52 protein-coding genes and 2 pseudogenes (2 of these 54 cut by a window edge) are annotated in these 56,167 nt (G+C 73.8%); 22 read left to right on the forward strand and 32 right to left on the reverse strand.

Features of this window, described 5'->3' with window-relative positions; translation table 11 throughout:
• Nucleotides 1–706: the 5' portion of an SAM-dependent methyltransferase gene (locus tag ACIQOW_RS09900; protein WP_401082026.1), read on the reverse strand. The gene continues 107 nt to the left of window position 1, outside the view; only the first 706 of its 813 coding nucleotides appear in the window; its start codon is at nt 704–706; the stop codon falls past the left edge of the window.
• Between the two features lie 54 nt (nt 707–760).
• Here ACIQOW_RS09900 and ACIQOW_RS09905 point away from each other — a divergent pair, with 54 nt between their 5' ends.
• Nucleotides 761–1,174: a MarR family winged helix-turn-helix transcriptional regulator gene (locus ACIQOW_RS09905; RefSeq protein ID WP_401082029.1), complete on the forward strand. Its 414-nt coding sequence runs from the start codon at nt 761–763 to the stop codon at nt 1,172–1,174.
• Nucleotides 1,175–1,221: 47 nt separating this feature from the next.
• Here the strand turns inward: ACIQOW_RS09905 and ACIQOW_RS09910 are convergent, their stop codons facing one another.
• The 12 genes from ACIQOW_RS09910 to ACIQOW_RS09965 all read right to left on the reverse strand — a co-directional run bounded on the left by ACIQOW_RS09910 (nt 1,222) and on the right by ACIQOW_RS09965 (nt 18,933).
• Nucleotides 1,222–3,975: a hypothetical protein gene (locus ACIQOW_RS09910; protein WP_401082031.1), complete on the reverse strand. Its 2,754-nt coding sequence runs from the start codon at nt 3,973–3,975 to the stop codon at nt 1,222–1,224.
• A 164-nt stretch (nt 3,976–4,139) separates the two neighbouring features.
• Complete coding sequence (locus ACIQOW_RS09915; RefSeq protein ID WP_401082034.1) at nt 4,140–5,471, reverse strand: aldehyde dehydrogenase family protein; 1,332 nt, start codon at nt 5,469–5,471, stop codon at nt 4,140–4,142.
• Nucleotides 5,468–6,862: a carotenoid oxygenase family protein gene (locus tag ACIQOW_RS09920; RefSeq protein WP_401082036.1), complete on the reverse strand. Its 1,395-nt coding sequence runs from the start codon at nt 6,860–6,862 to the stop codon at nt 5,468–5,470. The genes ACIQOW_RS09915 and ACIQOW_RS09920 overlap by 4 nt, the downstream gene beginning before the upstream one ends.
• A gap of 141 nt (nt 6,863–7,003) precedes the next feature.
• A complete protein-coding gene (locus ACIQOW_RS09925) occupies nt 7,004–11,305 on the reverse strand; it encodes a trypsin-like peptidase domain-containing protein (protein ID WP_401082038.1) in 4,302 nt (1,433 codons plus the stop codon).
• 10 nt (nt 11,306–11,315) lie between these two features.
• On the reverse strand, nt 11,316–11,666 hold the full coding sequence (locus tag ACIQOW_RS09930; protein ID WP_317620260.1) for a CU044_2847 family protein: 351 nt from the start codon (nt 11,664–11,666) through the stop codon (nt 11,316–11,318).
• A gap of 126 nt (nt 11,667–11,792) precedes the next feature.
• The gene (locus ACIQOW_RS09935) at nt 11,793–12,770 is read right to left on the reverse strand and encodes a formylglycine-generating enzyme family protein (RefSeq protein ID WP_401082041.1); all 978 of its coding nucleotides are present in this window, start codon (nt 12,768–12,770) and stop codon (nt 11,793–11,795) included.
• Nucleotides 12,771–12,842: 72 nt separating this feature from the next.
• Entirely contained in the window at nt 12,843–14,729 is a 1,887-nt protein-coding gene (locus tag ACIQOW_RS09940) for a sulfatase-like hydrolase/transferase (protein WP_401082862.1), read from the reverse strand.
• Between the two features lie 147 nt (nt 14,730–14,876).
• Nucleotides 14,877–15,725 carry a DUF4389 domain-containing protein gene (locus ACIQOW_RS09945; RefSeq protein ID WP_401082043.1) on the reverse strand — a complete coding sequence of 283 codons (849 nt, stop codon included), beginning with the start codon at nt 15,723–15,725 and terminating at the stop codon, nt 14,877–14,879.
• Between the two features lie 200 nt (nt 15,726–15,925).
• Nucleotides 15,926–16,801: a PhzF family phenazine biosynthesis protein gene (locus ACIQOW_RS09950; protein WP_401082045.1), complete on the reverse strand. Its 876-nt coding sequence runs from the start codon at nt 16,799–16,801 to the stop codon at nt 15,926–15,928.
• 133 nt (nt 16,802–16,934) lie between these two features.
• A complete protein-coding gene (locus tag ACIQOW_RS09955; protein WP_401082048.1) occupies nt 16,935–17,084 on the reverse strand; it encodes a hypothetical protein in 150 nt (49 codons plus the stop codon).
• A 381-nt stretch (nt 17,085–17,465) separates the two neighbouring features.
• Nucleotides 17,466–18,170: a GNAT family N-acetyltransferase gene (locus ACIQOW_RS09960; RefSeq protein ID WP_401082050.1), complete on the reverse strand. Its 705-nt coding sequence runs from the start codon at nt 18,168–18,170 to the stop codon at nt 17,466–17,468.
• A 163-nt stretch (nt 18,171–18,333) separates the two neighbouring features.
• Entirely contained in the window at nt 18,334–18,933 is a 600-nt protein-coding gene (locus ACIQOW_RS09965) for a GntR family transcriptional regulator (RefSeq protein ID WP_401082053.1), read from the reverse strand.
• 644 nt (nt 18,934–19,577) lie between these two features.
• On the opposite strand from ACIQOW_RS09965, the gene ACIQOW_RS09970 reads away from it, so the two are divergent.
• From ACIQOW_RS09970 to ACIQOW_RS09990, 5 genes and pseudogenes are all read left to right on the forward strand, one after another.
• Entirely contained in the window at nt 19,578–19,940 is a 363-nt protein-coding gene (locus tag ACIQOW_RS09970; protein WP_401082056.1) for a hypothetical protein, read from the forward strand.
• 123 nt (nt 19,941–20,063) lie between these two features.
• Nucleotides 20,064–20,687: a CAP domain-containing protein gene (locus tag ACIQOW_RS09975; RefSeq protein ID WP_401082059.1), complete on the forward strand. Its 624-nt coding sequence runs from the start codon at nt 20,064–20,066 to the stop codon at nt 20,685–20,687.
• 162 nt (nt 20,688–20,849) lie between these two features.
• Nucleotides 20,850–21,089 (forward strand): annotated as a pseudogene (locus ACIQOW_RS09980) (NUDIX hydrolase); the annotation flags it as partial.
• Between the two features lie 20 nt (nt 21,090–21,109).
• The gene (locus ACIQOW_RS09985) at nt 21,110–21,823 is read left to right on the forward strand and encodes an NUDIX domain-containing protein (protein WP_401082062.1); all 714 of its coding nucleotides are present in this window, start codon (nt 21,110–21,112) and stop codon (nt 21,821–21,823) included.
• A complete protein-coding gene (locus tag ACIQOW_RS09990; RefSeq protein ID WP_401082065.1) occupies nt 21,820–22,077 on the forward strand; it encodes a hypothetical protein in 258 nt (85 codons plus the stop codon). Before ACIQOW_RS09985 ends, ACIQOW_RS09990 begins: the two co-directional genes overlap by 4 nt.
• Here ACIQOW_RS09990 and ACIQOW_RS09995 read toward each other — a convergent pair.
• The gene (locus tag ACIQOW_RS09995) at nt 22,050–23,726 is read right to left on the reverse strand and encodes a hypothetical protein (RefSeq protein WP_401082068.1); all 1,677 of its coding nucleotides are present in this window, start codon (nt 23,724–23,726) and stop codon (nt 22,050–22,052) included. The genes ACIQOW_RS09990 and ACIQOW_RS09995 overlap by 28 nt on opposite strands.
• A 217-nt stretch (nt 23,727–23,943) precedes the next feature.
• On the opposite strand from ACIQOW_RS09995, the gene ACIQOW_RS10000 reads away from it, so the two are divergent.
• The 3 genes from ACIQOW_RS10000 to ACIQOW_RS10010 all read left to right on the forward strand — a co-directional run bounded on the left by ACIQOW_RS10000 (nt 23,944) and on the right by ACIQOW_RS10010 (nt 25,661).
• On the forward strand, nt 23,944–24,429 hold the full coding sequence (locus tag ACIQOW_RS10000; protein ID WP_401082071.1) for an NUDIX domain-containing protein: 486 nt from the start codon (nt 23,944–23,946) through the stop codon (nt 24,427–24,429).
• A gap of 5 nt (nt 24,430–24,434) precedes the next feature.
• A complete protein-coding gene (locus ACIQOW_RS10005) occupies nt 24,435–24,653 on the forward strand; it encodes a hypothetical protein (RefSeq protein ID WP_401082074.1) in 219 nt (72 codons plus the stop codon).
• A gap of 63 nt (nt 24,654–24,716) precedes the next feature.
• Nucleotides 24,717–25,661: a GNAT family N-acetyltransferase gene (locus ACIQOW_RS10010; RefSeq protein WP_401082077.1), complete on the forward strand. Its 945-nt coding sequence runs from the start codon at nt 24,717–24,719 to the stop codon at nt 25,659–25,661.
• 559 nt (nt 25,662–26,220) lie between these two features.
• On the opposite strand, the gene ACIQOW_RS10015 is transcribed toward ACIQOW_RS10010, so the two are convergent.
• Together ACIQOW_RS10015 and ACIQOW_RS10020 are read right to left on the reverse strand one after the other, a co-directional pair.
• On the reverse strand, nt 26,221–26,601 hold the full coding sequence (locus ACIQOW_RS10015; RefSeq protein ID WP_401082080.1) for a winged helix-turn-helix domain-containing protein: 381 nt from the start codon (nt 26,599–26,601) through the stop codon (nt 26,221–26,223).
• A complete protein-coding gene (locus tag ACIQOW_RS10020; protein WP_401082083.1) occupies nt 26,598–27,260 on the reverse strand; it encodes a hypothetical protein in 663 nt (220 codons plus the stop codon). The genes ACIQOW_RS10015 and ACIQOW_RS10020 overlap by 4 nt, the downstream gene beginning before the upstream one ends.
• A 260-nt stretch (nt 27,261–27,520) precedes the next feature.
• Here ACIQOW_RS10020 and ACIQOW_RS10025 point away from each other — a divergent pair, with 260 nt between their 5' ends.
• The 3 genes from ACIQOW_RS10025 to ACIQOW_RS10035 all read left to right on the forward strand — a co-directional run bounded on the left by ACIQOW_RS10025 (nt 27,521) and on the right by ACIQOW_RS10035 (nt 29,985).
• The gene (locus ACIQOW_RS10025) at nt 27,521–28,144 is read left to right on the forward strand and encodes a DUF5753 domain-containing protein (protein ID WP_401082086.1); all 624 of its coding nucleotides are present in this window, start codon (nt 27,521–27,523) and stop codon (nt 28,142–28,144) included.
• A 1,422-nt stretch (nt 28,145–29,566) separates the two neighbouring features.
• Nucleotides 29,567–29,755 carry a hypothetical protein gene (locus ACIQOW_RS10030; protein WP_401082089.1) on the forward strand — a complete coding sequence of 63 codons (189 nt, stop codon included), beginning with the start codon at nt 29,567–29,569 and terminating at the stop codon, nt 29,753–29,755.
• 23 nt (nt 29,756–29,778) lie between these two features.
• The gene (locus tag ACIQOW_RS10035; protein ID WP_401082092.1) at nt 29,779–29,985 is read left to right on the forward strand and encodes a hypothetical protein; all 207 of its coding nucleotides are present in this window, start codon (nt 29,779–29,781) and stop codon (nt 29,983–29,985) included.
• Between the two features lie 236 nt (nt 29,986–30,221).
• Here ACIQOW_RS10035 and ACIQOW_RS10040 read toward each other — a convergent pair whose 3' ends face one another.
• The gene (locus tag ACIQOW_RS10040; protein ID WP_401082095.1) at nt 30,222–30,365 is read right to left on the reverse strand and encodes a hypothetical protein; all 144 of its coding nucleotides are present in this window, start codon (nt 30,363–30,365) and stop codon (nt 30,222–30,224) included.
• Nucleotides 30,366–30,590: 225 nt separating this feature from the next.
• Complete coding sequence (locus ACIQOW_RS10045) at nt 30,591–31,289, reverse strand: ADP-ribosyltransferase (protein WP_401082098.1); 699 nt, start codon at nt 31,287–31,289, stop codon at nt 30,591–30,593.
• On the opposite strand from ACIQOW_RS10045, the pseudogene ACIQOW_RS10050 reads away from it, so the two are divergent.
• From ACIQOW_RS10050 to ACIQOW_RS10070, 5 genes and pseudogenes are all read left to right on the forward strand, one after another.
• Nucleotides 31,236–31,535: pseudogene (locus ACIQOW_RS10050) on the forward strand (hydrolase TatD); the annotation flags it as partial. The gene ACIQOW_RS10045 and the pseudogene ACIQOW_RS10050 overlap by 54 nt on opposite strands.
• A 25-nt stretch (nt 31,536–31,560) precedes the next feature.
• A complete protein-coding gene (eboE, locus tag ACIQOW_RS10055; RefSeq protein WP_401082864.1) occupies nt 31,561–32,739 on the forward strand; it encodes a metabolite traffic protein EboE in 1,179 nt (392 codons plus the stop codon).
• Between the two features lie 56 nt (nt 32,740–32,795).
• Nucleotides 32,796–34,127, forward strand: a complete 1,332-nt coding sequence (locus ACIQOW_RS10060) for a nucleotide pyrophosphatase/phosphodiesterase family protein (protein ID WP_401082867.1) — start codon at nt 32,796–32,798, stop codon at nt 34,125–34,127.
• 148 nt (nt 34,128–34,275) lie between these two features.
• Entirely contained in the window at nt 34,276–34,686 is a 411-nt protein-coding gene (locus ACIQOW_RS10065) for a hypothetical protein (protein WP_401082101.1), read from the forward strand.
• A gap of 109 nt (nt 34,687–34,795) precedes the next feature.
• Complete coding sequence (locus tag ACIQOW_RS10070; RefSeq protein WP_401082104.1) at nt 34,796–36,181, forward strand: cellulose binding domain-containing protein; 1,386 nt, start codon at nt 34,796–34,798, stop codon at nt 36,179–36,181.
• A gap of 139 nt (nt 36,182–36,320) precedes the next feature.
• Here ACIQOW_RS10070 and ACIQOW_RS10075 read toward each other — a convergent pair whose 3' ends face one another.
• The 13 genes from ACIQOW_RS10075 to ACIQOW_RS10135 all read right to left on the reverse strand — a co-directional run bounded on the left by ACIQOW_RS10075 (nt 36,321) and on the right by ACIQOW_RS10135 (nt 51,925).
• Nucleotides 36,321–36,845 (reverse strand): peptidylprolyl isomerase, encoded by a 525-nt coding sequence (locus ACIQOW_RS10075; RefSeq protein ID WP_401082107.1) that lies wholly within the window; start codon nt 36,843–36,845, stop codon nt 36,321–36,323.
• Between the two features lie 253 nt (nt 36,846–37,098).
• Nucleotides 37,099–37,581 carry a GNAT family N-acetyltransferase gene (locus ACIQOW_RS10080; protein WP_401082109.1) on the reverse strand — a complete coding sequence of 161 codons (483 nt, stop codon included), beginning with the start codon at nt 37,579–37,581 and terminating at the stop codon, nt 37,099–37,101.
• A gap of 81 nt (nt 37,582–37,662) precedes the next feature.
• Entirely contained in the window at nt 37,663–40,608 is a 2,946-nt protein-coding gene (carB, locus tag ACIQOW_RS10085) for a carbamoyl phosphate synthase large subunit (protein ID WP_401082112.1), read from the reverse strand.
• Between the two features lie 177 nt (nt 40,609–40,785).
• The gene (locus tag ACIQOW_RS10090; RefSeq protein WP_401082115.1) at nt 40,786–42,132 is read right to left on the reverse strand and encodes an MFS transporter; all 1,347 of its coding nucleotides are present in this window, start codon (nt 42,130–42,132) and stop codon (nt 40,786–40,788) included.
• Between the two features lie 4 nt (nt 42,133–42,136).
• Nucleotides 42,137–43,087 carry an inositol monophosphatase family protein gene (locus tag ACIQOW_RS10095; protein WP_401082118.1) on the reverse strand — a complete coding sequence of 317 codons (951 nt, stop codon included), beginning with the start codon at nt 43,085–43,087 and terminating at the stop codon, nt 42,137–42,139.
• Nucleotides 43,084–43,542, reverse strand: coding sequence for an NUDIX hydrolase (locus ACIQOW_RS10100; protein ID WP_401082121.1), 459 nt, complete (start codon nt 43,540–43,542; stop codon nt 43,084–43,086). Before ACIQOW_RS10100 ends, ACIQOW_RS10095 begins: the two co-directional genes overlap by 4 nt.
• 79 nt (nt 43,543–43,621) lie before the next feature.
• Complete coding sequence (locus tag ACIQOW_RS10105) at nt 43,622–44,773, reverse strand: DegT/DnrJ/EryC1/StrS family aminotransferase (protein WP_401082124.1); 1,152 nt, start codon at nt 44,771–44,773, stop codon at nt 43,622–43,624.
• Nucleotides 44,774–44,825: 52 nt separating this feature from the next.
• Nucleotides 44,826–45,824 carry an NAD-dependent epimerase/dehydratase family protein gene (locus ACIQOW_RS10110; RefSeq protein ID WP_401082127.1) on the reverse strand — a complete coding sequence of 333 codons (999 nt, stop codon included), beginning with the start codon at nt 45,822–45,824 and terminating at the stop codon, nt 44,826–44,828.
• A gap of 121 nt (nt 45,825–45,945) precedes the next feature.
• The gene (gene hypF / locus ACIQOW_RS10115; protein WP_401082130.1) at nt 45,946–48,288 is read right to left on the reverse strand and encodes a carbamoyltransferase HypF; all 2,343 of its coding nucleotides are present in this window, start codon (nt 48,286–48,288) and stop codon (nt 45,946–45,948) included.
• Nucleotides 48,289–48,304: 16 nt separating this feature from the next.
• Entirely contained in the window at nt 48,305–49,330 is a 1,026-nt protein-coding gene (gene hypE / locus ACIQOW_RS10120) for a hydrogenase expression/formation protein HypE (protein ID WP_401082133.1), read from the reverse strand.
• Nucleotides 49,331–49,558: 228 nt separating this feature from the next.
• Nucleotides 49,559–50,149, reverse strand: coding sequence for a cysteine hydrolase family protein (locus tag ACIQOW_RS10125; protein ID WP_401082136.1), 591 nt, complete (start codon nt 50,147–50,149; stop codon nt 49,559–49,561).
• Nucleotides 50,150–50,354: 205 nt separating this feature from the next.
• The gene (locus tag ACIQOW_RS10130) at nt 50,355–50,837 is read right to left on the reverse strand and encodes a hypothetical protein (RefSeq protein WP_401082139.1); all 483 of its coding nucleotides are present in this window, start codon (nt 50,835–50,837) and stop codon (nt 50,355–50,357) included.
• A gap of 140 nt (nt 50,838–50,977) precedes the next feature.
• The gene (locus tag ACIQOW_RS10135) at nt 50,978–51,925 is read right to left on the reverse strand and encodes a LuxR C-terminal-related transcriptional regulator (RefSeq protein ID WP_401082142.1); all 948 of its coding nucleotides are present in this window, start codon (nt 51,923–51,925) and stop codon (nt 50,978–50,980) included.
• Between the two features lie 182 nt (nt 51,926–52,107).
• Between ACIQOW_RS10135 and ACIQOW_RS10140 the strand changes: the two genes are divergently transcribed.
• The 5 genes from ACIQOW_RS10140 to ACIQOW_RS10160 all read left to right on the forward strand — a co-directional run bounded on the left by ACIQOW_RS10140 (nt 52,108) and on the right by ACIQOW_RS10160 (nt 55,524).
• The gene (locus ACIQOW_RS10140) at nt 52,108–52,299 is read left to right on the forward strand and encodes a hypothetical protein (RefSeq protein WP_401082145.1); all 192 of its coding nucleotides are present in this window, start codon (nt 52,108–52,110) and stop codon (nt 52,297–52,299) included.
• A gap of 69 nt (nt 52,300–52,368) precedes the next feature.
• Nucleotides 52,369–52,989: a response regulator transcription factor gene (locus tag ACIQOW_RS10145; RefSeq protein ID WP_401082148.1), complete on the forward strand. Its 621-nt coding sequence runs from the start codon at nt 52,369–52,371 to the stop codon at nt 52,987–52,989.
• Nucleotides 52,973–54,022 (forward strand): alpha-hydroxy acid oxidase, encoded by a 1,050-nt coding sequence (locus ACIQOW_RS10150; RefSeq protein WP_401082151.1) that lies wholly within the window; start codon nt 52,973–52,975, stop codon nt 54,020–54,022. The genes ACIQOW_RS10145 and ACIQOW_RS10150 overlap by 17 nt, the downstream gene beginning before the upstream one ends.
• A 201-nt stretch (nt 54,023–54,223) precedes the next feature.
• Entirely contained in the window at nt 54,224–54,556 is a 333-nt protein-coding gene (locus ACIQOW_RS10155) for a PadR family transcriptional regulator (RefSeq protein WP_188295301.1), read from the forward strand.
• Nucleotides 54,553–55,524, forward strand: coding sequence for a hypothetical protein (locus ACIQOW_RS10160; protein WP_401082154.1), 972 nt, complete (start codon nt 54,553–54,555; stop codon nt 55,522–55,524). Before ACIQOW_RS10155 ends, ACIQOW_RS10160 begins: the two co-directional genes overlap by 4 nt.
• 261 nt (nt 55,525–55,785) lie before the next feature.
• Here the strand turns inward: ACIQOW_RS10160 and ACIQOW_RS10165 are convergent, their stop codons facing one another.
• Nucleotides 55,786–56,167 carry the 3' end of a hypothetical protein gene (locus tag ACIQOW_RS10165; RefSeq protein WP_401082157.1) on the reverse strand. Its footprint extends 710 nt past the window's final position, so the window shows 382 of its 1,092 coding nt (coding positions 711–1,092); its start codon lies beyond the right edge, outside the window — the gene reads right to left on this strand; it ends in the stop codon at nt 55,786–55,788.

Genomic DNA, 56,167 nt, shown 5'->3' on the forward strand with positions numbered 1-56,167 from the left:
TCGTCCAGCCGTGCCCGTCGAGCCAGCCGTCGGTGCCGGGCCCGAGCCCGCCGCGCCACAGTGCGGTGAGGTGGGCCAGCTCCGGGTCGTGGGGCGTGCGGCTCACGTCGCGGCCCTGCTCCAGCAGCAGCCGGCTACCCGGGGCGGCCAGCCCGGTCACCGTCGTGAGCAGGGCGGCCGCCTCCTCGGCGGTCAGGTAGACCAGCAGTCCCTCGGCCAGCCAGGCCGAGGGGCGCGCCGGGTCGAAGCCCGCCGCGACCAGCCGGTCGGGCCAGCGCGGGTCCCGCAGGTCGGCGGGCAGGGCGGTGCGTCCGGCGTGCGGCGTGGCGCCGAGCCCGTCCAGCACCTGCTGCTTGAAGGCCAGCACCGGGTCCAGGTCGAGTTCGAACACCCGGGTGCCGGCCGGCCAGTCCAGCCGGTACGCGCGGGTGTCCAGGCCCGCCGCCAGCAGCACCACCTGGTCGGCGCCGGCGTCGAGCAGCCGGTCGTCGTAGTGGCGGGTGCGCAGGATGCCGTGGGCGAGCAGGGCCCTGCCGAGGCTGCTGCCCGTACCGGAGAAGTCGAGCGGCAGTCCGGCGGCGGTGACGAACGCGGCGGCGTACGGGTCGACGAAGAGCGGGGCGGGACGGGAGCTTTCGTAGGCCCGCACCCGGGCGACGGACAGGGCGGTGCGGGAGACCGGGCTGAACGGTTCTGAGGTCGTCATGCCGGGCAATCTACATCGCCACCGATGCATCAGTGAAGATGTATTCTGTCGGACATGGACGGCGTGCAACTCCTCAGACTCGGCAAGCGGTTGACCGAACTCGGCCGCGCCCTGATCATCGACCCGGCCTCCGAGCATCTCACCGCCGGGGAGATCGCCGTCATCGCCGACGTTTACCGCCACCCCGCCACCTCCGTCCAGGAGATCCGGGTCAGGACCGGCTTCGCCCAGAGCCACGTCTCGGTCTCCGTCGCCCGGCTGCGCGAACACGGCCTGCTCGACGCCGCCCCCGACCCGGCCGACGGGCGGCGCACCCTGCTGACCGCCTCCGAGGTGGCCAGGGACGCCATCCGCTCGCACGTCGCCCGGCCCGCCGAACCGGTCATCGCCAAGGCCCTCCCGGACCCGGAGCAGGCCCGCCGGGTCACCGAACTGCTCGACGAGCTCGCCGGCCTGCTGCTGCCCTGACCCGCCCCCCGGGCCCGCGTGGCCGGCGTGGCCGACGGCCGGAACGGTCAGCTCGCGAGGATCCCGGCCAGGCGGGCCGATTCCGTCCGGACCCGGCGGGGTGCGGCCGGTACGGCCAGGGCGTCGAGTACGGGCAGGGTGGTGCGGATGCCTTCGGCGGCCGCGCACTCGGCGGCCAGAACCAGGGCGTCCGCCAGCCCGCGCCGGCCGGGCTCGGCGGCGAGCCCGGTGATCAGGGCCGCGAGCACCTCCCACACCGTCCGGCCCGCGCCGCCGCGCGCGGCTTCGGCCAGGACGGGAAGGACCCGGTTCGGCTTGGCCACGGACAGCTGCCAGAGCTGCGCGAGCCAGGCACCGAGCGCCTCCGGCCGGAGCCGGCCGCGTGCGGTCATGGCGAGCACGGCGTCCAGCGCGGCGGTGCGGTGATCCGCCCCGACGGCGGTCAGCCCGTAGGCGAGCAGCAGGTGGCTCACCGGGCCGAACTCGCCCGGCAGCTCGGCGACCCGGGGCAGCAGGGGGTTGGTGCCCCCGGAGCCGCTCGTCGTGTCCGCCTGGAGCACCCCAACCGGCAGGCCGTGTGCGGCGACGGCCTCCGGGTGCCAGGGCGCCGCCCAGGGCAGGTGGGCGAGTTCGGTGGGCTGCGTCACGGCCACTCCGTTGAACCGGCCGGTCTCGGCCGGGTCGGGGAGGGTGTGGACCAGTCCGGTGACGCCGTCGGGTGCGGGCTCCCCGGTGACGGCGTGCGGGGCGATGCGCGGAAGGGTGGGCGGGGTGAAGCCGTTGTCGAGGCTCCGCTCGGGCATGGCCGGGGTCTGGACGTGGAACCGGTCGGGTGCCGGCGGCGCCGTGTCGGGAGGCAGGGCCCAGCCGAGTCCGGCAGCGGTGGCGCGGACGGCCGGCAGCGCGTGCGGGGGCACCCGGAGGAGCGACTGGGCCAGGTCCGCGGGCCACGGGCGGGCGCCGGTGACCCGGTAGGCCGCGAGCCGTTCCCTGAACACGGCGGGGTCGATCGTGCCGTCGCCGGCGGTGGGGGTGGCGAGCAGCAGCGGCACCGGTGCGTCGGTGATCCGGCACGCCGCTTCGTTGGCGCGCACTGCGGGGATCACGGCTGGGGTGCGCAGGTAGAGCGGGTAGCCGAGCAGGTCGGTCGCCTGCGCGGCGGACTCCCGGGGTCGGCCGGTCAGGGCGTCGAGCAGGCAGCCGAGTGCTCCGCCGACGCTTCGTGCCTCCCAGACCGGCACCGGGTGGTCGACGCGGCGGGCGGCGAGCGGGGCGAGGGCCGTCCGCAGTGCGGCCGGGTCGCGGTGGTGCTCCGCGACGAGGGCGGCGAACACGACCTCGAACTCACCGGGGCCGGGCAGGCGGTCGGCCATCAGGGCGCCCAGCCGCTCCGTGAGGTCGAGCGGCCCGGCGGGGGCCGTCGGCAGCGCGGCGGGCCCCGGGTGTGCGAGGGCGACGGGTGCGTCGTCCTGCCGTCCGGCGGTCGCGTCCGGGACGGCGAGCAGGCGGCGGGCCTCCGGCTGGAGGGCGGGGCCGAGACCGGTGGCGGCGGCGCGCACGGCCTCGGCGGTGGCGGGGGTGGCGTGGGGCAGATGACGGGCGACCAGGCCCAGGGCGCGTTCCTGGACCGCGGGGGCCGGGTGGGTGAAGGCCACGGCCACGGCGGGCAGCAGGCCGTCGGCTCCGGCCGGGTCACGGCGCAGCGCGGCGTCGGCCCGGCTCAGCTGGGCGGTGGCGAGTGCCTTCTCCGGGCGGGCCAGTACCGCGGCGGTGAGTTCGGTGAACAGTTCGGCCGACAGCCGGGTGTCCACGGTGTGCAGCGCCGCCTGGGCGGCCTTGGCGGCGGCGGGCGCGCCGTCGGCGGCCAGCCGGACGTGGTCGCCGGCCCGGGCGAGGACCTCCTCGGCGTCGGGTGCCAGCGCCGCGTACAGGTGGAGGAATCCGCGCAGGTTGCCGGGCCGGTCGCCGCGCAGGAGGCGCCCGAGGCAGCGGTCGATCAGTTCCGCGCGGTCGAGCAGGCCTTCGCCGGCCAGGGCGGTGAGTGCCGTGGGCCATGCGTCGTCGGGCCCGGACCGGGCGGCGTAGGGGTCGGCGAACTCGGTTCCGACGTCCGGGACTTCGAAGAGCCGGCGGACGAGTTCGACGAGCCGGGGCTGGGCGCGCAGCCAGGAGAGCAGGGTGTCGTGGTGCGGAACCGGTTCGCGCAGGCCCCGGTCGGCGAACCACTCGCCGATCTCGCGGTGGTAGGAGGAGCGCACCAGGCTGCCTTCGCGCATCCAGCCGGTCACGTAGCCGTCGGTGGCGGGGGGTTCGGCGCCGGACCAGACGGCGAGGCCGTGCAGGATGAACCAGCGGGAGCCGTCGCCTCGCGCGGGCAGCCAGGCGGCGAGCCGGCCGGCGAGTTCGTGGTGGAACGCCGCGTCGCGGTGCGGCCGGAGCAGGGCCAGCAGGAGGGTGTGGAGGTCGGGGTTGGTGGACCCGCCGCCGGGCCGCGGCCAGGTGATGTCGAGCAGACGGCGGGTGGTCAGCCAGTCGTGGGCCTCCGCCGCGGTGGCGGCGGAGAGGATCCCGGCGAGTTGCAGGGCGGCGAGCTGGTCGTACGCGGCGACGTAGCGGGGGATGTCGTCGGAGGAGAGTTCGCGCACCAGCTCGGTGCGGAGCCTGAGCAGCGGTGTGCGCAGGTGGCGCAGCTCGGTGGCGGGTACGGGGAAGAGCCGGTCGACCACGCCCTGCGGGATCCGGGCGGCGATGAGCGCGCGCACCTCGTCCCAGCCGATCGGCTCGCTCGTACGGTCGGTCACGACACCCCTCCACTGCTCCGGCTGGTATCGAGAACCTAGCGCGGCTCACTGACAGTCGCGCCGGAGGGTGACGCAGTCACTGTCGGCGATGGCAGGACGTCGGGCGGCGGAACGTCGGGCGGCGGGAGTCCGACAGGCCCCCGCCGCCGTCCGCCGGGCACGGCTCAGCCCAGCGGCACGTCCATGCAGGCCCTGCGGTGGCTGAAGGTGTCGATCGACCAGCGGCCGTGGTACCGGCCGGAGCCGCTCTCCCCCACCCCGCCGAACGGAAGCTCGGGGATGCTCAGGTGGGCCACCGGGAGGCCGAAGTTCAGGCCGCCGGAGGATGTCTCCTCGGCGAGCCGGCGCCGGGTGTCCCCGTTGTCCGTGAAGGCGTAGAGCGCCAGCGGGTGCTCCCGGTCGTTGATGAGGGCGATCGCCTCGTCGAGGCCGGCGACGTCGAGGATCGGCAGGACGGGGCCGAAGATCTCCTCCCGCATCACCGGGGCGTCCGGCTTCACCTCGGCCAGTACGGTGGGCGCGATGTAGCGGTCCGCGCGGTCGTGCCGGCCGCCGAACACGGTGCGTCCCGAGTCGAGGAGGGCGACGACGCGGTCGAAGTGCCGCTCGTTGACGATCCGTCCGTACTCCGCCGACCGGGCCGGGTCGGGGCCGTACAGGTCCTCGACCGCCCGGGCCAGCGCTCCCTCCAGCGCACGGGCCGTCGCCGGGTCGGCCAGCAGGTAGTCGGGGGCGACGCAGGTCTGCCCGGCGTTGGAGAACTTGGCGCGGGCCACCCGGGCGGCGACGACCTCGGGATCGACGTCCCGGTCGACGAACACCGGTGACTTGCCGCCCAGTTCGAGGGTGACCGGAGTCAGGTGCTCGGCGGCGGCCCGCATCACCACCCGGCCGACGTCGGCGTTGCCGGTGTAGAAGACGTGGTCGAAGCGCTCGGCCAGCAGGGCGGTGGCCGTCTCCCGGCCGCCCTCCAGCACCGTCACCGCCGCCGGGTCGACGTACCGGGGCAGCAGCCGCGCCAGCAGCGCCGAGCTGGCCGGCGCCAGCTCGCTCGGCTTGACCAGCACGGTGTTGCCCGCGGCGAGCGCGCCCGCCATCGGCACCAGCGCCAGCTGCACCGGGTAGTTCCAGGGCGCGATCACCAGGACGGTCCCGAGCGGGTCGTGCCGGGTGTGGGCGGTCGTTCCCGGCGGCAGCCGGGTGAGCGCGGAGGCGGGCACCGGATCGGGCTGCAGCCACTGCTCCAGGTGCCGCGCGGTGTGGTCGATCTCCCGTACGGTGGAGTCGATTTCGGCGCGGTCGGCCTCGGTGCGCGGCTTGCGCAGGTCGGCGTGGAGGGCGTCGGCGATCTCGTCGCGGTGTCCGGTCAGCAGGGCGCACAGCCCGGTCAGCTGTTCGGTGCGCCAGGCGAGCGGCCGGGTGCGGCCGGTGCGGAAGGACGTGCGCAGCCGGGCGACCGCCTCGGCCGGGGTGGGCTGACTGGGCTGGGTGTTCACGGGGATTCCTCTCGGACGACGGGGTCGGGGATCCAGCTGCCGTGGAAGCCCGCCGGTACCCGTACCGGCAGGTGGACGGTGGCGATCGGGGCGCCGGTGAAGTCCTCGGCGGAGAGGACGAGCAGGTCGCTCGCGCCCCGCCCTGGGTCGTGGACGTAGGCCAGCAGGTAGCCGTCGTCCTCGCTCCGGGCGCCGTCCCTCGGGACGAAGGAGACCTCTCCGGCGTGGCGCCCGGCGCCGAGCTGCCGCACGGTGCTGCTCTGCCGGCCCAGGTCGTGCTTGATCAGCGCGTCGCCGGCGGTCTCCGGGGGCAGGTCCTCCCGCCGGTCGGTCGCGGCGAGGTGGCGCAGCAGGTCGGTGGCGACGGTGGAGTACCCGTAGCGGTGGGCGCCGCCGACCACCGCCGGGCTGACGGCGGGGAACTCCTGCGGCCGGTCGTCGAGCCGGGTCTCGGTGACCTTGCCGGAGACGGTGTCGACGGTCCAGCGGTCCAGGGTCGGGCTGCTCTGGCCGTCCAGCGCGCCGCCGGTGAACATCCTCGGGTAGCGGACCACGTCGATGACGACCCGGTCGCCGTCCTCGTGGGCGTTGAGCGTGTGGAAGACGAAGCAGGGCTCGACCTCGAACCAGCGGACCTCGGCGCCGTCGCGGGGCAGCAGCCCGACGCGGGCGCCGCCGGTGTCGTTCCAGACCGCCGGATAGGTCTTGCGCGCCAGGTTGTCGGCCGTGCCGAGCCGCGCCGAGAGGTCGAGGACGACGGCGAAGTTCCGGGTCAGCGCCATGTCGTGGACCACCGGCCGGTGCGGCATCGGGATGTCCACGGCCCGGGTGACGGCGCCCTGCGGGGAGAGCACCAGGTGGCGCAGGTCCGCGCTGTCCCGCTGCCAGGTGATCGCGTGCAGTTCGCCGGTGACCGGGTCGAGCTTGGGGTGGGCGGCGAACCCGTCGGGCAGCGTGCCGCAGAAGTCGCTGGCCCCCACCGTCTCGATCTCGTAGGAGAGTTCGTACGGGCGGAAGCCGCCCTCGACCAGCGCGTAGGTGCGGTCGGCGTGCCCGATCACATGGGTGTTGGGTGCGACGTCGGCGATCCGCGGCGCGGCGCCGGGGCGGGCCCGTTCCCCCAGGGCCTCGGCCACGGCGGCGCTGCGGACCAGCCGGTTGCGGTACCACCTGGCCCGCCCGTCGAGCAGCCGCACCCCGTGCACCATGGCGTACCCGGCGAACAGGTGCCGCGGCCTGAGGTCCTCCGGCCGCATCCCGTTCGGGCCGTTGCGCAGGTACCGGCCATTGAGCTCGGCCGGGACGGTGCCGGTGACCGGCAGGTCGAACGCGGTGACTTCCGCGCCGACCGGGGCGTAGGCACCGGTGAACGGATCGATGACGGTGGACACCCGCTGACTCCTCCAGGCCGCTTCCGACTGCCGCTGCCCCCGCGGAGCAGCGTTAGTCGGATCAACGACCCACCCACCCTCCGGGTGACGGGCGGCGGGCGGGAACCCGGCCGCCGCGTCCGCCGGGCGGGCGCCACGGGGTCACGTCGTCGGCGCCGCGCAGGCGTCCGAGCGGCTGCCCGGGGGCAGGAGCTTGCGCTCGGTGGCGGTCAGGTCCCTGGCCGCCAGCGCGCAGGCCCGTTCGCGCCAGGTCTCCGGGTCGAGCGGCAGCACGTCCACGGCCGAGCCCTCCACCCAGGCGAGCCGCCCGCCGTCCTGGGACCAGTCGCCCGTGGCCCCGTAGCCGGGAGTGAAGTGGTACCGCTCCGCACCCCGGTCCACGTCCCAGAAGGTGAACGAGTTGGCCGTGGCCGTGGTGCTCAGCCAGGACGCGGAGGGGAAGCCGTTGAGCCACTGGACGCCCTGGTAGGCCAGCGTCCGCCAGGTGTGCTCGTCCATGTCGCGGATCCTGAGGCCCCCTGCGGTGGTGACCACGGCCAGCAGCCGGCCCGTCCGGTCGAAGGCCATCTGCCGGGGTGTGCCGTTCCCGGAGTCGAAGGTCTCGACGACCTTGCCCTCCTTGAAGTCCCAGATCTGGATCTCGTCTCCCCCCGTGCGGACCGCCGCCTGCTGCCGACCGGGACGGGCCACGCCGAAGACACTGGCGGCCGCGGTCGACAGCTCGACCGGTTCCTGGGTCGACGGCCGGTAGGTGCGCCCCGCCTGGGTGCCGGTCCCGAGGTCCCAGCGGGACACGTAGGAGACGGCCGAGACCACCGCGTGGTCGTCGCCGTCGAACCAGACGTTGACCCAGGCCGGGGTCTCGCCCGTCCGGGGATCGGCGCGCGCCGGGTCGATGCCGGGGGGAGCGGGCAGGTCCAGGCGGCGGGCTTCGGCGAGTTCGGGGCCGGTGCCGCCCTGTTTCAGGTCCCACGCCAGGACCCCGAGGCCGTCGGTCGTGACGGTCAGCAGCCGTCTGCCGTCCGGGCTGAAGATCGGGTAGCTGCGCGCGAGCGGGGTCGAGGGGCGCAGTGCCGCGAGCTGGCGACGGGTCTTCAGGTCCCACAGGCGCAGGGTGGCGCCGTCCGCGTCGATGCCGGCGACGCGTTCGTGGTCCACGTTCACGGTCCTGATCAGGCCGGTGAGCATGGCGGTGTCGAAGGCGGTCGGCGCGGGCACCCGGGCGACGACGAGGGTGCCGCCCGCGCTGACCGCCACCCTCATCGCGTCGGGAGGGCCCGCGAGGCTCACGGCCGGCGGTGTGGCCGAGTCGCCGACGACCTCGTCCTGCTGGGCCGGGGCGGGCAGGTCGAGCGTGGCCGGCCGGCCCTCCTGGAGGTCCAGTACCAGGAACCGGAACCGGCCCAGCGTGGTCCCGAACCGCTGGACGGGGTTGATCAGGTAGCGCCCGGTCCGGTCGAGCCTGGGCACGTACAGCGGGCAGACCAGGCTCAGTTGGCTCGTGTCGTACTGGTGCTTCACCTTGGGCGGCCCGGTCAGGTCCCAGGCCTGGAGGACTCCTTCGGCGGTGCACCGGACGAGCGTGGAACCGTCCGCGCTGACCGTGACCTGCCCGGCCTCCTGGCCGCCCCAGGGCTCCTCGTCGAGGCGGCCGTCGGACAGCTGCCAGCGCACCAGTCGGCCGTTCGCCCCCGCGGCGGCACCGTCCGGGACGATCCGGCCGATCACGGCGGCACCGTCCGGCCCGAACCAGGCGTCCGAGACGTGCCACCCGGCGGGCGGCGCGAGCGTGCCGCCGGCCCGCGTTCCGGTGGCCGTCTCCCACACCGAGACCCCTTCTCCGGGAACGGCCGCGAGCAGCCGCCGCCCCGTGGCGTCGAAGCGGAGGTCCGTGGCCGGCCTGGCGTTGCCGTGGGCCTGCTCGATGTCCCGCAGCCTCACCGTCCGCCAGCGGCCGTCGGTCTGACGGGTGCCCGCCGTGACGAGGCCGTAGGGGGTGGAGGTCGCGATGGTGCGGCCGTCGGCCGTGGCCGTGACCCGCCGGACGTCCCCGTCCCGGATCTGGGAGAGGGCCGGAGCGCCTGTCCCGAGGTCCACCCCCAGGAGGTCGCCGGAGAAGAGGCCGACGGTGACGCGCCGGCCGTCCTCGCTGAGGAACGCGTCCCGGATCTCGCCCCTGCCCTCCAGCGCGATCCGCTCGACGTGCCGCATCCGGACGTACTGTTCGAACAGGGCGGTCTGCGCTTCGGGGGTCGGGGCCGTGTGATAGGCGGCGGCGCTCATCAGGGCCGAGGTGGTGAGCGACACGTCGTCGAGCCGGCTCGCGAGCTGGGCGAGCTGCGGGGAGGCGGCCCGCCGCAGGTCCTCGTCGAGTGCGCCGTTGGCCCTCAGGAGCAGGGTGGAGGCGACGACGGCGACGGCGAGCAGGACGCCCAGGGTGGAGATCCCCGCCTGCCGGCGCCTTCTGGACCAGCGGGCCCGGGCCGCCTCCTGGGCCCGCCGGGCCAAGCTTGCTTCGAGGAAATCCCTTTCCGGTGCCGAGAGTTCACTCCCCCGCTGCTCGGTCCTGGCAACCGCGGTGTCGAGCAGCGCGCCCGTCAGGAGCTGTTCCCCGGCCCGGCCCAGCTCGTGCCAGCGCTCCAGGTCGTGGCGGAAGTCGGCGTGCCAGGTCAGGAACTGCCGGTCCCGTTTCACCTGGCCGGCCAGGGTGTCCCAGGCGCCGATGAGCGCCTCGTGCGCCAGCTCCACGGTCTGGCCGCGCTCCGGGTCCGCGCCGACGACCAGGATCCGCCGCTCCGCGAGCCGGACGGCGATCCGCCACCGCTCCTCCCCCGCCTCGGCCCGGCCCAGCACCGCGCGCAGCGGGGCCTCGCTCCCGGGCACCAGTCTGACCAGCGCGGTGAGCAGGCGCAGGGCGTCCTCCCGCTCGGCCTCCCCGACGCACTCGCGCCAGGCGGCCTCCGCGTGCCGGCCCAGGGCGCCCCGCACCCCGCCGATCTCCTCGTACGCGGCGAACCTCAGCCGGCCCAGGGCCCGTTCGTCCCAGAGCCGGGCCAGGACGAAGCCCAGCAGGGGCAGGGCGCCGGGCTCGGCGCCGGCGTCGTCCAGCATCCGGGCGACCAGCCCGGGGTCGTACGAGACGGCGGGGATCCGGGCGAGCGGCCGCAGGATCACCTCGGACATCTGGGCCCTGCTCATCGGCAGCAGTGGGCGGACGGCGGCCCGGTCCAGGGCCGGGCCCAGGACGGGGTGCGACAGGGCCGTGTCCAGGAAGTCGGCCCGGAGCGTGACGAGCACCCGCAGCCCCGGCGGGTGCGGGTCGGGGAACAGCAGCCCCACCGTGTCGTCGTCCGCCCGCCGGGGGTCGGTCAGCACCGCCTCGGCCTGGTCGAGGACGACGAGCAGCCGGCCGGCGCGTTCGCCCAGGGCCGCCCGGGCGATGGCCGCCAGGCCGTGGCGGGTCAGGGACTCCTCCAGGTGCCGCAGCCCGGCCTGTTCCAGTGGCCGTTCCGGCCGGGCCAGCCGGGCGAGTTCCACCGCGAGGGCGGTGCGCACCGGTATCCCGTCGGCGGCCCGCACCACCAGGACCTCGTGGCCCCGGGCCCGCATCCGCGGCACCACCGCGGCCAGGGCCAGTGAGGACTTGCCGCAGCCCGAGGGGCCGACGAGGGCCACGCAGGGCCGCGGTCCCGCGTCGAGGAGCGCGGTCACGTCCGCCGCCTCGGCGTCACGGCCGAAGTACACCTCCGCGTCCGCCTCCTGGTAGGTGCCCAGGCCTCGGAAGGGGGCGGCCGGAGCCAGGACCGGGGCGAGCGGCGGGACCTGCGCGATCAGCGTCCGCGTGGGGATCATGAAGCTCTGCCGGTCCCCGGAGAGCTGGGCGATCACGACCATCCCGACGACGGCCCCGACCTGCTCGTCCCAGACGGGGCTGCCGCTGAAGCCCCTGTCGACGGGGACGCCCTGCCGGTCGGCGCCCGAGAGCTGCACCCACCCCTCGGCGGTCGCGCCGCGCAGCCGCCCGGCGTGCCACACGCCGCCGGGGGCGCTGCCGGGGAAACCCGCGACCCGCACGGAGTGCTGCCACACGCTCGCCGGCGAGGCCATGGCCAGGGGGGTCGCGCCGGGGACCGGTGCCGCCAGCCGCAGGACGGCGACGTCCCCGGTGCCGTCGGCCCGGATCGGGACCCAGTGCGCCACCTCCGCCGCGACCGGGCCGCCGGTGCCGGACAGCGGCCGGTCCAGGGTCAGGGCCCCCGCCGGCGCCGTGGCCTGGGTGCGCGGCAGCCCCAGCGCGTCGGTGACGACGTGGGCGCAGGTCACGGCCAGGTCCGGGGCGACCAGGAAGCCGACGCCGCCGGGCGTCCCGTCCGGGCCCGCGACGCGGAGGATGGCGGAGCCCAGCGCGGCGTCCGCGTTCGCGGCCCCGCTCGCGGTGCTCATCCCGCGCCCGTCACGGAGTGTCGCGCGGGGCCGGGGAGTTCCACGTCAGGGTCACCGAGAAGTTGGCCTCGGTGGCCGTGCTCGCGATCACGATGTCCGCCTCGGCCGACAGGGAGACGCCGAACTCCAGCGTGATCTCGTCCGGCCGGTGGACGAGCCCGCTCAGCCGGCCCACGAAGCTGTCGGCGACCGGCCGGATGCCGTCCAGCATCTCCCCGAAGGAGCGCGACGCCCGCGCCACGGATCCGTTGCCGCGCCCGACCCGGGTCAGCGACTCGTCGACCTCACGGATCTGCACCCGCAGCACCCCGTCGGTGCCGTCCCCCAGCGGGACTTCGACCGTACGCACCTCGGCACCCACGCCCCGACCACCCTCCCCCGTCGACCGGCAGCCCTGTTCCCTTCAACGTTCGCACGGGGCGGGCGAGTTGCGGCAGGTCCCGGAAGCAGGTGCGCCGGGGATGGCCGAAACCCGACCACCGGGCGCTCAGCGGACGTCCGCCGCGCACCGGAACCCGGCGTGCCCGCTGGAGCTGTCCGGGCTGTTCGCCGTACGGGCTCCGACCCGGTAGCGGTTGCAGTAGGAGCGGTGGCACATGTGGGAGCCGCCGCGGATGACCCTGTCGCGGCCGTCCGCCGGGCCCCGGGGGTCGACGGCGCCGGTGGCGTGCTCGGTCGACCACCAGTCGGCGCACCACTCCCAGACGTTGCCGGACACGTTGTACAGCCCGAAGCCGTTCGGTTCGAAGGCGTCGACGGGGGCCGTGCCGCGGTAGCCGTCGGCCGCGGTGTTCCTGGCCGGGAAGGTGCCGCGCCAGATGTTGCAGCGGTACTCCCCCTCCGGGTCCAGCTCGTCGCCCCACGGGTAGCGGCGCTGCTCCAGGCCGCCGCGCGCCGCGTACTCCCACTCCGCCTCGGTCGGCAGGCGCTTGCCCGCCCAGCGGCAGTACGCCTGCGCGTCGTCCCAGGAGACGTGGACCACCGGGTGGTCGCCCCGGCCCTCCAGGGAACTGCCCGGGCCCTCGGGGGCGTGCCAGGTCGCGCCGGCCACACCGCACCACCACGGGGTACGGTCCGGGCGCGGCGCCCCCCGGCGCAGTGCGGCGGGCAGGAAGCCGGCGAACACGTAGGACCAGCCCAGCCGTTCGGCGTCGGTCCGGTAGCCGGTGGCGGCGGCGAAGGCGGCGAAGTGGTCGTTGGACACGGCGTGGGCGTCGATCCGGAAGGCGCTCACGCGGACGGGGCGGACCGGTCCCTCCCCGTCCCCGGCGAAGCCGTCGGGGTCGGCGGAGCCCATCAGGAACTCACCGCCCGGCAGGTCGATCATCGTGTCCCGCAGGCCGGCCCCCGCGGTGGCGGGCCGGGCGGCCGGCCGGAGGGGGAGGCTCGTGGCGACGGGGGTCACGGCGGTCCGGGCGGGCCCGCAGCAGGCGTGGGGGGCGGCCGGGGTGTCGGGGTCGGGCATCGTACGGTCCTGTCATGAGGCGCGGGGGGCTGCCGGACGGCGTGGCCACCGCCCGGCAGCGGGGCGGGGCGGTCAGGCCGGGTCGGTGCCGCCGGGTACGGCCCCGGGCGTCCGGTTCCCGGCCGCGGCGGCGGCACGGGGGTCACCGGCCGCGGCGGCCCGGGCGATCATGCCCTCGATGTCGAAGACCCTGGCCTGGGGCGTGTAGCCGCCGTCGATGCGCAGGAGCAGGTAGCGGGCCGCGTTGCCGACGTACTCCAGGGGTTCCCCGGCCGCCGCGGCCACCACGTCCCGGTGCGGGGCCACGCTCTCCGGGCCGAGCGCGGTGAGGGCGTCGAGGGCTTCGAGCCGGAGGCTCTCCGGGTGCGCGGGAGCGGCGAACCCGGCCAGGAGGGCGACGGCCGCCGGGTCGCCCGTGTGCTTGGCGAGTGCCTCGGCGCCGGCGACGCGCACGTGCGGGTCGGGGTCGCCGGTGGCCGTCCTGCGCAGGACGGCGGTGGCCTCGGCGGTCAGGGCGCCGGCGGCCAGGGCCAGCAGGCCGATGGCGCCCCAGCGGCGCACGGTGGCGTCCGGGTCGGCGAGCGCGGTGGTGAAGCGGGGAATCCTCGCGGGGTCGCGGTGGCCCACGGCGTCCGCGATGTCGAGGATGCGGGCGAGCGGGTAGGCGTCGGCGGCGCGGGAGGCGTCGTAGCCCTCGGCGGGAGAGCCCTCCGGCAGGAAGCCGTTGTCGTGGACGGCGAGGACGTGGGCGCGCAGCGCGTCGTCGAGCCGCTTCTCGGCCTCGGCGTGGGCCGGGTCGCCGGCCAGGTTGCGGACCTGGTCCGGGTCGGCGACGCAGTCGTACAGTTCCACGCCCGGCTTCTCGTGCCAGAAGGCGTCCTGCACGTCGGTCAGGCGCCCGGCGAGGTGCTCGGCCTCCCAGGACCGGTAGCCGGCCGCGAGCCAGGCGAAGGCCTGGTGCGTTCCGTAGGGCCGGTGCGGGGCGTAGTTGCGGATGTAGCGGTAGCGGGCGTCCCGGACGGTGCGGATCAGGTCGGGGCGCTCGTCCATCCGGTTGCGCATGGAGAAGGCGAGGGCGCCGGCGGTGTCGAAGGAGGTCCGGGCGAGGCTCTCGCCGCCCATGTGCGCGGGCGTCTCGCCGCCGGCGAGTGCGACCAGGGTGGGCGGGACGCGGATCGTGGAGACGGCGGCGTCGACGCGGGTCCCGGGGGCCGGGAAGCGGTGCGCGTGGCGTTCCGGGGCGGCGACGATCAGCGGGACGTGCAGGCCCTCGTCGTAGCACCAGCGCTTCGAGCGGGGGTTGACGCCGCCGTGGTCGGAGGTGTGGATGACGATGGTGTTGTCGAGTTCGCCGTCCTCCTCCAGTTCGGCGAGGAGGCGTCCGACGAACGCGTCCATGCCGGCGATGTGCCGGTAGTAGTGGGCGAAGTCGCCGCGGATCTCGGGGGTGTCGGGCAGGTAGGCGGGCAGGCGGACCTCGGCGGGGTCGACGGTGGACTCCTCGCGGCCGAACACCGCGCTCTCGTGCGTCGGGTCGTAGTTGAACACCGCGAGGAACGGGGTGCCGTCGGGCCGGCCGCGCCAGTGCGCGGTGCGGGAGGAGTCGTCCCAGACGGCCTGCGGGTCGGCGTCGCAGTTGTAGTCGGTCTTGGCGTTGTTGGTGCAGTAGTAGCCGAGGCCGCGCAGGAGTTCCGGGTACGTGGTCATCCACTCCGGGAGGTGCGGCCTGGCGCGCTGGGAGTGGGCGGGGCCGTGGCTCTCCGGGGCGACGCCGGTCAGCAGGGCGAAGCGCGAGGGCGCGCAGACGGGTGCGGGGCTGTGGGCGTTCGTGAAGAGCGTGCCCCGCTCGGCGAGGGCGTCGAGGTGGGGGGTGGTGGCGAGCGGGTCGCCGTAGCAGCCGAAGCGGGGCGGGCAGTCCTCGCTGACCGTGAACAGGATGTTGGGCCGGGAGGAGCTCATCGGGGTCACGACCGGAACGGAACCACGTCCCGCCGGTCGTTCTCAAGGCCCTCTCGGGGCCCGGTGCGATCCTTCGGCTTCCCGTCATCCACTGTTGGCATTTCTGCAACTTGGCAGTACTGCCACTTTACGGCGCGGCCTCGCGCCTCAACGCTCCGTGACGCCCGGGCGGGCTCCGAGGCCCGTCGCCGGCGGGCCCGGCACCAGCGGCGCGCCGACCCGCTCGGCCGGGTCGACGCCGTCGTCGCGGTCATCGTCGTCCGAGTTCACCGAGGCGGTGACCGAGCCCGTCGCCCAGGAGACCAGGCCGAGGATCAGGAAGAGGACGACCAGCCCGCGCCCGGCGCCGCTGAGCACCAGCGGCCGGGTGGCCGACACCCGGCCCTCCGGCTCACTGCCCGGCTCCTCGCCGAACAGGCCCTTGGGGTAGGCGGAGGAGAGCATCACCAGGTAGGCGGTGTAGCGCATCCGGTAGCGCAGGATCGCCGTCGTCGCCTCGTACAGCGGCTGCGGCATCCGGCCGAGGATCAGCACCACCAGCCAGAGGACGAACGCCGCCATCCACCACCCCGCGTACACCAGGCCCTGCACGATCGACGCCGGGATGACCAGGATGATGCGGAACAGCACGGCGAGCCGGTTCAGCTCCCCCGGCCGCAGCCCGACCTGCACCGGGTACTCGGGCGCCTCGAACCGGAACGGCGGGTAGCGGTCCACGGTGAGCATCAGGTACGCGGTGACCCGGGTGTCGTACGGGAGGAACGCGGACAGGTAGTCCGCCACGAAGCCGGGCAGCCGGCCGAGCACCAGCGCGCCGAACCAGCCGATGACGGTGACGAAGAACGCCACCACCGACAGCACCCACACCACCACGAACTGCGGGATCAGCAGCAGCGCGCGCAGCAGCACCGTCCAGCGGTTCTGCGGACCGGGCGCCGGCATGTCCAGCACCGGACGCCACTCACGGCTGACGGGGGCGGGGGGAGCCTGCCACATCCGGGCCTCCACGGTCTCGGCACGACGGGACCCGGCGGTCGAACCCGGCCGGGTCCCTCCGAAGATCGCAGCACCCCGCCCACGCCGCGCGCCACGCTACGCCGGACGGGTCAGCAACGGCGCCCCGACGGGGTCGGCTCGTTCCCGGCCGTCCGGCCTGGTCGCGCCGGGTCGACGAGTCGCCGTCCAGACGGCGGACCTCAGGCCCGGCCGGCCGTCCCGTCCAGCATGAGCCGTCCCTGGAACAGGGTGCGCACCCCGCCGCCGACGCTTGCGAGCAGACCTCGATCAGCCTGCCTGCGGACGTTCACCCGCATTCTGGCAAGGCCGAGTTCGGCCGTGCCCTGGACGACGTCGAACGCCAGGGACTCCTCAGGCCGTCCCTGCTCCGCGAGCCATCCCGCCACTGCCAGCGCGGCCGAGCCGGTGGCCGGGTCTTCCGCGCACACCGGCTCGGGAACGAAGACCCGGGAACGGACTTCGGGCAGCCGCGGGACGAACACGGCCACCCCGAAGACGTCGGCCAGTCCGGGGACCCGCCCGGCGAGCGCCGCGACCTCGAGCGGCAGGGCTTGAGCAGACGGAAGATCGGCGGCACTCACCGGGAGGCAGACGAACCCGAGTCCAGCCGATGCCAATCGCACCGGCCCCACGGCCGCGTCCGGAGCAAGCCCCACTGCCTCGCACACGAGATCCGGCGCGACGGGCGGACCCACCTGACAGGGCCGTTCCTCCAGGGCCGCACTGTCCGCTCCCGGCCCCACCCGCGCGCGGACGATCCCGCCGCGCGTGCGCATGGCCACCCAGCCAGGCGTGGCCAGACCCTGCTGCACCGCCACGGCGGCCGCTCCCACGAGCGGATGACCCGCGAAGTCCAACTCCACGTAGGGAGTGAAGATCCGCACGTCCACCTCCCCGTCGTCACCGCCGCGCAGGAAGACGGTCTCCGGCATGGCCAGGCGGGCAGCCAGTCGCTGCATCAGCGCATCGTCACACGCGGTATCACACAGGACCACGCCGAGCGGCCCCCCGGTCAGGGGCCCGCTTCCGAACACCTCGACCAGCTTGAACTCCATGCCCATCCTCACCAGATCCGTTCCGAGCCTCGGCGGCGTGGCTCGTCATCGCGGTTTCCTTCCGGACGACTCGGTCGTCATCGGCCGGGCCGCTGCCTGTGCCCGTCGTGGCCGGCGCCGGCGGACACGCCGATCACCGGGCCGGCGGGGTCAGTTCGCGCGGGACGGCCGAGGCGAGTGCTGCGTCCAGGGCGCCGATCCGGTCAGTGTCCGGGTCGTGCGGCGGGCCCACCGGAGCCCGCGTCCGCACCCGCGGATCCATGCCCTCATCGACGGCCCTCACGATCTGGACTGTATATCCAATCTGGACTGAGTGTCCACATCGACCGCCCGGCGCCCCGGCTCGCCGAGCCTGGGAGGCCCACCCCCGCCGGCCGCGGTTCGAGGCGGCACTCTGCCGGGCATCAACGACCCAACCGGCCCGGGACGGCCGCTGTTCGCGTTCTTCGCGGCGATGGCGGAGACCGAACGGGAGGACATCCGCGAGTCCACCCTCGAAGGGCTCGACACCACCGCCCGCAAGGGCAAGCACGGTGGCCGACCGCCGGTCGTCACCGACGACGGATCCTCGGCCCGCACAGGACGAGTCGGCTCACAGCCCGTCAGAAACGCTCACGGCAACCCCGGTTCTTCGGATCCGTTCCCACTCGGCCCCCGGACCCCGTCACGGCGTCCGGAACCCCCGGAAGGTCACCGGCTTGCGGGTCTCGAAGCCGAGGCGCTCGTAGAGGGCGATCGCGCCGGTGTTCGCCTCGGCGACGTGCAGGAACGGGCGTTCGCCGCGGGCCGTGATCCGTGCGGCGACCGCACCGACCAGACGGGCGGCGTGGCCGTGGCCGCGTGCCTCGGGGGCCGTGCAGACGGCGCTGATCTCGGTCCACCCGGGGGGCCTGAGCCGTTCGCCCGCCATCGCCACCAGGGCACCGTGGTCGCGGACGCCGAGGTAGGTGCCCAGTTCGTGGGTGCGCGGCCAGAACGGCCCCGGCTGGGTCCGCGCTGTCAGGCCGAGCATCTCGGGCACGTCGTCCGCGCCCAGTTCGACGACCCCGGTGTCGGTCCCGGCGTCAGGGTGACCGGGCCGGTCGCCGTCGGGCCGGATCATCTGGCGGCCTTCGAGGACGAAGACCGGTTCCCAGTCCGCCGGCGGCACGGCCGGGCTGCTGAACATGTCGGCGAACTCGCCCGGGCCGAGCAGTCGGGCGAGGTCGGCCCAGGCCCGCGAGTCCGGATCGGCGGACACCGCGGAGAAGGTCGAGACGCCCGGCACGTAGGTGAAGGCCCCGCCGAGCCGGCGGCCGAGATGCGCGTGGTGACCGCGGAGCGATTCGCCCACCGGATCGTCGAGGGCGGCGACAGGGCGGTTCACCATCGTGCTGTACCTCCGGTGTCGGACGGGAAGATGAGCCGACCTGGGCGGTGCCGCCCGGCTCCGGGGTGCCACCGGCCGGGTACCCGACCGGCCGGCGGGCGGCGTCCATCCTACCGGCCGGGGCCTCCGCCACGGAGAACACGACCGGACGGGGCCGGTCCCGTCAGGGTGTCCGGACCGAGGCGCCCAGCCGGTAGTCGTGGGCGGAGAACGCGGCGGCGACGGCAAAACGGTCCGCCCGTACGAGCGTCTGGCGCCATTCGACCGGACGCCCGTCGGCGTCGTGGCCGAGCCGGTCGATCGCGAGCAGCGCGGTGGTCTCGGGGCAGTCGAGCAGGATGCGTTCCCCCCGGCCGGGGACCACGGCGCGGATGCGTTCCCAGCCGCCGTAGATGCGGCTGCCGCAGTGGCGTTCGAGCTCGTCGTAGAGCGAGGTGGGGGTGAAGTCGACGTCCAGCAGCGGGTGGGCCACGTCCGCGGGGAACCAGGTCCGGTCGACGGCCAGCGGCTCCTCGTCCGCCAGGCGGACGCGTTCGAGGTAGACCAGCGGCGTGGACTCCTCCAGTCCCAGCCTGGCGGCGATGACGCCGTCGGCGCGCCGGTCGAGCGCGCGCACCACGCTGCGCTGGACGGCGCCGACCTCCACCAGCGCGGGCACCGCGAGGAAGCCGCCGTCGACTCCCAGCAGCCCGGTCACCGGCCCCAGGCCGGCGCCGGCCACGACCGTGCCCGGGAGCCCGCCCCGGCCGCCCGCTGGCCGCAAGACTTGTCCGTACATTTTGCCTCGCAGGCATGACGCCCCGGTCTGGCCGGGTCAGACCGGGACGTCCACCCGCGCGCCGAGGATGGTGAGCCCGAACAGGACGATCCTCGGCCAGGCGCCACGGCGCGATCCCGACCGGCGGCCGGAGTCCGTTCAACGGGCGGCTCGTCGGCTCCCACCTGCGGCGCTCGGCACGGTGCTGGCCGGCGACGACCCGCAGGGTGACGGCACCCTCCTTCGTCACCCGCATGAGGCGCGGTGATCCCGTACACCGCACCCGGGCGGCCGGACGGCTGACGTCGACGGCGCCGGCCTGGCGTCCCCGGACTCCGGAGACGGCCGAAGGTACGCCGCCTCCACAGAATGGCGGATTCCGACCGTAACGCCACCGACCGCGTGTCGCTCGGGTTCCCTTTGTGTTCTCATCACTCAGGGAATCGACTCGACCACTCCTCGTACGCGCCGGCCCCGGCAAGCCAGGGCGGGTGCGTACGAGGAACTCACCGGCACGGCCCTGGAAGTCGCCGGCCTGCCCGCCGCCTTTCCGACGCCGGCCGCCCACCGCCGCCGTCACCCGGCGCCTTCCAGCAGGGCGACGACGGCACCTCCACCCTTCGAGATCCCACACCACAAGGAGTCGACACATGGCCACCGTGACCCTGAAGACCTACGCCAACCAGCAGGCCGCACAGACGGACCTCAAGACCTACGTCGAGGGCACCCGGCTCACCAACCTGAGCCAGGCGCTCAACGCCGCCTACGACGGCAAGGGCAAGGACAGCGGGAAGCACACCGTCGACGGCGGCGACGTCCAGGTGCTCCACGCCAGCGCCGGCAAGGCCGGCGTCACGAGCGTCACGCTCTTCTACTTCTTCAACGGCACCGAGTTCCGCCTCGTGGCCCTCGGCGAGCACGTCTCCTCCGACCGGTACAAGATCGACACCGACCTCGGCCAGGCGGCCTCACCGTTCCAGAAGAAGAAGACGGTCGGCCCGAAGGGCAGCTGACCCACGACCTGGGTCCGCAGGCCGGCGAAGCCCGCGGGCCTGCGGACCAACAGGCGGGTGCCGTGTCCTCCTCCTCCGTGCCGCGTTGAATTCCTTGATCAGCGAACGAGCGAGGAGCACGCGATGGGACACCGCATCCGAAAGGCCGCCTTGGCGGCGGCCGTGGTCACGATGATGGCGGCACAGTCCGCGGCGGCCGGCCCGTCGATCCCCGACAGGACCGACGCCACGTTCCAGCAGGACTGCCTGACCGCCCTCAACACCGCGCGGGCCGCACACGGCGCCCCCGCCCTGACCACCGACCAGAGCGCCGTGGACGTCGCCAGGCGGCGGGTGCAGCAGCAGGGCCCCGACGGGCAGCTGAACCAGCACACCGGCCTGCCCCTCGGGTACGGCGAGACGCTCTACTCGGGTTCCGCCGGCTCCGAGCTCAAGAACCCCGACCAGGCCCCGCACACCTGCGGGGACGCGGTGGCCAGGTGGTACAGCGAACACCGAAGCTACGACTACGCCGACCCCGGCCACTCGACCGACGGCAGGGAGACCGGCAACTTCACCATGCTGGTGTGGAAGTCCACGACGAAGGTCGGCTGCGCCAGGGCGGCCGACTGGCACCACGACGGCGAGTGGTACTGGTACGACACGTACGTCGTCTGCGACTTCACCCCGCAGGGGAACGTCAGGGGCCAGTACGCGGAGAACGTCCTGCCCCCGCAGTCGGCCACCGGGCACAGGCACCCCGCGTAGCGGCCCGGCTCGGCCGTGCCCATCACCCGCACAGGCCTGCCCGACGGAGCGAGGAGTCCCCCGGTGATCGACTTCACGGTGCTGACCGACCTGGCCTTCCGCGAGGGCGTCGAGCGGATCGGCGTCGGCGTCGTGGTCCGCGACGCCTCCGGCCGGGTCCTGATGATCCGCCGGGCCGTGCACGACGTCCTGCCCGGGCTGTGGGAGTACCCGGGCGGCGGCCGGGACGACGGCGAGACGGTGGAGGCCGGGGCGGCCCGGGAGCTGGCCGAGGAGACCGGCCTCACCGGCCTGCCGCTGGAGTACGCCCGGCGCCTGGACTTCACCAGCCAACGCGGGCTGCGCGTACGCCAGTTCGTCTTCACCACGGTCGTCAGGGACGGCACTCCCATCACCCTCTCCGCCGATCACGACAGCCACCGGTGGGCAGAGCCCGGCCGACTGCCAACCCCCATGTCATCATCCGCCGGCGCCTGGTCGCCGTCGTCCACGAACAGGCCGGCACCGGGCAGCCCGTCCCCGCCTGCGGCCACGTCTTCGACGGCGGCGTCCTCACGCCCGAACAGCAGTCCCGGATCCGCCTCGACCCGGCCGAGCACACCGAGTGGCGCTTCGAGACCGCCCACGACTGGCACACCCACCTGAACCCGGACCGCTACCGGCGGCTCCTCCGGATCCTGCGCGCCCACCGCTCCGGCACCGCCTCCTACCTCGAACTTCCGGGCCCCGCCGACGACTTCGAGGGCATCATGGTCCTCGTCACCGACCCTGCCGGACGGCTGCTGATGCACCACCGCGACGACAGGCCCGGCATCGCCTGGCCCGGCTACTGGACCCCGATCGGCGGGTGGCGCGAGGCCGACGAGACCCCCGAGGAGACCGCGGCCCGCGAGGTCCGCGAGGAGGCCGGAATCACCATCACCCGGGCGCGGCTCGTCCCCGGCCCGCAGCACCACCACGTCTCCCCGCTCGTCCGCGTCCTGCACGCCGTCTGGGACGGCCCGGAGCGCGACCTGCGGCTCGGCGACGAGGGCCTGGCCGTACGCATGGTCCCGTTCGACGAGGTGCTCGACCTCAAGGTCCCGCCCTACATGCACCACTACCTGCCGCTGCTCGCCGCCGGGAGCACCTCGTGACCCGGCCCACCGACCCCGGCCACCCGTCGGACACCGCGCCCTGCGCGGACCCCCTGATGCTCGTCGTCGGGGTCCACCTCGTCCTGGCCAACGACGGCGTCCTGCGCGACTCCCCGGCGGCCTCCATGGCCGCGTCCCGCCGCCTGCTCGCCTACTTCCTCCGGTCCTGCCCGCCGACGGACGGCCCACCCCTGCCCCCGCCCGCGCCGCTCAGCCTGCACGACCTCTACGAGCCACCGCACCGAACGGGGTGACCGCCGACGGGGGCGTGGCTCCGCCGCAGAAGCTCCTCGCGTTCGGCGTCCGGGATCGTCATCGACTCGGCGAGCACGGCGGCGAGCGCGTCCACCTGGGTGTGGTCGACGCCGGCGCGGAAGAGCCACCGGATGCTCTCGTCGCGCGTGACGAGGTCGATCGCCAGCTGCGCGCTCCCGTCCTGGGCGGTCGCCGCCCGGACGTACCGCACGTGGTCGATCGGGATGTCCCGGCGGATCTCGCCCTGTTCGAGGAACGCGCTGGTCCTGGCCGTGATGACGCGGCGGTCCGTGACGGCGACCAGCGCAGTCGCCGCGGCCTTGTCCATCGCCGCCGCCAGTTTCGCCTTCGCTCCGCCGAGGATCGCGGAGATCGGCCCGAGGGCGTCGAGCTGGTCGGGGAAGCCGAGGACCCGCAGGGTCTCCCCGTCCTCCAGGGACCACCGCAGGACGCGGAGGTACGGCTCGGGGTCCAGTGTTCCGGGTGCGCAGAGGATGCCCGGGGCCTTGAGCGGAGGGGCCGGCGGACGGAGGGCGTCGGCGAGGGGCTCGATCACCTCCAGAAGACGGACGGAGGTCTGGCGGGCCGCCTTCGAGTCCCTCCGCTTCGCCGTCAGCGACTGTGACAGGGCGTCGCGTCCGGGGAGGGCGGCGGTGATGCGCAGCTCCCGGGTCAGTGCGGCGACGAGGCCCGTCGTCTCGGCGAGTGCGGAGTCGAGCTCCGTGCGGGTGTCGCGCGCGATGACGTCGGCGTACCGCGCCTCGTCGGCGTCTTCACGTCCGGCCGCCGCCGCCCGCGCGGCGCGCAGCGCCTGGTACCCGGTCCATGCCTTGACGGAGGAGAGCAGGGCGTTGGCGTCGAAGACGACGGCCTCGGCGTTCGTCTGAAGGTACTCACGGTGGTGGCGAGGGTCGGACCGGTCGATCTGCCCGACGTGGTCGCGGACGTTGTGCCGGTACAGCTCGAGCTGCTTGAGCAGCAACGGTTCACTGCCCGCGAGGCTGTCCCACAGGGAGGTCGGGACCGATTCGACCTCCCGTGCCTGCTCGACCGCGCGGTCGACGGCGGTGACGAGCCCCGTCAGTTCGGCCCACTGCTCCTTGCGGATGGTGGTGAGCACCTGGCTCGTCAGCGCGATGTTGGTCCTGACCAGTCCGGTGATCTCGCCCAGCTGCGTCTGAAGGGCGATCATGGCCAGCGCCGGTCCGACCGCGGCCGCCAGCTGCGCCGTGCTCGCCGCGGTCACCGGGATGAAGCGGGCCTGGGCGAGAGTGCCGGAGGAGAGCACCGTGCCCAGGTTCATGCCGTCCTTGACGGCGAGCGTTCCGCCGGCCTTCAGCAGGGCCTGGGTCGCGTCGCTGAGCCGGTAGAGCCCCTGCAGCCCGGCGACCGCGTTTCCGAGGTTGCCCGCCACGGTCGCCGTGTTCCCGATCGAGGCGAGCACCGTGGCGATCCGCTCGCGGTCGGCGGCCGGCACCAGCCGCAGGTCGATCGGATCGGGCCCGAGTTCCGCCGGGACCTCACCGAAGACGGCGGCAACCCCCGGGAGCATCTCCGCCAGGACGGTCGACACCGTCGTCGGGTCGGCGGTGCCGCTCCGGCCGTCCTCAGGCTCGACGGTCTCCGGTGGGTCCGAAGGGTGCTGCATGCGATGTCCTTCCCCAGGGGCGCGCAACGGCCGGAGGTCCTCGGCGTTGACCGCCGAATTCTACGGCTCGGCACCCGCGGCGTCGGCGCTGCGCCGAAAGCCCGGCCACCAGCGCGAGGCGTGCCTCCTCCGCTACGCTCACCCCGACCTCGACCCGCTGCTCCGCCCCGCACCGACCCGAAGTCCCCGTCCGCCCAACCGTCTTGGAGGTAGCACCGTGGAGAGCCTTCGCCAAGCCGTAGCCGTGATCGTCCACGACCGGGACCAGGGCCTGGTCGCGACCATCCACTACGCCGCGGACAGCTGGGGCACCACTCCGGCCTGGACGATCCCCGGCGGCAAGGTCGAGGTCGGCGAACGCCTCGACGCGGCCGCCGCCCGCGAGCTGCGGGAGGAGACCGGGCTGCTCGTCGAACCGGAGGACCTGCGGCTCGTCCACACGGTCCAGGTCCGCGACGGCTGGGACGGCCAGGGGCCGTTCCTGCTGTCCGTCTTCCTCGCCACCACCTGGCGCGGCGAGCTGACGAACACCGAGCCGGACAAGCACCTCGGCGTGTTCTGGTCCCCCGCCGACCGGCTGCCGCTGCCGATGTTCCCGACCGCCCACGCCGCCCTCACCCTCCACCTCTCGGGCGGCCGGGGCTTCTCCACCTACGGCTGGGACGACGAGCCCTTCGACCCGCGCACGCTGATCGGCGGGTGAGAGCGGTGGGCCGACACGGGCGACCGCCCGCCCCGCGGCTGCCGGACGACACCGACGCCCGGCTGCGCGCCATCGCCGACGGACGACCCGTCGTGGAGGAAGGCGTCGTCACCTTCCCCGGCGGCACCGTCCCGTACGCCTACCGGACGGTGCACAGGCCGGACGGCACGACCGACCGCCACCTCGTCCGCCTGGATCCCCCGCCGCCGCAGCCGTTCCACTGACCGGCTGCCGGCGGTCGGACAACACGGTCGACAGGGCGAGACCGGTTGGCGCAGAGTCTTGTCATGGCTGATCTCTCCTCCTCGTCGTTCCCGGTTTCCTCGTCGTTCCCGGTTTCCTACTGGTCGCGGGCGGCGACCGTCGCCGATGCCCGCGCTGTCCACGAGTTGGTCGCCACCTGCGAGCGCGAACTCCTGGGCCGTCCCGAGACCGAACGCGACCGCATAGCCGCGGACCTCGGACTGCCCGGCCTCGACCCGGCCGTCGACACGCTGCTCGTGTACGACGCGACCGGGCGTCTCGTCGGCCGGGCCTGGGTGCACGGCGGCCGACGCAGTGCGGTCGACGTCCACCCCGGCCACCACGGGCGGGGGCTGGGCGGCGCACTGCTCGACTGGGCCGAGACACGGGCACGGCAGGCGGGCAGTGAACGGCTCAGCCAGACGGTCTGGGACAGCGACCGGGCAGCGGTGGAGCTGTTGCGCTCGCACGGGTACGAGCCGTTCGTCACCCAGTGGCAGCTGGAGATCCGGATGCCGGCCGAACCCGTGGTGCCCGCCCCGCCGCCCGGCATCACCCTGCGCTGCTTCCGGCCCGGTGACGAACGGGCCGCGTACCGGCTCACCGAAGACGCCTTCGACGAGTGGCAGAAGCGGCGGAAACCCTACGAGGAGTGGGCCCGGCACACCGTCGAGCTGGACACCTTCGCACCGGCGCTCTCCCCGCTGGCGTTCGCCAGCGATCAGATGGTCGGCGCCGTGCTGTCGCTGAACGTCCCGGACACCGACGAGGGATACGTCGAGCGGGTCGCGGTCCGCAAGGATCACCGCAACCAGGGGATCGCCCGGATGCTGTTGCAGGCGTCGTTCCGGGCCTTCTACCGCCGGGGCCGCCGGACGTGCACGCTGTGGACGCACTCGGAGACCGGTGCGCTGTCCCTGTACCAGCGGGTGGGCATGACGGTCCGGAGCAGCTCCGCGGTCTACGGCAAGGCACTCGGCGGCGAGTGACCCGAACCGCGTGTGCGGGCCCTGCTGGAGCTGCCAGGCCGCAGCTAGGACAGCGTCTCGGCGACGCCGGGCGTGAGCCAGTGCAGACGCTCGGCCAGGCCGGCCTCCCCGAAGTGGGCGGTCGTCTCCTCACGGCCCTCGGTGAAGTGCTCCCCGGACCGCTTTCCCGCACCCGCGGGGTCAGCCCAACCACGACGGGTACATCGACTTCACCGACCCGTTCTCCCCGCACGCGCGGGGGTCGGCCACCTTCCGCTGTGGCCGGCGAGCCCACCCACGAGCCCCGCGCCGAGTCGGTCGCCCCTCCCGGCCCGGCTCCGTCGCCGGGGCGAATGGTCGCGGGGAGCGTGGCAGCGGTGGCGGCGTACGGCTTCGTCCTCATCCTGCCGATGCCCCACGGTACGGGCGTCTGCGTCATGCGTCCTCCTCGTATCGATGGTGCCGGATCGCTGCCACCGCCTCGCCGCTGAGCGGGACTGCCTTCGAGCCCGCGCGGACGGAAGGCACCGACGGCCCGACGGGGGGTCGGTCGTCACCCGCCCGGTCGTCGCCGGCGGGCTCAGCCCGGCGCGGGGGCTGCCCCGGAACCGGGGTCGGCTTCCCCCTCGGACCCCTCCTGCCCGCCGGGCACCGCGGGCCCTTCGAGCTGGTGGATCAGGGTCTTGAGCGCCGCGATCTCGTCGTTCAGGGCCTTCCTGCCCGCCTTGGTGAGTTCGATCCAGGTGCGGGCGCGTTTGCCCTCGTAGCCCTTGTCGATCGTGACCAGCCCCGCCTTCTCCAGGACCGCGAGGTGCTGGGAGAGGTTGCCGGCGGTGAGACCGAGCGTGCCGCGCAGGAACGTGAACTCCACCCGCCGGGCTTGCTTGGACACCGCGAGGATGCCCAGGCGCACGCGTTGGTGCACGACGTCGTCAAGGCTGCTGGTGGGGTGTTCACTCATGCGGCGGACCGTACCCGGACCCGCTGCAGAAGAGCGAGCCCGAGTCCGCCGAACAGCAGGATGCCCCCGTCGAGCAGCAGGCCGGGGAGGAGGCCCCACGGCGACGGGTCGGGGAGGGTGCCGGAACTGAGCATGGCGGCCAGGTATCCGCAGGTGATGGCGAGGAGCGGCCAGCTCCGCTCGATCCAGGCGAGCAGCAGCAGCGCCAGGCCGATCGTGCCGGCCGGGCTCACCACCGTGTTGAAGAACAGGGCGAAGGGCGACGGCCCGTGGAGGTCTCCGAGGAACCCGGGATGCTGGGCCGTCCACACCACGTAGACGGTGATGAGCACGACCAGGACCAGACCCAGCGCCAGGTACGGCCCCACCCGGGTCCCCAGACCGAGCCGTCTGGCTCGACGCAGGTAGAACCAGCTGATCGCGGCGTAGGCGAGCACCAGCGCCACCGGCCAGTACCACATGGCCGGCGGCAGGCCGCCGGGATGGTGATCGCCCTGGCCGTAGCGGACCACCGGCGCCGCGCCCAGCCGCACGGCGGCGAAGACGAGGAGGGGGAACCAGGCACCGCGCTGCTCACGGCGGACCCGGTCGACAAGGGCCCGCTTCATCGCCAGGAGGTGGCGGGGGTCGCTCGGGGGTGGAACAGGGTGAGTCGTCATGCGGAAAGGTTTGCATGGCAAACCAGTTGTGTCTAGAGATTCATTTGCAGCAAGATCAACGAGGACGGGCGAGCCACCCGGAGCGCCGCATCAACGAGACGCTTCTGGCGTGTCCTCAATGCACGTTCACCAGACCGACTTTCGGGGGCTCCTGGTGAGAGCAACAGAGAGCCATACTGGGAAACGCTCGCCGCAGGCTCGGCCGGACGACCCCGGGCCCGACCGGCGGCTCCGCCGACCGCCCTTCATGGAGGAGCCCCATGCCCGACCCCGTCTCCGCTGGCCCGGCCACGTCCGACCCCGACTGGCCCGCCCTGCTCCGGCAGGGCACCGGCCCCACCCAGGCCGCATTCCGCGCGCTCGTCGAGCAGACCCGGCACTACCACGGCTACAGCCCCGACCTCGTCTGGGGCAGCCTGCAGACCCGCGCCTACGCCGAGGAGGTACTGCGCCTGGTCGTCGACCTGCACGCCGTCCCGCGCGACATCGAGGCCGGCGCCTCCGAACGCGTCGCCCGCGCCCAGTACATCGGCCAGGACGGACGGACCTACCACGTCCTCCTCGGCGAACAGGCCCTGCTCACCGGCATCGGCGGCCCGGCCGTGATGCGCCCCCAGCTCGAACACCTCCTGGAGACGATGTCGTCCCGGCCCGGTCTCCGCCTCGGCATCATCCCCGCCCGCGCCAGGCTCACGGTCTACCCGGGCGACGGCTTCGGGATCTTCGACGGCGCCCGCGTCGAGGTCGAGGGCTACCGGGGAGGCGAGACGATCACCGACGAGCGCGTCCACCTCTTCCACCGCGCCTTCGACCGGCTCCGCGAGTCCGCGGTGTACGGAGAGGACGCTCGCGCCGTCATCACCTCGGCACTCCGGGCCACCTGACCGGAACGAGGGAAACGGCCCCGGTGAGGCCCTCGGCGGAGGGGGCGTGTTCCTCGGCCGTCCGGCCCGTCACCCCGTCAGATCCTCCGCCCGATCGCCAGGTACTCCGCGAGGTGAGGATGCGCAGCGCGTCGTGGGAGAGTTGCTTCCGCAGCCGTGGATGCGATCACCGAGACCGGGCACCGTCAAGTTCGGCTAACCAACCTGTCCATCCGCGTTCCGCTCCCACCACGCAGGCCGAATCGGCGGACCTACAGAGCAACAGTGGCCCTCGCCAGGCCGATCGTGACACGATGTGCGAGCAGGTCTGACACCTCGACAACGTGCACAACGGATCAGGCGAAGCCTTCACTTGCACACCCGGCAGAGTGGTCAAGAAAGTGCAAAGCCCCTACTTCGCCGCAGGTCGCGAAGGGTACTCCCCGCACCCGCGGGGGTCAGCCGTCGCTCACCCAGCCGAGCGCGGGGGCGAGGGCGTACTCCCCGCACCCGCGGGGGTCAGCCGCAGACCGGCTCCGGACCGCGCACGCCTCTGCCGTACTCCCCGCACCCGCGGGGGTCAGCCGCGCGACGCAACAGCTTTGGTGGCTACCGACGTGTACTCCCCCGCACCTGCGGGGGTCAGCCGGTCGGCGGGGCGGTAGACTTCCACATCCCTGAGTACTCCCCGCGCCCTCGGGGGTCAGCCGTGGAGCGGGACGTACGCCGAGCGGTTCATGACGTACTCCTCGCACCCGCGAGGGTGGCCGAGTACGGGCGCCTCCCGAACCCCTGACCCACCGGGTCCGAGCTGAGAACCCCTACGAAAACCCGTGCGCACAGCGAGTTCCCGCACGCCAGCCACCGTCACGGGCGCGTACAGCAGGTCCGCCGTCAGCGCCCGCAGGGCAGGGCGGCGTACTTCCTCCGGCGCCACCGCCTCCGCAACCCGGAGGGCCGCGAGCGTCCTGCGGTGGTGGGCCGCGCCCAGCAGGCCGGGGAGCGCGGCGCCCGGGTCCTCGCACCGGGCCCGTGAACTGCGCGCGCGCCGCGGGCTCGTAGAGGGCTTTGACGATCCGGGCCGGCGCGTCCGGCTGTGCTGCGGCCGTCGCCGTTGCCGAGAGCATCGATGCTCCCGACCGCCGTACCCGCAGGCCCGGCCAAGCTGAGCCTGCGTCATCCGCCGTGCACACCGGGCGGCCCTGATGGCCGTCCCGAGCCGACGCTGACGTGACACGACGCCCCCTCCGACTGCGCGGGGCCGCCACCGTACCGACAGGACCGCGCCCACGGGCAGGGCGCGTGCACGGGGTGTGCGGGGCACGCACACGGCGTGCGGAAACCTGTCCAGGCCTCCCCCGGGCGGCCGTCGACCGGGTTGCCTGGTGAGCGCCCCGGCCGGGCGATTCCCCGTCCCGCCCCTCGCCCAGAGGAGAGTGCGTCATGAGCGCAGCCCTGCTCGAAAGCCCCGAGACCCCGGAGCAGACCCACGCCTCCCCGCAGCCCGGTACCGTGCTGGAAAGCGACCGGACCGTGGCCGCAATGGCGTGCCCGGTCTGCGGATCGGGAGCCGTCTACCAGACCATGGACGGCCGGTGGGGCTGCACCCAGTGCGGTTCGACCTGGGCCTGAACGAGCAAGGGAGGACCGGCAGTATGCCGCTCTGCGCCGAGTGCCAGACCGCGGAGGCAGCCATCGAGGACCTGGACGTGGACCCCCCACGTCCGTGGTGCCTGGGGTGTGCCGCCGCCCTCGTCACGGCAGGCGACCCGGTGCTCAACTACCGGAACCTGACTGACGAGGCCGCCGACTACTCACGCGTCCTGACCGCCCGCAGCACTGCGGCGATGCTGTTCGGGTAGCCACCACCGCAGACGCACGACCCCGCCCCCGGCCGAAGCCGAACGGGGGCGGGGTCGTTCAGCGGGAGACGAGCGGGGCAACACCGGCCTCGACCCAGGTGGTTCCGGCCAGTGCAACGTCAAGCTGGCCGTCCCTCTCCACAAGAACGGACCGGCGGCCCGTCTCCGTGCGCGGCCCACGCGACCGGCCTGGTCGCCGCCCGCACCAGGGACGGCGACCAGGATTGCGGTGGGCGCTACTTGGCGCAGAGGGTCGCGTCGAACAGCGCCTGGACGTGCGGGAAGTCCTGCGGGCTGGGGGTGATGCTCGCGGTGACGGCGATGGTGGCCGCGCAGCCGTCCTCGGTCACGCCTGGGAGGGTGTGGTGGCCGTCGGCCATGCGGAAGCTCCTTGGGTACGGCGCGACGGGAACAAGCGGAAGCGCGGGAACGAGGGGTGACGCCGGTGCCCGCCTCGTGGGCGAACCGCGGTGATCACCTGCCCGACACCAGGCAACGGGCCCAGCTACGCCGGCCGTCCGCCTGCACCTCCCGGCCGTCCCCTCGGTCGGGAGCTCCCCCGGTGGGGGCGCCGGCGCCGCAGGACGACGTCGGCGCCGGCGGGGTCAGTGCAGCCAGGGCTGGTAGTTCGGGTTGTCCACGCAACCGGACTCGACCAGGGAGGCGGTGGCCCGGTCGACCGGGCAGGCCCGGCGAATGAAGTGCCGGTCCACGCCGCCGGGGAACGCGACCTCCACCTGGTCGGCGTACTGGTGCTGGTCACCGATGGTGGCGTTGACGTCGATCCCGCCGGGGGCGTCGATGAAGTAGTCCCAGGGCACCTTCTTCCACTTCTTGTACAGCTCGGAGTCGTAGGAGGTGCTGACGAACGGCGAGGGCTGGTTCTGCAGGACGTAACTGGTGATGTCGTACTGGCCGTTGACGGTGTCCTTCGGGGCGAAGCCCTGCTCGAAGATGACGGACGGGTCGCGGCCGTCCGAGCGGTAGAGCGGGTAGCAGTTCTTGCGCCAGTGCGGGGCGGGGGTGATGCGGGGGACGTCCACCCGGCGGTCCACGGCGGCGTAGAGCGGGTCCGGGCCCTGCGGGATGCTCTCGAAGGTGGTGGGGGCCAGGGTGACGGACGGCCGGTCCGCGCAGGCGTCGGCGCGCAGTTCGGCCTCGTCGGCGAAGTCGATCCGGCGGCCGTCCAGGACGATGGCGACGGCGTCGGTGCCGAGTTCACGGACGATGAGGCCGTCGCACTGGGGGCCTACCCCCGCACCAAGATGGACCCCCAGCGCGTCGTCCGGGTACTGGAGCGCCACGGCACCCGGCGGATGCTGGTCAACTCCGCCGCCGACTGGGGCCGCAGCGACCCGCTCGCGACCCGGCGCACCGCCGAGGCGATGCTCGCGGCGGGCTTCACCCCCGACCAGGTCGACGAGGTGATGTGGCGCAACCCGGTCGCCTTCTACGGCCAGAGCGGACGCCTCGGCCTGCCTCCGGACGACCGCGAGGAACCCCGCGACACGGCGTACCTCGGCAACTCCATCGCCCGCGGCGGCGAGTAGCCCCCGCAGCAAGGAGCCCGCCCCGATACGTCTGTGCCACCCCGACGGCAGCACCGTCCACCTCGCCTACTGCACCAACGTCCACCCCGCCGAAGACCTCGACGGCATCCTGCGCCAGCTCGCCCGCTACGCCGAACCCGTCCGCGAACACCTCGCGGCACCCTCCCTCGGGCTCGGCCTGTGGCTCGCCCACGACGTGGCCCGCACCCTGGCCGCCGACGGGACGGCCCTGACCCGGCTGCGCCGCGAACTGACCACGCGCGGGCTCGAAGTCGTCACCCTCAACGGCTTCCCCTACCGCGGCTTCCACCAGCCCGTCGTCAAACGCGCCGTCTACCGGCCGGACTGGAGCGAACCGGCCCGCCTCGCCTACACCCTCGACCTGGCCAGGGTCCTCGCCGCGCTGCTGCCCGAGGACGCCGCCCGCGGCAGCGTCTCCACCCTCCCCCTGGGCTGGCGCACCGGCTGGACCCCCGAACGCCAGGACCTCGCCCGGCGCGGCCTGGACGCGCTGGTCGAAGGCCTCGCCAAACTCGAAGCCCGCACCGGCCGCACCGTCCGGGCCGGCCTGGAACCCGAGCCCGGGTGCGTGGTCTCCACCGTGCGCGACGCCTGCGCACAGCTCACCGACCTCGACACCCGGCGCGTCGGCGTCTGCCTGGACACCTGCCACCTCGCCGTCGACTTCGAGGACCCGCGATCCGCCGTACGCGCCCTGGCCGCCGCCGGCCTGCCCGTCGTCAAGGCCCAGCTCTCCAGCGCCCTCCAAGCCGACGAGCCGTCCGACCCCGCCGTCCGCCGGGCCCTCGCCCGCTTCGCCGAGCCCCGCTTCCTGCACCAGACCCGCGCCCGGCCGGACGGCCCCCGCCCGGCGCGGTGGGACGACCTCGACCAGGCGCTCCGCACACCGGCCGACCAGGCCGGCCAGGGGCCGTGGCGGGTGCACTTCCACGTCCCCGTGCACGCCGATCCCCAACCGCCCCTCACCGCGACCGGACCGGTGCTGACCGACGCCGTCCACGCCCTCCTCCGCGGCCCGAGCCCCCTCACCGACCACCTGGAAGTCGAGACCTACACCTGGTCGGTGCTGCCGGAACAGGACCGGCCCGCCGACGACCGGGCCCTGATCACCGGCATCGCCGCCGAACTCGCCTGGACCCGCGACCGGTTGCTCGCCGCCGGACTACGGGAGCAGCCCCGGTGACCACCCGCCTGCTGGTACTCGACATCGCCGCGCTCACCCCCCGCCTGCTGCGCCACATGCCGCGCCTGCGCGCCGTCGCCGGACCGGACGGCCCCACCCGCGGGCACACCGCCCACCTCGACCCGGTCTTCCCCGCGGTCACCTGCTCCGTCCAGGCCAGCCTGCTGACCGGCCTGCCCCCGAGCCGGCACGGAATCGTCGGGAACGGCTGGTACTTCCGCGACCTCGGCGAAGTGCTGCTGTGGCGCCAGCACAACGCGCTGGTGCAGGGCGAGAAGGTGTGGGACACCGCCCGGCGGACCCGTCCCGGGTACCGGGTGGCCAACATCTGCTGGTGGTACGCCATGGGGGCGGGCACCGACATCACCGTCACCCCGCGCCCCGTCTACCACGCCGACGGCCGCAAGTCCCCCGACTGCTACACCACCCCACCGGGCCTGCGCGACGAACTCACCCACGCCCTCGGCCCGTTCCCGCTCTTCGACTACTGGGGCCCGCGCGCCTCCATCGCCTCCAGCCGGTGGATCGTCCGGGCCACCGAACACGTCATCCGCACCGCGGACCCGGACCTCACCCTCGCCTACCTGCCCCACCTCGACTACGACCTCCAGCGCTTCGGCCCGTACGCACCCCAGGCCGCCGCGGCCGCCAGAGCCCTCGACACCGTCCTCGCCCCGCTGCTCGACCTGGCGCGCGAGCGCGGAACCACCGTGGTGGCCCTGTCCGAATACGGCATCACCGCCGTCGACCACCCGGTGCACGTCAACCGCGCGCTGCGCGCGGCCGGCCTCCTCGCGGTGCACGCGCAGGCCGGGATGGAGTACCTCGACCCGACCACGTCGCGGGCGTTCGCCGTCGCCGACCACCAGGTCGCCCACATCTACGTGCGCGACCCCGCCGACCTGCCCCTGGTGGAAGGCCTCGTCCGGGCGCTGCCCGGCGTGGAACGCGTCCTGGACACCGCCGGCAAGGCGGCGCACGGACTCGACCACGCCCGGGCGGGCGAACTCGTCGCCGTCGCCGCACCCGACGCCTGGTTCACCTACTACTACTGGCTCGACGACGCCCGCGCCCCGGACTTCGCCCGCTGCGTCGACATCCATCGCAAGCCCGGCTACGACCCCGCCGAGCTCTTCCTCGACCCCGCCGACCGCCTGGTCGGACTCCGCGTCGCCACCGCCCTCGCCCGCCGACGACTCGGCCTGCGCTCCACCCTCTCCGTCATCCCCCTCGACGCCGGCCACGTCCGCGGCAGCCACGGCCGCCTCCCCGACCACCCCGACGACGGCCCCGTCCTCCTCCTCTCCGACACCACCCGCCTCCCCCGCCTCCGGCCCCGCTACGCGGCCACCGACCTGCCGGAGCTCCTCCTCCGCCTCGCGGGCTGACCGGGTCCGGCGTACGGCCCGTCCGCACGGGCCCGGACAAACTCCCTGCGCTCCGCAGATGGGCCGTCACCTCGGCCAGGAGGACGGGCTCCCGCTGTAACCGTCACCCTCCGGTTGCGAGTGTCGTCCGGATCCGTATCATCTGCGCATGCCATCTGCCGCGACACCGTCCGGGCCCATCTACAACATGAGCCGCGCCGTTCCCGAACTCGGCCGTTTCCAGGACGCCGCGAAGGCCGGGAACTGGACGGCGATCCGCGCAGGATTCGCCTCCCTCGACAACCAGCAGGACATCGCCGCGGCCGCGCGGACCGTCGCCGAGGTTCCAGCGGTGGCCCCCATGTTGAAGGCGGCGGTCAAGGCCGCGGGCGACACCCCTGACGCAGTGCTGCCCCACACCCTGCTGGCCTACAACCACATCCGGCTCGGCTGGACCATCCGCACCAGCTACCGCGCCAGACACGTCTCCGCGTCAGCCACTCCGCGGGGCGGACGGCCGCGTTCCGGCCGATCGGGCGGTGCGGGGTTGACGGGGAAATTGGTCTATGCCACTTTCTGATCGCGCGGCCCGCCACCACCTCCCCCCACCGCTCGACCCGAGGTGAAACCGGGCTCCCCTCCGCCGGTGCCGCGCGCCGTCCCCCACGTCAGGAGAGGAACCCCACCCCATGAGCACCCGAACCACCCGCCGACGCCCCCGCGTTCGCGCGGTGCTCGCCGCCGCCGTCGCCGCCGGGCTCGGCGCGAGCCTCCTCGGCGCACTGCCGGCGGCCGCCGCCGGCGAGACGCTCGCCGTGCAGTACCGCAACGGCGGCAGCGGCACCGCCCAGGCCGCGCCGTGGCTCAAGGTCGTCAACACCGGCTCCGCGCCGGTCGCCCTCAACCAGGTCAAGCTGCGCTACTACTTCAAGGCCGACTCCCCCTCGGCCGCCTACCGCTTCGCCTGCGACTGGGCCGTCCGGGGCTGCGCCAACGTCACGGGCACCTTCGGCACCATCGGTGAGCCCGGCGCGGCCGCCGACCGCTACCTGGAGATCGGCTTCACCGCGGGCGCCGGCACGCTGGCCCCCGGGGCGGACAGCGGGGACCTGCAACTGCGCTTCCACCGCTCCGACTGGCAGTCGGTGGAGCAGGGCGACGACTACTCCTTCGGCAACACGCAGACCGGGTACGCGAACTGGGCCAAGGTGACCGCCAGCGTCGGCGGCGCCCAGGTCTGGGGCACCGCCCCGACCGCGCCGACCGTCCCGACCGGTGCGGTGCTCTTCGACGACCTCGACTACGCCGGCCACGACGACCCGGCGCTCGCCGCCCACGGCTGGAACGCGCGCTCGGGCGGCGGCGGTCCCGGCGTGGGCGGGGCGGCCTGGGCGCCCGAGAACGTCACCTTCGCCAAGGCGGCCGGGAACTCGGTGATGACCCTGCGGACCACGACCGCCGGCAGCGCGGAGTCCACCCGGCAGAGCGAGTTCCACAGCCAGGCCACGAAGTTCCGCAACGGCACGTACGCCGCCCGGGTCCGCTTCTCCGACGCCCCGGTCTCCGGCCCCGACGGTGACCACCTGGTGCAGAGCTTCTTCGCGATCAACGACCTCAAGGCCCCGATGGCCGACGACTACTCCGAGTACGACTTCGAGTACCTGCCCAACGGCGGTTGGGGCGAGACCTCGAACATCTTCTTCGCCACCTCGTGGGAGACGTACGGCCCCGAGCGCTCCGACAACGTGTACACCACGGCCCGCACCTCGTTCGACGGCTGGCACGACCTCGTCCTGACCATCGACGACAGCGGCATCGTCTACTACGTCGACGGGGTCGAGTTCGCCCGCCACGACGCCCGCTACCTCCCCGAGCGGCCGATGGTCATCGCCTTCAACCAGTGGCTCACCGACCTCACCGGCCGGGCCGGCACCGAGGAGCGCGCCTACGAGGAGCAGGTGGACTACGTCCTGCACGTCAAGGACCAGGTGCTGACCCCCGCCCAGGTCGGCGCCGCCGTGGCCGGCTACCGAGCCGCGGGGACGTCCTTCACCGACTCGGTCCCCGCGTCCTGATCCGACCGCCGACGGACCGACCGACCGACGGGCCGACCGACGGACCGTCGGGGGCGATCCGACCGGGCTTGGCGCCTCCGCTCCGTTCCACGGAGCCGACGGCGGCCGTCCGGGCGGATCGCCCCCGAGTCCTCGCCACTCAGCGGGTCTCGATCACGACCTTCTCGATGACGACGTCCTGCACGGGGCGGTCGTTGCGGCCGGTCTCCGACGTCGCGATGGCGTCGACGACCTTCTGACCGGCCGCGTCGGCGACCTCACCGAAGATGGTGTGCTTGCCGGTGAGCCAGGTGGTCGGCCCGACGGTGATGAAGAACTGCGAACCGTTCGTCCCGGGCCCGGCGTTGGCCATGGCCAGCAGATAGGGCTTGGTGAACGCCAGGTCCGGGTGGAACTCGTCCGCGAACTTGTACCCCGGCCCACCGGTCCCGTTGCCCAGCGGGTCACCGCCCTGGATCATGAAGCCCTCGATGACCCGGTGGAACACCGTGCCGTCGTACAGCGGCCCGTTGCTCGGCCGGCCCGTGTTCGGGTCGCCCCACTGCCGCTCGCCCGTGGCGAGCTCCACGAAGTTCTTGACCGTCTTGGGGGCGTGGTCCGGCAGCAGCCGGATCACGATGTCGCCCTTGTTGGTCTTCAGCGTCGCGTACAGCTCTTCCGCCATGTCGGTCCTTCCGTCGTCACCCATGTGGCGCGGCCAGTCTCCTGGCTGCCCGGACCGGCCCCGGGCCGACGACACGACATCTCACCCACACGAGTGGCCCCGGGAAGCTCCCGCCTACGGAGGCCCACGCCTCCCACCGGTCCGGCGGAAGCAGGCCGCACGGTCGCCTGTGCGAGGACCCGGACATCCTGCGGCACCAGGAACACGAGCGATCAGCCCACATCGGCGCCTGCCGGCCACAATCCCCCGTCCGTCACAGCGGCAGGGACATCACCAGGTCGGTGGTGGCGAATCCGAGCGAGGTGTACAGCGCGATCGCGGTCTCGTTGTGCGCGAAGACGTGCAGTCCGATCCGTACCGCGCCGAGTTCACGCGCGAGGTCGGCGCCCGCGAGCATGACCGCCCGGCCGTAGCCGCGACCGCGCAGCCCGGCGTCGATCTCGATGTCGTGGACGAAGGCCGCGGTCTGCGTGCCGTGCGGGCGCAGGTGCAGCCAGAAGATGCCCACCCGCTCGCCGCTCACGGCGTCCCGGGCCAGGCAGAGACGGGTGTCGTCGGTGGCGAGCCCGTCGGGCAGCAACTGGGCCAGCTTCTCCGCGGACCTCGCCGCGGCCTCCTCGGCCGTCCAGTTGCCCGAAGTCACGTTGCTGGCGGCGTACTTGGCCACGATGTGGGCGAAGTAGGCCTGGAATTCGGCCTCGGTCATCGGGTCGAGTCGCACCTGCGGAGACGTCACCGTCCGGAGGCTACCCGAGGCCCGGCCGCCGCTCCAGACCGGGTGCGCCGCTCAGCCCGCCCCAGGTCTCAGGCGGGTCGTTCATCGCGCCCGCCTCTTCGCGTACTCCTGTAGGGAGGACACCCCCGGGGCGCCGCGGCTCTCGGCCTCGATGCCCTGGACGGCGGCGGCCAGGCCCAGGACCGTGGTGACGCACGGGATGCCCCGGATCGCAGCGGCGGTGCGCAGGGCCCGGCCGTCGTCCGGGGCTCCGGGCCGGGCGGGTGCGGTGCACGGGGTGGTGACGACGAGGTCCGGCTCGCCTGCCAGGATGCGGTCGACGGCGGTGGGCTCGCCGTCCGGGCCCGGTCCGGCACCGGGTCTGCGGACGGTCCTGGCGGGAACGCCGTTGCGCCGCAGGACGTCCGCGGTTCCCTCGGTGGCCAGGATCTCGAAGCCGGTGTCGGCGAGCACCTTCAGCGGCAGCACCATGACCCGCTTGTCGCGGTCGGCGATCGACACCAGGGCCCGCCCCTTGGCGGGGAGCCGGGGGTGGGCGGCGGCCCGCGCCTTCGCGTAGGCCGCGCCGAAACCGGCGGCGATGCCCATCACCTCACCGGTGACGGCCGTCTCCGAGGCGGGTGAGGTGGCCGGGCAACCGCCTTCGCCCGTACGGAACCCGGGCCGGGGCAGCGCCGTCGCCCTGACCGCGATCGCCGTGCCCGGCGGCGGTGTTCCACCGTCGCCGGCGGCCGGCAGTGTCCCGTCGGCGCGGAGTTCGGCGATGCCGGCTCCCAGCATGATCCGGGCCGCGGCCCCGGCCAGCGGCACTCCGATGGCCTTCGAGACGAACGGCACGGTGCGGCCCGCCCCCGGGCGCGCCCCGCGCACGTGCAGAAGACCGGCGGCCAGGGCGAACCGGACGGCGATCAGCCCGTGGGCGCCGATCCGGGCGGCCAGTGCCTCGGTGGACTCGCGGATCCGGGCGAGGTCGGCGCGGCCGAGTGTGACGGGCGGCAGGGTGCAGGCCGGGTCGCCGGAGTGGCCGTGCTCGCCCTCCACGTGCTCCGTGATGCCGCCCACGTACAGTTCCTTGCCGTCGTAGAGGGCGTCGACGTCGATCACCGTGGCGTCGTCCGGAAGCCGGCGCGGCGGGTCCGGGAGTGGCGGGGAGGCCGCTGGGGTTCCCATGATCGGCACGCCGGCCTCGGCGAGCCGGTCGGCGAGGCCGAGCGGGGTCTCGCCGCCCAGGTGCAGCAGCACTCCGGCGACCTCGCCGGTCGCCTGCTCGGCGGCCACCACTTCGAGCACGTCCTCGAAGGTGAGCGGCTCGCAGTACAGGCGGGGGCCTCCGTCGGCTCCGGAGGCCGGGGCGCAGTGGACGAGGACCGGGTCGTAACCGGCGGCGGCAAGCGCGGATCCCGCGTGGGCGCACAGGTAGTCGGAGTCGATGCCGTGGCCGGTCCGGGTCGGCCCTCCACCCAGGATGATGATCTTTGGTGGGGTGTCGGTGGACGGCTGCGAGAGTGCCCCGGGCTCAGCGGCGTAGCTGGAGTAGCGGCATCCGGCCGAGGTGGCGGGGTACCCGGGGCGGATGCCGAGGACCCGGCGCAGCTCCCGCACCGCCTCCTCCGACATCCCGCGCAGCCGGGCGATCCGGGCGTCCGACAGGCCGTGCCGCTTCGCCAGCCGCAGGGTCTGCGGCAGGGCGGCTCCGCGCTCCTCGGCGACCAGCCGCGCCACCTGCTCGACGCGCGCGATCTGCTCCAGGAACCACGGGTCGATGCCGGTGGCGGCGGTCAGCTCGTCGACGGTGGCACCGGCCCGGATGGCCTGGTGCACCTGGTTGATGCGACCGTCGGCGGCGAGCGGGCGCAGCGCCTTGTGGAGGGCCTCGGGGAAGGACCGGCCGATCGCCACCGACTCTCCCCCGGACGCGAACCGGGACACCCTGACGACCACGTGGTCCGGGCTCGGCTCACCGATGGGCGGGGGCTGCGCGATGGTCTGGCCGCGGAGCCCGTTCAGGCGATGTCCGGGCAAGTGGAGTTCGCGCAAGGTGTGCCCGAGCGCCAGCCTGGTCGCGATCCGGGCGAGCGGGAGGCCGGTGGCCGTGGCGGCCAGCGCGCTGGAGCGGGTCGTCCCGGGCTTCGTCGCGACCGCGGTCATCCGGCCGGTGCGCGGGTCGACCGCGAACCGGACGGTGACGCCGCCGGTGACGCCGAGCCCGGCCGTCACGGCCGCGGCGGCGTCGCGCATCCGCCGGTGGTCCCGTTCGGAGAGCGTCATGGCCGGGGTGACCGCGATGGAGTCGCCCGCGTGGCTGCCCATCGGCTCCAGGTACTCGGTCGACCCGACGACGGCCACGTCGCCGTCGCGGTCGCGCAGGAGCTCCAGCTCGAACGTCTTCCAGCCGAGCAGGGATTCCTCCAGCAGCACCTCCCCTGCGGGGCCCGCGGTCAGCGCGGTGTCGGCCAGGGCGGACAGTTCCCGCCGGTCGTGCGCGACGCGCGGGCCGGTGCCCCCCGCGTGGTGGACGGGCCATACAGCCACCGGGTAGCCGAGGTCGTCCGCCGCCGTCTGACACTGCGCCGGCGAACGGCAGATCACGCCACGCGCCACCTCGGCGCCGGCCCGCCGGGCGATCCGCCGGAACGCGCCCCGGTCCCGGCCGGCCCGGATGGTGTCGATGTCGGCACCGATCAGCTCGACGCCGTAGCGTGCGAGCACTCCGGACTCGTTCAGGGCGAGCGCGATGGCCAGTGCGGTCCGCCCGCCGACGGTGGGCAGCAGGGCATCCGGCCGCTCCTTGGCGATGACCTTCTCCGCGGTCTCGGCCGTCACCGGTTCCAGGTAGGTGGCGTCGGCCTGTTCGGGGTCGGTGGTGATCGTCGCCGGGTTGCTGTCGACGACCGTGACGCGGAGCCCCTCCTCCCTGAGCACCCGGCACGCCTGGGTTCCCGCCGAGTCGAGTTCGGCGGCCTGGCCGGTGGTGACCGGACCGGGTCCGATCACCAGCACCGACCCCGGTGCACTGCGCCGTGGCACGGGTCCCACCTCCCTTTCTGGTTCCGGGCGGACGGCCTTCCCCGGGGCACCATGCGCACGGGGTCGGGTACGGACGGGGATCGGGTACGGACGGGGATCGGGTACGGACGATGGCAGGTGCGGAAGGGCCCGGGTACGCAAGGGCCCAGGTCGGCTGGGGCCCGGGGACGGGCGGGGTCAGGTGCGGACGGGGGCGTCACCGGTGACCGGCCGGTCGTCCGGGACCGTCCAGCGCCGGCCGTTCTCCCAGTAGGACTGGACCTCGTCCAGGGAGCGCCCCTTCGTCTCCGGCGCCAGCGCGTACACGAAGAGCCAGGACAGGACGGTGACGCCGAGCAGGACCACGAACGTCAGCATCCCGCCGACGGCGTCGAGCAGGCCGAGGAAGAACTGGGCGACGAGCAGGTTCGCGGTGAGGTTCGTGAGCAGCATCGCCGACGCTCCGGCGCCCCGCAGGTGGTCCGGGAAGCCCTCGGCGGCGAAGATCCACACCACCGATCCGAAGCCGAAGTTGAACCCGACGATGAAGACGACCAGGCCGAGGAGACCGACGGCCGCGGCGGCGTCGGCGGCGAACATGACCACCATCAGCGCCTGTCCCAGGGCCATCAGGGCGGTGCCCGCGAGCAGGGCGGGGCGCCGTCCGAAGCGGTTGAACCGGTCGATCGTCAGGGCGCAGACCAACGCCGCCGCGGCGCCCGCGAGTTGGACCAGGCCCGGCAGCACGAGCAGTCCGAAGGAGTCCGTGTAGCCCATGTGCTGGAAGATCCGCGGGCCGAAGAACACCACCGCGTTGATGCCGGTGGCCTGGACGAAGAAGCCCAGGACGACGACGAAGACCGTCAGCGTCCGGTAGCGGGGGCCGAGCATGGTGCGCAGGGTGCCCGGCCCGCGCGGGGCGCCGGCGGCCGGGCCCGCCCGCCGTTCCCGCCGGAGCTGGTGCCAGCGCTCGGTCTCCGGGAGCCGGGTCAGCAGCACGGTGCTGGCGAGGGCGAGGACGCCGGGAATCGCGAGCATCAGACGCCACTGCCCGCTGCCCATCAGGAGGTAGCCGCAGAGGTAGCCCAGCGCGCACCCGAAGGACGTCGCCACCTGGTACAGGACGGCGATGCGTCCGCGGGCGCGGGTGGAGGCGGATTCGGCGATGAAGATGGGCATCGCCACGATCGCGACGCCCATCATGGTGCCCTGGACGAGCCGGCTGGCGTCCATCCACACCACGTTCTGCGCGGTGACGGCCAGCGCGGTGGCCGCCACGTAGAGCAGCGCCAGCCAGATCAGGGTGGCGCGACGGCCGAGGGTGACGACCAGTCTGCTGCCCAGCAGCACGCCGGCGATCCAGCCGGCCGAGGTCGCGGCGTACAGCGAGCCCTGCTGGGCGGTGGTGAGCCCGAAGTGGTCCGTGACCAGCAGCAGCGCGCCGGCCATGGCACTGGCGTCGTAGCCGCCGGTCACTCCCTTGAGGACGGCCAGGAGGCCGACTCCGGCGTCCTGTCCTGGCCGGGCGGCGGGGATGGGGTTCACGGGGTCAGTCCCTTCCGTCCGCGGGGCCGCGTGCCGCCTCATCGCCCTCGGCCGGCGCGTAGCCCCCGGCCGTCACCGCATCGCCCTCGGCCGTGACCGCGCCGTCGACGGCCGCCGCCCGCACCGCGGCCAGCAGGGAGGGGTGCATGTCGGCCGAAGCGAGGCAGACCTCGAAGACCTGGTCCGCCTTGTCGAGGGGGCGGGTGAGGTCCAGGGGCCGGCCTTGCAGATCGGTGCAGGTCCCGCCGCACTCCCGGAGGACGCAGACGGCGGCCGCCACGTCCCAGATCCGGCAGCCGCGGTGGACGAACGCCGCGTAGGCGCCGTCGGCCACCATGCAGATGTCGAAGACGCTGTTGCTCATCCGGACACCGAGGCAGGTCGACCCGATGGCGGCCACGAGCCGGCCTTCGGCGGCCATCAGCTCGGCCGGGCCCTTGTCCATCCCGTAGGCCACCAGCGCGCGACCGGGCCCGGTGGCCGGGAGCGGTCCGAGCGGGCGCCCGTTCCGGGTGGCGCCGCGGCCGGTCCGGGCGACGTACACGGTGCCGAACGCGGGCAGCGCCAGTCCGCCCGCGAGCACCCCCCGGGGGCCGACCGCCGCCACCATCACCCCGAACAGGGGGCTGCCGGCGGCGTAGTTGCTGGTGCCGTCCAGCGGGTCGACGACCCAGGTGACCTCCTGGTCGCCCGGGGTCGCGCCGCTCTCCTCCTCCAGGATCGCGTGCCCCGGGTACCGGTCGGCGATCCGCCCGGTCAGCAGTGCGCCGAGGGCCAGGTCGGCGTCGGTGACGATCTGGTTCTCGTCCTCCGGCTTGACCGTGCCCCGGGCCGTGCCCCGGACCTGGCCCCCGTCCGTACCCGGGCCGCCGCCGCGCATCCGGACGGCCAGCTCGGACGCCTCGCTCAGGACGGAACCGATGAACTCCGCGTAGTCCGCGGCCGGCGGGCTCACTGCTCGGCCCGCGTGTACCGGGCGAGGATGGGGCGTTCCGGGCTGATCACGGTGTCCGGGATCTCGTCCGGGGCGAAGAAGCGCCAGGCGCTGTTCTCGGTGGTGTCCAGGGCGACCACGGCGTCCTGCGGCAGCCTGGCCGTGTAGGCGGCGGTGACGTTGTAGATCTCGTCGCCGTGCGGATAGCGGTAGTAGTACTCCACTCCGGAGAAGACCCCGAGCAGGTGCAGCTCGCCGACCTCCAGACCGGTCTCCTCCTTCAGCTCGCGCCGCCCGGTCTCCTCGAAGGATTCCCCGGGCTCCATGAGTCCGCCGGGCAGTCCCCAGCCGCCGGTGTCGGCCCTCTCCAGGAGCAGGATCCGGCCGGCCGGGTCGGTCACCACGACCGAGGTCCCGGGGAGGATCAGCGGCCGGGTTCCCACCAGCCTGCGCAGGTCTGACACGTAGTCGTTCACGATGCTGTACCACCACTTCTGTGCTGTGCCGGATCGTTGGCCAGTCGTTGCCCGTCCGCTCCGCCGACGTGACGACGGCTCAGCCGGACGTGTGGAGCTCGGTGACAAGATCGCAGATCTCATCGACGAGATCCGCGGGCATATGTGAGAAGAGCGGCAGGGTGATCACGCTCGACGCCAGTTCCTCGGTCACGGAGAGCTCCGTGCCGACGGGAACGCCCCGGTACGCGGTCTGCTGGTGCAGCGCGGGGCTGAAGTACCGGCGGTTACTGACGTTCTCCCGGTGCAGGCGCTCGGACAGCGCGTCGCGGCTCATCCCGAACCGCGCACCGTCGACGCGGATCCCGAGGTCCTTGTACGAGCTCGCCGCGCCGGCCGGGAGCTGCTGGAACTCCAGGCCGGGCAGGCCGCCCAGGCGCGAGCGGTAGCGCTCCACCAGGGCCCTCCTGACGTCGAGCCAGCGCGGCAGGGCCCTGAGCGCGTGCGTCCCCATGAGTCCGGACACCTCCGTCATCCGGCCGTTGAGCCCGATGACGCGGCTGTCGTAGTCTCCGGGGTTCCCGTACTCCCTGGCCGTCCGGAGTCTGGCGGCCAGTGCCGTGTCGTTCGTGGCGATCAGCCCGCCCTCCCCGGTGCTGAGGGTCTTCGTCGGGCTGAGGCTGAACACCTCGGCCACGCCCTTGCCGCCGACCATGCTCCCGTCGGGGTAGCGGCTGCCGAAGCCGTGCGCGGCGTCGAAGATGAGCGGGATGCCCCGGGAGTCGCACAGTTCCTGCAACCGGTCCGCGTCGCACGGGGCTCCGAAGGTGTGCATCCCCATCACACCCGCCACGTCCGGGAGCACCGGGGCCAGGGCCTCCGGGTCGAGGGTCCAGGTGCGGGGGTGGGACTCGGCGAACCGTACGCCGTGACCCGCCCAGTCGACGGCGTGGCCGGACGCCATGAACGTGAAGCTCGGGACCGCGATGTCGCCGGTCAGGTCCAGGCAGCGCAGCACGAGCATCAGGCCGGTCGTGCAGTTGCTCACCGCCACGGCACTGGCGACGCCGAGATAGGCGGCCGCGGCCTCCTCGAACTCGCGGACGTGCCGGCCGTTGGTGAGCATGCCGGACCGGAGGATCTCCTGGAAGGCGGGGCCCATCCCGGCGTCGAGGTCGATGGTCGGGCGCGCCAGCGGGACGAGTTCGGGGAAACGTGGTGGGCGGACAGTGCTCTGCGGGATCTGCGTCATGGAAGGGCTCCTCAGGGCTTGGTCGTCGACGGCGTCCGGTCGCGGCGTCCGGTCACGGCGTCCGCGTCCGGACGGACCCCTCGCGCCGGGCGACCGCGATCTGGTGGTTGCTGTACCGGGCGGCGCCGAAGTCGGCGAACTCGCCGTCGCGCATGGCGTCCCGGATGTGGCGCACCGTGTCGACCACCCGCAGGCTCGGGCTGAATCCCAGCTCCCGGGCGATCGGATCGAAGTTCACCCGGTAGTTGCGCGGGTCCGTCTGCTCCTTGCGGATCTCCACGCCGGTGCCGGGCACCTCCTCGGCGATCAGGTCGCCGACGGCGTCCATCCGGTAGTTCTCCTCGCGGGAACCGCAGTTGTGGACGGTGGTGCCGATCCGCCGGACATCGCCGAGGGTGAGCTGTACGGCCGCGGCCGCGTCCTCGACGTGCAGGAACGGGCGCCACTGGGTACCGCCGTGCACGGTGACGGCACCGCGTGCGACGGCGTTCGCCGTCATGACGTTGACGGCGAGGTCGAACCGCATGCGGGGCGAGAGGCCGTGGATGGTGGCGAAGCGCAGCAGGCGGGAGGAGAGCATGTCGTGCGGCAGCGAGAGCAGGTAGTGCTCGGCCATCACCTTGGACTCGGCGTAGACCGACTGGGGTGCCAGCGGCGACCAGGCGTCGACCTCCCGGTCGCCGGTGACCCCGTAGTTGCTACAGGTCGACGCGAAGACCAGGGACCGCACGCCGGCCCGCCGGCAGGCCTCGGCCACCTGGATGGTGCCCCGGTAGTTGACCTCCCAGGCCGTGTCCGGGTCGACGCCGCAGGCGGGGTCTCCCACGATGGCCGCCAGGTGCACGACCGCGTTCACGCCCTCCAGGGCCTTCTCCCAGGAACCGGTGTCGCGGACGTCGCCGTCGACGTAGCCGATGCCGGGCAGGTCGAGTTCCGGGCCGCCGACCATGCCGTTGTCGACCACGACCACTTCCGCTCCGGAGCGGGCGAGTCTGCGGGCCAGCACCGACCCGATGTACCCGCGCCCTCCCGTGATCAGGTACCTCTGCATTGCTCGTTCTCTCCTCGCTCTGCCCGTCCGCGCTCCCGGGGGGAGGCCGCGGCAGCCGGGCGCGCACGGTCGAAGGTGGATGTCGGGGGCTGGTCCGCCGGCCGAAGGCGGTCGGGCGCGTTCACGCCCCCGCCAGCCGGGCGTCGGCCACCACGATCTGGCCCAGGGAGATGCCGCCGTCGTTGGTCGGCACCTGCTGCTGGCAGTACGCGTCGAACCCCGCCTCGCGCAGCTCCACCAGGCAGTTGACCAGCAGGAACTCGTTGAGGAAGACGCCGCCGGACAGGACGAGCTGCCGGGTGCCGACCTCGCCCAGCGCCCGGCAGCGCTCGACGACCATGTCGACCACGGCCGAGTGGAAGCGACGGCTGATGACGGCGGTGTCCAGGCCGGCCGCCAGATCGGCGGCGAGCGCCCGGACCGTCGGGCGGGGATCGATCTCCGTCACGCCGTCCCGGGACGTCGCGCCGAAGCGGTAGCGCTCCTCGGGCCGCGCCATGGTGAAGTCCCGCCCGAGCAGCCCCTCCAGCTCGATGGGGCCCTGCGCCTCGTACTCGGCGTGCGTGGTGAGGGCGAGCAGGGCGGCCACGGCGTCGAACAGCCGGCCCATGCTGGAGGCGGGCGGGGAGTTGACGCCGCGCCTGGCCATGGTGGTGAAGACGTGGCGCTGCCGGTCGTCGAGGGTCTCCAGCACCGGGAACGCCGCGACCGCCGCGGCCGGGTCGCCGAACGCGTCCAGGGCGAGGGCGAAGCCCGTCCTGATCGGTTCGGTGACCGCCCGGTCGCCGCCCAGGAGCGGCAGGGTCCGCAGGTGCGCGACCCGTTCGGCCTCGCGGAGGTCACCGACCAGGATCTCGCCGCCCCAGATGGTGCCGTCCAGGCCGTAGCCGGTGCCGTCGAAGATCACGCCGATCGTCCGGCCCGCGAGGCGGTTCTCCGCCATGCAGGACGCCATGTGCGCGTGGTGGTGCTGCACCTGGACGACCTGCTCGAAGGTGTCCCCCTGCCGCTCGGACGCGAAGCGGGTCGCGCGGAACTGGGGGTGCAGGTCGACGGCGGCGTGCCGCGGGTGGAGGTCGTGCAGGGTCGCGAGGTGCCGGACGGCCGCCTGGTGCGCGCCGAAGGTCTCGTCGTTCTTGATGTCGCCGATGTGCTGGCTGACGTAGACGCGGGAGCCGCTGCCCAACGCGACGGTGGTCTTCAGTTCGGCTCCGTAGGCGACCAGCGGAGCCAGCTCGGTGCCCACCTCCACCGGGTACGGCGCGTAGCCGCGGGCCCGGCGGATGAAACTGACCAGTGGGGCGCCGAGCCGGGCGTGCTCGGAGTAGCGGACGATCGAGTCGTCGACCCGGACCTCGATGTCGCGGTCGTTGTAGAGGATCAGGTCGGCGACGTCCAGGAGTTGCTCCAGCGCGTCCTCGTTGCGGTACACGATGGGGTAGCCCGAGATGTTCCCGCTGGTCATGACCAGCGCGTCCAGGCCGGCCCGATCGACCAGCAGGTGGTGCAGCGGCGCGGAGGGAAGCATCACCCCGAGGTTGGGGTTGCGTGGGGCGACCTGGTCCGGCAGGCCCCGCCCCCGCTTGCGGAGCAGGACGATCGGGCGGGCGGGCGAGAGCAGCAGCTCGGCCTCGGGCGGGCGGACCTCGGCGAAGGACGAGACGGTGTCCAGGTCACGGGCCATCACCGCGAACGGCTTGGAGTCGCGCCGCTTGCGGGTCCGCAGCCGGGCGACCGCCTCGGCGTCGCGGGCGTCCACCGCGAGGTGGAACCCGCCGATGCTCTTGACCGCGACGATCCGGCCCTCGGCGAGCGCGGCCAGCGCGCCGGTGAGCGCCGCCGCGCCCTCGGCCGACGTCACCCCGGGGCCCGCGAGCAGCAGCCGGGGGCCGCAGTCGGGGCAGGCGTTGGGCTGGGCGTGGTAGCGCCGGTCCAGGGGGTCCCGGTACTCGGCGGCGCAGGGCGGGCACATGGTGAAGCCGGCCATGCTGGTGGCCGCCCGGTCGTAGGGCAGGTCCCGGATGATCGAGTACCGCGGGCCGCAGTTGGTGCAGTTGACGAAGGGGTAGCCGTGGCGCCGGTCCGCGGGGTCGCGGAGTTCGGCGAGGCAGTCGGCGCAGACGTAGGAGTCGGCGGGGACGATGGTGCTGCGGACGCCGCCGTGCCGGGACTCCCGGATGACGAAGGCCTCCGCCCCCGCCGCGTCGGGGCCCAGCTGTTCGACCCGGACGTCCGTCACCCGCGCCTGCGGCGGCGCCTCGGCGCTCAGGCCCTCGGTGAACCGGTGCACCTGTCCGGCCCGGCCGGCGACCTCGATCAGGACGCCCTCCGGGTCGTTGAGCACCCAGCCCGTCAGGTCGTGCCTCAGTGCGAGCTTGTAGACGAAGGGCCGGTAGCCCACGCCCTGGACCACGCCGCGGACGCGGATGCGCCGCCGCTCGTTCGCCTCGCTGTTCGTCGTCATCTCCTCGTGCCCCCGTTCAGCACAGCCGCGGCAGCTCGGAGCCCTCGAGCTCCTCGACCACGGAGTCCCGGCCGTCCGGACCGCGCATCAGGACGACCGGCTCGGCGTCCTGGGTGACCTCGCCGATCGTGACCGCTTCCGCGCCGTACCTGTGCGAACGCAGCGCCGCCAGCACCTCCTCCTCGGCCGCGGGGTCGACGAACAGGCACAGGCACCCCTCGTTCGCGGAGTGGATCGCGTTGATGCCCAGCATGTCCGTGGCCATCACCGTCTCGAACTGGACGGGGAGGCTGTCCTGTTCGACGCGGATCGTGAGCCCGGACGAGCCGGCGTACTCGTGCAGGACGGCGGCCAGGCCGCCCCGGGTGACGTCGCGGACCGAGTGCACCGCCCCCGCGCCGACCGTGGACAGCAGCCCGTCCAGGAGTCCGTTCAGCGGCGCGCAGTCGCTGAGCACGCGCTGCTCGAAGCCCAGCCCCTCACGGATCGACAGCAGGTGGACCGTGTGGTTGCCGATCGGTCCGCTGAGGATCACCCGGTCGCCGGCCCGGACGTCGCGCATGCGCAGCGGCTCCCGCTCGAAGACGCCGACACCCGCGGTGTTGATGTAGATCTGGTCGGCCTCGCCCTTGCGGACGACCTTGGTGTCGCCGCAGACGATCTGGACCCCGGCCTCGCGCGCCACCTCGCGGATCGAGGTGAGCACCCGGACCAGGCGCGGGATCGGCAGGCCCGTCTCCAGGATCAGCCCGAGCGTGAGGTAGAGCGGGCGCGCGCCGACCACGGCGAGGTCGTTGACCGTGCCGCAGACCGAGATCTTGCCGATGTCGCCGTTGCCGAAGAACGGCGGGTCCACCACGAACGAGTCCGTGGTCATCGCGATGCGCCCGGCGGGGATCGACAGCATCGCGCTGTCCTCCATCTCGCCGATGTACACGTCGCCGAGGGTGTCGACGATCAGGGAGATCAGCTCGTGACTGAGCTTGGCGCCGCTGCCGTGGTCGAGAAGGACCTGGTCGGGGCCGCTCACCGCGCTTGCCATCTGCACGTCCTGCCTTTCCGGTACGGGGGGATGGGGATCACGGAACCCGGCGCCGTGGGCGGCGGGTCGGGAACGGCGCCCGGCGCCGGGTTCCGTCGGATGTCCGGTCGGATGTCCGGTCGGATGTCCGTCGGATGTCCGTCGGATGTCCGTCGGACTTCGTCGGACTTCGTCGGACTTCGTCGGACTTCGTCGGACGCGGGTTCCGTCGGACGACGGGAAGGACCGTTACGGAAGGGTCTTGGGGATCCTGCGCGGGAGCTCGCCCTTGGCGTCGAGGGTGTCCAGGACCTCCCGCGAGTCCGCGACGGTGGCGCAGTACCCGCTCAGCCAGGTGAGCGAACGGTCGCGGTCCGCGGCGTTGTCGGAGACCACGCAGTCGGAGGCCACCCAGACGTTGTAGCCGCGGAAGAAGGCGTCGGCGGCGGTGGTCTGCACACAGATCTGCGTCTGGAGCCCGGTCACCAGCACGGTGTCGACGCCGGCCGCCTGGAGCAGGTCGTGCATCTCGGTCTCGTAGAAGCCGCTGTCCTTGGTCTTCTCGACGACCACGTCGCCCTCGGCGAGGAAGGCGGGGAGGATGGCCGCCCCCTCGGTACCGCGCTGGAGCGGAAGGGTTCCGTCGGCCCGGCGGTTCGCGTTCGGGTCGTCGGGCAGGTTGATCAGCTGGAGGTGGTAGACGACGTGGCCGCGCTTGCGCATCTCGTCCAGGAACCCGGTGAAGCCGGGCTGCGCGGCGGCCATCACCGCGGCGCGTTCGGCGGTCAGGGTGGTGACGTCGCTCTGCAGGTCGTTGGTGAGCACGGCGATCTTGCCCATGGAGGCTCCTTGTCCGGATGAGCGGCTGGTGAAGCGGGAGGCGAGAGAGCGCGGCAGCGGACTCCTGGGTCCCGGCGGGCTGATCGCCCGGTGCCGACTCCTTGAGAATGAGGGGAACCCCCCATTCCCGGCTACCGATCGGGACAGGCCTGGACGGCCCTGGACACCCCCGAGGACAGGTCCTTCCCCACCGGTCCCGAAGGGGTCATCGCGCCTCGGCCGGGCGGACGGCGATCCGCAGCAGGACATGGCGGGTACCGGGTTCGTGGCGCAGTACCGCGCGGGACCCGGGCGGAAGGTAGAGCACCTCGCCCCGGAGCAGCCGCAGCACGAGCGGCTTCGCGCGGTCACCGGTCGCGTCCGCCGGGTCGGGCTCCCCGCCCGGGGCCACCTCGACGCCACTGGCCCCGGACTCCTGAAGCACCACCAACTCGCCCTGATCCAAGGCCAGCTGGGTGAACGTGCCGGTGGGCGGCCCGGCCGCCAGCCTGACGACGGCCCGGCCGAGGAGCCCGGCGAGCCCGTCCGCCAGGACCGAGCCCAGGTCCTGCGCCGGGACGCCGCCCACGGATGCCGGATCGCACTCCGGCCACAGGACCGCCGGTCCGCTCCCGTCCCGTGCCGAGACGAACCTCGCGAGTTCCTCCAGGAAGCCGCCCTCGTGCGGCTCTTCCGGTCCCCAGTGCATGTCAGCCCCTTTCGAGCCCGGAGGACGATTCCTCCGAGTCCTACATGGTGGGCGTCCGTCACGCGTCAGGGCAGTCAAGTGGTTCCGGTCCCCAGCCGGCCGGCAGGCCGGCGCCCGGGGCCTCGTGGACGCACCCGCGCTCAGTCGGGCAACAGCCCTGCCCGCACCGCGGCCACGCCTGCCTGGAACCGGCTCTCGACGCCCAACTGCTGCATGATGTCGGCGATGTGACGGCGAGCCGTGCGCAGCGACATGCCGAGGCGCCGGGCGATGGCCTCGTCCTTGAGACCGGCCGCGAGGAGTTCCACGATGGTGCGGTCGATGTCCTGGGCGACCTTCTCCAGGCCTTCGGCGGCGGCGACCGCGAAGGGCCGGGCCCGGTCCCAGGTCTGCTCGAAGATCTCGCAGAGGTAGGCGACCAGCCACGGCTGCCGGACGGCCACCGAGCCCCAGGAGTCGTCGTCGGCCGGGACGAAGGCCAGCTGCCGGTCGAAGACGATCAGGCGTCCGAACAGCTCGTGGCTCGTCCGGTACCGGCCGCCCAGGCGCGAGGCGGCCTCGACGTACGCCTGGCTCGGGCCGTTGAAGCGGGCCGTGTGGTGGTAGAGCGTACGCATCCTGATGCCGCGCCCGAGCAGGGCCCGGTCCCGGACGAGCGCCTCCTGCATGGCCTCCGGGCTCCGGCTCCCCCCGCCGGGCTGACTGGCCAGCACCTCGGTACGACACCGGTCGGCGGCGTGGTTCAGCGCCGACCGCACCTCCGCGAGGCTGGTGAGGACCTCGACGCCGACGTCCCGGTGCCGGTCGACGCCGTAGTAGTACGGCATGAAGCCGGACAGCAGGACGCGCCGGTCGGCGATCCACTCCTCCTCCCTGCGGATCCGGTCCTCGCCCGGCGCGGCCAGCTGCGCCATCGCCACCTCAGGGGGGATCGCGTAGCCTGCCCCCGCCCCGGCGGGGAGGGGCGAGATCAGACACAGTTCACCGAGCCGCCGCAGCGCGGCCACGGCGCTCTCCACGGGAACACCCAGGGCCGCGGCGACGGATTCGGGGTCCACCCGGCGGTGCACCAGGACCCACTGGTACACCCGCGCTTCCAAAGGATCTGCCGGTAAGTCGGATTCAGCCGGATTGCCCACGATCGTCCCCCGTTCCCTTTGGTGCCATGCAGTTTGATGAGGCGTCTTCATCATGGTCCAGACAACAAGCCGGTGAAAAGCTCACCGCCAAGCGCACACCGGCTTCGTCAGCGCACCCCGAGGGGACTTCCGTGAAGCGCATCTCCACCACCGCCAGCCTGCTCGGCACCACCGCTCTCACCTGCACACTGCTCCTCCTGGGCACCGCACCCGGCAACGCGGCCGCGGACGCCGGAGGAGCGTCCACGCCGCCGCCGTACGCGGTCCTCGCCGACACCTCCTGGGGCGGCCTCGCTCCCTGTGGCCCAGCATGCGACAAGTGACCGTCCAGCCGCGTTCACCCATGGCTTGACCGGACCGGAACCCATGGCTCGACCGACCAGGAGGGCCCGATGACCCCACCGACGCAGCCCGCCACCCTCTCCGCCCGCGAAGTCGAAGTCCTGGAACACCTCGCCCAGGGACTCACCTACGGTGCGATCGCCCGGCGCCTGCACATCAGCCCCCACACCGTGGAGACCTACCTGCGCCGCATTCGCGCCAAGACCGGCTCGGCCAACCGCACCCAGCTCGCCCTGCTCGCCCTCGCCCCCGAACGGTCCCTGCCGACCGGGCACCGGCCCGACCAGCACCTCCCCCACCCGGTCGTGCCCGGCGCGGCCGGCGCATCCTCCGCCCCCGACCCGGCGACGGCCACCACGCCCGCCGAGTTCGTCAGACAGCTGCGCCTCCTGAAGGCCTGGGTGGGGGAGCCCTCGCTGCGCCGGCTGGAACGGCGGACCGGACTCCCCCGCAGCACCCTCGCCCGGTCCCTCGACGTCCGCCACAACCGCCTGCCGCCGCTGGAACGGGTCATCACCATCGTCCGCGCCTGCGGCGTTCCGGCCGCGGCCGCCGACCACTGGGCGGACCACTGGAGGCGGATCCAGATGCTAGCCTGCCTGCCGCAGGACACCGCGGAACCCGCCGGACGACACCCGTCACCAGGAGCTCCGGATGCACGAGTCCGATAACGCCGCCCCGGACGAGGACGAGCGATCGGCCCGCGCCCGGCTGGACCCGGGCGCCTACGACTTCTACGCGACCGGCGCCGCCGGAGAGGTGACCCTCCGCGAAGCCGAACAGTCCTGGCGGACGCACCGCCTCCTCCCCCGGATCCTCAGGGACGTCTCCGCGGTCGACACCGGCCTCGACCTGCTCGGCAGCCGGCTCTCACTCCCCGTCCTGCTCGCACCGACGGCGTTCCACACGATGGCGCACCCCTCCGGCGAAACCGCCACCGCCGCCGGGGCCGCCGCCGCCGGCTCCCTGCTCGTGCTCTCGTCCCGGACGACGCGCCCGATCGAGGAGGTCGCCGCGGCCGCCGGCGCCTGGTGGTACCAGGTCTACGTCCTGCGCGACCGCGACCTGACGTTCAGCCAGGTGGAAGGGGCCGTCCGCGCCGGAGCGAGCGCGCTCGTCCTGACCGTCGACGCTCCCGTCGTCGCGCGGAAGGCCAGGCGGAGCCACCCGCTCCCGCTCGCCGACGGAGACCTGCGAACGCGCGCGATGGCACCCGGCACCCGCTCACCGGACCGGGAGCAGGATCCGTCCATCGGCTTCGACATCATCGGGGAGCTGAGGCGGGTCTCCGGCCTGCCCGTCGTGGTCAAGGGCGTGCTGCGTCCCGATGACGCCCGGTCCTGCGTCCGGGCCGGCGCGGCGGGGATCATCGTCTCCAACCACGGCGGCCGGCAACTCGACCGCGCCCTCTCCTCCGCGGCCGCCCTGCCGCCGGTCGCCGCCGAAGTCGGCGACGACGTACCGGTCCTGGTCGACGGAGGCATCCGCTCGGGGATCGACGTCCTCACCGCCCTCGCCCTGGGCGCCCGGGCCGTCCTGATCGGCCGACCGGTCCTCTGGGCACTCGCCACCGGGGGCAGCACCTCCGTCCGGGACCTCCTCACGGCACGCCGCGCGGAGCTGGCCGAGGCCATGGCCCTGGCCGGCGCCCGCAACCTGCGCGAGGTCACCGCGGACCTGCTGGCGCCCCGCCACGACGCCTGACAGCGAGGATGCAGGTCACACCGCCCGCGGATCGGCCGCCTCCGCTACTTCCGACGCCACGGCACCGCATGGCGCCAGCCCAGCGAGAGCATCTGCGACACCCTGCGCCTTCCGCGCCGTCCGGCGCCCCTGAGCGCACCTGCCCTTGCCAGATACTACGGTCACCGTACTATTGTGGCGGTCGTGACGAAGAAACGCTCCATGCAGGAGCCCACCTTCCTGCTGCTCACCGCCCTCGCCGACCAGCCCCGGCACGGCTACGCCCTCGGCGACGAGGTCGCCGCGATCTCCGACGGCCGGGTACAGCTCGGCGCCGGCACCCTGTACGGGACCCTGGACCGGCTGCTCGCCGAAGGCCTGATCCGGGTCGAACGGGAGGAGACGGTCCACGGGCGCCCCCGCCGCGTCTTCGCCCTCACTCCGACCGGCACCCAGGCCCTCACGGACGAGAGCGAGCGACTGCGGGCCGCCCTCCGTGAGGCCGACCGGCGCCTCGCCGTCACCCGGACCAAGCTCGCGGGAGGCCTGGCATGATCCCGCACCGGAACCACCACGACCACCAGCCAGCCCGCCTGACGGCCCGTCTGCTGCGCGGCGCCCTCGCCCTCTACCCGGCCTCCTACGGCGCCCACGCGCTGGCGGAGGTCGCCGACCACGCCGAGCGCCGCGTCCACACCGCGAACCCGCTCGCCGGGCTGCGTGAGGTCGCCGATGTGGCGGGGCACGGAGCCCGGGCCCGGTTCGGCCTGGTCTCCCACCGGCCGACGGGCCTGGCCCTGGCCACCGCGGCCCCGCTCGCCGCGGCACTGGCCGGCGGCTACGCCGCCGTGCACCTCTGGTGGGCCGTGCGGGCCGCCACCGACCCGGACAGCGGGGCACGCGTCGGATCACTCGTGGCCGCGCTGGCGCTGCTCGTCCCGGCGGCGCTGATGGCCGTCACGGCCCTGGCCGGCCGATGGACCGCCGCCAGGGCCCTGGCGGCGGCCACCTTCGTCCTGGCACCACTACCCGGCCTCCTCGTCCGCCCCGAACTGCCCGGCGTGCACATCCCGCTCACCTACGGTCTCGGCGGCGCCGACGCCGCGCTGTTCGCCCTCAACGCCCTCGTGCTGCTGATCGCCCCGCCGGACCGCACCACCCGACCCCGCTCCGCCGTCCCGTGGGCGGTCGTGACCACGCTCGTGGCCTCGGACGTCGTCCTCGCCCTGACCCACGGCGCCGGCGCGGCAACGGCCTTCCGCACCACGTTCCACCTCGCCGCCCCCGTGGTCGCCGGCGCGGCCGTCGCCTGCACCGCCCGCACGGTCCGCTCCGCGGCCCTGACCGCGGCCGTCCTGGCCGTGCCACCCCTGATCGCCCCCACGCTGGTGGTCCACACCGTCATGAACCCGACCGCCGTCGTGTTCCCGGTGCTGCTGTTCACCGTCGGGTACTCGGTCGCCCTCGCCGCGGTCCGCCTGGCGGGCCGGCTCTCCCCGCGGACCGACCCGCAGCAGCCCTGACCCCCGGCACCCGCCACGCCTTCACGCCCTGCCCGCAGCACTGCCGGCAGGGGGTGAAGGCCTCGTGCGATGCCGGCGAGGACGCGCTGTGGGGCGCCTCCACCAAGAGGATCACCGGAGAACTGCGGCTGCTCCGCCGAGTGGGTCGAGGGCGTCCCGGTCCCCCGCTGCCTCGGCGAGCCCTCCGACGACGCCTGACTGCGCCGCCGCCCCGTCCCCGCGTCACCGCGGCCCTGCCGGCCGAGCGGAGCGGACGCCCTCTCAGCGCTGGTGCGGCTTCCGCCCGCGCTGCTCCGCCACGCCCGGAGTGAGGTGCGCCGGCTGCTCTGCCGCCGGGGCGCCTCGCCGCCCCTGGGCGGGGCTGCCGGAGCGTAGCCGTGCGGCGGTGGCCGACAGCTGGATGGCGGGTCCTGGTCTCCGAAGGGCGCGGCCCATGGCCACCAGCCCGGGGGCGTCCACCTCGGCGGCCGACCGTGTCGGGGCTTCTTCCTGCCGGGGCCCACCACCGAGGACCAGCAGCGCCTCCGCCGCGGGCAGACCGTTCGACCGCCGTACGGACCGGCTGTAGACGCCCGCCGCCGCGCCGAGTGCGAGGAGGGCCTCCGCGCTGGGCAGCGCGACCCGGTCGCGGCGGAGGCGGTCG

This window comes from Kitasatospora sp. NPDC091335, from assembly GCF_044757205.1.
In the GTDB taxonomy this organism is placed as follows: domain Bacteria; phylum Actinomycetota; class Actinomycetes; order Streptomycetales; family Streptomycetaceae; genus Kitasatospora.

What these genes read in the sequence shown, in the direction of transcription:
- ACIQOW_RS09905 (WP_401082029.1), top strand. Translation starts at nt 761, where the DNA reads ATGGACGGCGTGCAACTCCTCAGACTCGGCAAGCGGTTGACCGAACTC.
- ACIQOW_RS09925 (WP_401082038.1), bottom strand. Translation starts at nt 11,305, where the DNA reads ATGAGCACCGCGAGCGGGGCCGCGAACGCGGACGCCGCGCTGGGCTCC.
- ACIQOW_RS09935 (WP_401082041.1), bottom strand. Translation starts at nt 12,770, where the DNA reads ATGCCCGACCCCGACACCCCGGCCGCCCCCCACGCCTGCTGCGGGCCC.
- ACIQOW_RS09940 (WP_401082862.1), bottom strand. Translation starts at nt 14,729, where the DNA reads ATGAGCTCCTCCCGGCCCAACATCCTGTTCACGGTCAGCGAGGACTGC.
- ACIQOW_RS09945 (WP_401082043.1), bottom strand. Translation starts at nt 15,725, where the DNA reads ATGTGGCAGGCTCCCCCCGCCCCCGTCAGCCGTGAGTGGCGTCCGGTG.
- ACIQOW_RS09950 (WP_401082045.1), bottom strand. Translation starts at nt 16,801, where the DNA reads ATGGAGTTCAAGCTGGTCGAGGTGTTCGGAAGCGGGCCCCTGACCGGG.
- ACIQOW_RS09960 (WP_401082050.1), bottom strand. Translation starts at nt 18,170, where the DNA reads ATGGTGAACCGCCCTGTCGCCGCCCTCGACGATCCGGTGGGCGAATCG.
- ACIQOW_RS09970 (WP_401082056.1), top strand. Translation starts at nt 19,578, where the DNA reads ATGGCCACCGTGACCCTGAAGACCTACGCCAACCAGCAGGCCGCACAG.
- ACIQOW_RS09975 (WP_401082059.1), top strand. Translation starts at nt 20,064, where the DNA reads ATGGGACACCGCATCCGAAAGGCCGCCTTGGCGGCGGCCGTGGTCACG.
- ACIQOW_RS09995 (WP_401082068.1), bottom strand. Translation starts at nt 23,726, where the DNA reads ATGCAGCACCCTTCGGACCCACCGGAGACCGTCGAGCCTGAGGACGGC.
- ACIQOW_RS10010 (WP_401082077.1), top strand. Translation starts at nt 24,717, where the DNA reads ATGGCTGATCTCTCCTCCTCGTCGTTCCCGGTTTCCTCGTCGTTCCCG.
- ACIQOW_RS10015 (WP_401082080.1), bottom strand. Translation starts at nt 26,601, where the DNA reads ATGAGTGAACACCCCACCAGCAGCCTTGACGACGTCGTGCACCAACGC.
- ACIQOW_RS10020 (WP_401082083.1), bottom strand. Translation starts at nt 27,260, where the DNA reads ATGACGACTCACCCTGTTCCACCCCCGAGCGACCCCCGCCACCTCCTG.
- ACIQOW_RS10025 (WP_401082086.1), top strand. Translation starts at nt 27,521, where the DNA reads ATGCCCGACCCCGTCTCCGCTGGCCCGGCCACGTCCGACCCCGACTGG.
- ACIQOW_RS10030 (WP_401082089.1), top strand. Translation starts at nt 29,567, where the DNA reads ATGAGCGCAGCCCTGCTCGAAAGCCCCGAGACCCCGGAGCAGACCCAC.
- ACIQOW_RS10035 (WP_401082092.1), top strand. Translation starts at nt 29,779, where the DNA reads ATGCCGCTCTGCGCCGAGTGCCAGACCGCGGAGGCAGCCATCGAGGAC.
- ACIQOW_RS10040 (WP_401082095.1), bottom strand. Translation starts at nt 30,365, where the DNA reads ATGGCCGACGGCCACCACACCCTCCCAGGCGTGACCGAGGACGGCTGC.
- ACIQOW_RS10060 (WP_401082867.1), top strand. Translation starts at nt 32,796, where the DNA reads ATGCCGCGCCTGCGCGCCGTCGCCGGACCGGACGGCCCCACCCGCGGG.
- ACIQOW_RS10065 (WP_401082101.1), top strand. Translation starts at nt 34,276, where the DNA reads ATGCCATCTGCCGCGACACCGTCCGGGCCCATCTACAACATGAGCCGC.
- ACIQOW_RS10070 (WP_401082104.1), top strand. Translation starts at nt 34,796, where the DNA reads ATGAGCACCCGAACCACCCGCCGACGCCCCCGCGTTCGCGCGGTGCTC.
- ACIQOW_RS10075 (WP_401082107.1), bottom strand. Translation starts at nt 36,845, where the DNA reads ATGGCGGAAGAGCTGTACGCGACGCTGAAGACCAACAAGGGCGACATC.
- ACIQOW_RS10105 (WP_401082124.1), bottom strand. Translation starts at nt 44,773, where the DNA reads ATGACGCAGATCCCGCAGAGCACTGTCCGCCCACCACGTTTCCCCGAA.
- ACIQOW_RS10110 (WP_401082127.1), bottom strand. Translation starts at nt 45,824, where the DNA reads ATGCAGAGGTACCTGATCACGGGAGGGCGCGGGTACATCGGGTCGGTG.
- hypF (WP_401082130.1), bottom strand. Translation starts at nt 48,288, where the DNA reads ATGACGACGAACAGCGAGGCGAACGAGCGGCGGCGCATCCGCGTCCGC.
- hypE (WP_401082133.1), bottom strand. Translation starts at nt 49,330, where the DNA reads ATGGCAAGCGCGGTGAGCGGCCCCGACCAGGTCCTTCTCGACCACGGC.
- ACIQOW_RS10125 (WP_401082136.1), bottom strand. Translation starts at nt 50,149, where the DNA reads ATGGGCAAGATCGCCGTGCTCACCAACGACCTGCAGAGCGACGTCACC.
- ACIQOW_RS10130 (WP_401082139.1), bottom strand. Translation starts at nt 50,837, where the DNA reads ATGCACTGGGGACCGGAAGAGCCGCACGAGGGCGGCTTCCTGGAGGAA.
- ACIQOW_RS10145 (WP_401082148.1), top strand. Translation starts at nt 52,369, where the DNA reads ATGACCCCACCGACGCAGCCCGCCACCCTCTCCGCCCGCGAAGTCGAA.
- ACIQOW_RS10150 (WP_401082151.1), top strand. Translation starts at nt 52,973, where the DNA reads ATGCACGAGTCCGATAACGCCGCCCCGGACGAGGACGAGCGATCGGCC.
- ACIQOW_RS10155 (WP_188295301.1), top strand. Translation starts at nt 54,224, where the DNA reads ATGCAGGAGCCCACCTTCCTGCTGCTCACCGCCCTCGCCGACCAGCCC.
- ACIQOW_RS10160 (WP_401082154.1), top strand. Translation starts at nt 54,553, where the DNA reads ATGATCCCGCACCGGAACCACCACGACCACCAGCCAGCCCGCCTGACG.